Raw genomic sequence first — 57,671 nt, 5'->3', positions numbered from 1 at the left:
CGGCGTTGGGCGTGATAGTCGGATTCGGCACAACCGGGGCCTCGGGCTCAGGGGTCGGCGTGGGGGTGGGAGTCGCAGTGGGCGTCGGCGTGAGGGTAACCGTCGCGGTGACCACCGGAGCGGGGGCGCCGGCGCACCCGGTGAGGCCGAGCGGGAGCAGCAGCATGGCGGCCAGAGCGACCCGCGCCCAGACAGGAGTGGTTGTCGGTCGCGCAGAATTCATCGGATGTCCCCCTCGCAGAAAGTTCCGTTCGTGCCCCCGAGCGGATGCGTCCAGCTTAGGGCGCGAGTGGCGATGTCAGCACTCGATCACGTTGACGGCGAGGCCACCCTCACTGGTCTCCTTGTACTTGGTCGACATGTCCAGGCCGGTCTGGCGCATGGTTTCGATCACGGCGTCGAGGGAGACGAGGTGCGTGCCGTCGCCGTGCAGGGCCAGCCGGGCCGCCGACACGGCGGTCGACGCGGCGATGGCGTTGCGCTCGATGCACGGCACCTGCACGAGCCCGCCGACGGGGTCGCAGGTGAGGCCCAGGTGGTGCTCCATCGCGATCTCGGCCGCGTTCTCCACCTGCCGCGGCGTGCCGCCAAGAACGGCGCAGAGTGCGCCGGACGCCATGGCGCAAGCGGAGCCGACCTCGGCCTGGCAGCCGCCCTCCGCCCCGGAGATGGAGGCGTTGGCCTTTACGAGCGAACCGATGGCGACGGCGGTGAGCAGATAGCGACGGATTCCCGCGGCATCCGCCCCGGGCACGAAGCGCAGGTAGTAGTGGCCGACCGCGGGGATGATGCCGGCCGCGCCGTTGGTGGGGGCGGTGACCACGCGGCCGCCGGAGGCGTTCTCCTCGTTGACGGCGAGGGCGAATGCATGCAGCCATTCGGTCGAGGTGTCGCGTTCACGCGACGGCAGCCGGTCATATTCCTCTAGCTGCATGCGCACGGCCGCCGCGCGGCGCTTGACCTGAAGGCCGCCGGGGAGGGTGCCGGTGGCCTCGAGTCCTGACTCCACGCAGTCGCTCATGGCGTTCCAAATCGCGTCGAGGCCGACGTCGAGCGCCTCGGCCCCGTGGATCGTCTCCTCGTTGGCGCGGGCGATGTCGCAGATTGCGACGGCGTAAAGGTCGCAGAGGGCGAGGAGTTCGGCGCTGGAGGAGTACTGCCGCGGCTGTGGCACGGCCCTGCATGGGCCGATCGGGTCGCCGTCGCGCCGAATGAAGCCGCCGCCGATCGAGTACCAGGTCTCCTCGAGCAGGGGGACGGCGTCGTTCCCCCAGGCCGTGAGGGTCAGCGCATTGGGGTGGCCGGGCAGCCGGGTGCGCGCCTCGAAGGACACGTCGTCCTTTCGCACGGGGATGGCATGGCTGCCGCCGAGCATCAGCACGGCGTCGTCGGCCAGGCCGGACCAGGCGGAGCGCACGTCATCCGGGTCGCAGGTCTCAGGGCGGAGCCCGGAGAGGCCGGCCAGGACTGCGTCGGGCGTGCCGTGGCCGAGTCCGGTCGAGCCGAGCGAGCCGTAGAGCGAGCAGCCGATTCGGGCCACGTCGGCGAGCAGACCGGCGTCGCGCAGGTGGTCGGCGAAGGTGAGCGCCGCCCGCATCGGGCCCACCGTGTGGGAGCTGGAGGGGCCGATGCCGATGGAGAAGAGGTCGAGTGCCGACACATACGCAGTCATCCGACCATCGTAACCGTGCCGGGGTTGCGCCCCGGGGACGGATCAGCGGATGGTTTTGCGCGCCGTGATCTGGCCGGTGTCGAACCCGAGGAGGTGCAGCCCGCCGTGGAACCGGGCGTGCTCGATCTTGATGCAGCGGTCCATCACCACGGTGAGCCCCTTCGATTCGCCGTATTCGGCGGCCTCTTGGTTCCAGATGCCCAGCTGCACCCAGACGGTGGGCGCCCCGATTGCGAGCACCTCGTCGATCACGGCCGGGATGTCGCCGGCGCGACGGAACACGTCGACGATGTCGGGCACCTCGGGCAGCGACGCGAGGTCCGGGTAGGCCGTCTCGCCGAGGATCGTCTTCGCGTTCGGGTTGACGAAGTAGACCCGGTAGTCGCTCGACTGCTGCAGGTAGGTACCCACGAAATAACTGGAGCGGGCCGGATTCGGCGACGCGCCGACGATGGCGATGGACTTCGCCGCCCGCAGGATCTTCAGCCGGGCCTTGGCGTCGGGACCCACCCAGGTGCGCTGGGATTTCAGCAGCTTCGCGAGGGGGGAACCGGTGGGCACTGAGCAGCTGAGCCCATTGGCGAGGTGCACGGTGTCGTGCGCGGCGGCATCCGTGACCGTTGCGGCGGCGCTGTCGGGGGTGGCATCGGGGGTGGCGTCGATGTTCACGTGGTGCTCGCTCATTTGGGCCCCGCAATCCGGCCAAGGGCCTGGTCGAGGTCGTAGATGATGTCCTCGACGTCTTCGATGCCCACGCTGATGCGGACCAGGCCGGGCAACACGCCGGCGTCGACGAGCTGGGTCTCGTTCAGCTGCGCATGGGTGGTGGAGGCCGGGTGGATGACCAGGGTCTTGGCGTCGCCGATGTTGGCGAGGTGGCTGGCCAGGTCGACCGATTCGATGAAGGTGCGCCCGGCGTCGCGGCCGCCCTTCACGCCGAAGCTGAAGACCGATCCGGGGCCCTGCGGCAGGTATTTGAGGCCCCGGTCATAGTGCGGGTGGGCCGGCAGCCCGGCCCAGTTGACGTACTCGATCCGGGGATCGGCGTCGAGCCACTCGGCCACCGCGCGCGCGTTGTCCACGTGCGCCTGCATGCGGAACGGGAGCGTCTCGACGCCCTGGGCGAGGAGAAACGCGGAGTGCGGGGAGAGGGCCGGGCCGATGTCGCGCAGCTGCTCGGCGCGCAGGCGGGTGAGGAACGCGTACTCGCCGAAGTTGCCGGCCCACTCGAGACCGCCGTAGCTGGGCACCGGCTCGCCGAAGAGCGGGAACTTGTCGCTGTGCCAGTCGAAGCGTCCGCTCTCGACGACGACGCCGCCGAGGGTGGTGCCGTGCCCGCCGAGGAACTTGGTGGCGGAGTGGATCACGATGTCGGCGCCCCACTCGATCGGCCGGGTCAGGTAGGGCGTGGCGATAGTCGAGTCGATCACCAGGGGGATCCCGGCCGCGTGGGCGACGGCGGCGAGTCCCTCGATGTCGGCGACCTCGCCGGACGGGTTGGCCACCGTCTCGGCGAAGATCAGCTTGGTTTTCTCGGTGATCGCGGCGGCGTAGTCGGCCGCGTCGGCGCTGCGCACGAACGTCGTCTCGACCCCGAACCGGCGCAGCGTCACGTCGAGCTGGGTGATCGAGCCGCCGTAGAGGTTGGCACTGGAGACGATGTGGTCTCCCGAGCCGGCGAGGCTGGCGAAGGTGATGTACTGCGCGGACAGGCCGCTGGCGGTGGCGACGGCGCCCAGCCCGCCCTCGAGGCTGGCCACGCGCTCCTCGAAGGCTGCCACGGTCGGGTTCGAGAGGCGGGAGTAGACGTTGCCGTACTTCTGCAGGGCGAAGCGGGCGGCGGCATCCAACGCGTCATCGAAGACGAACGCGCTGGTCTGGTAGATCGGCAGGGCCCGCGCGCCGGTCACGGCGTCGGGGATGTTGCCTGCGTGGATTGCCCGGGTCTTGAAACCGTACTCGCGATCTGCCATGGCCTTACGTTAGCGATGATCGGCGGGGGGTTCGGGACAAGGGCGTAACAGTGCGAAACGGATGCCGACTTGCGGCCGCCCCGGTGCCCGTGCCTGCCGCCCGGTCGGGCAGGATAAGGGCATGGAAGAGCGCGTGGAGACGGTCGTCATCGGCGGCGGGGCAATGGGGTCGGCGACGGCCTGGCAGCTGGCGCGGCGGGGCCGGCCGGTCACCGTGCTGGAGCGGTTCACGCCCGGGCACCTCAACGGCGCCTCGCACGGCGCCTCCCGCAATTTCAACACCGCCTACGCCGAACCGACCTACGTGGCGATGCTTGCCGAGGCGCTGTCGCTCTGGCGCGAGCTGGAAGCAGAGACGCAGAGCACACTCCTGCGTCAGGTCGGCGTCGTCAATCACGGGGCGAATCCGTCGTTCGACCGAGTGGCGGCAATGCTGGCCCGGGTGGGCCTGTGCGCCGAGTTCCTCGCCCCGGAGGCCGCAGCCGAACGCTGGCCGGGCATCCGCTTCGACGGCCGGGTGCTGTTCGCCCCCGACGCCGGCCGGGTGAACGCGGACGCCGCGGTGACCGCCCTGCAGACCGCCGCGGCCACCGCCGGGGCCGACGTGCGGCACGGCATCCGCGTGCAGCGCCTGGAAGTGCAGGGCGATGACCGGGTGCGGGTGACCCACGAGGCCGGCACGATCATCGCCCGCCGCGCCGTCGTCACGGTCGGCGCGTGGACCAGCGCACTGCTGGCCGGGGTGATCCCGATGCCGCGCCTCACGGTGACGCAGGAGCAGCCGGCGCACTTCGCCTTGCGCGACGCCTCCCCGGCCGCCGCCGCACACGCCGAGACCGAGTGGCCCGGCTTCAACCATGCGCCCGCCTGGTCCGACCCGCGCTACGGATACTGGTACTCGCCGGTCTACGGCCTGTACACGCCCGGCCAGGGGATCAAGGCCGGCTGGCACGGCGTGGGTCCCGGCACCGACCCGGATGCGCGCAGCTTCCAACCCGAGCCCGTTCAGCTGGCTGCCCTGGCGCGCTATGTGCGCGAATGGCTGCCCGGCGCCGACCCCGACACGCTCGAACCGGTCAGTTGCACCTACACGACCACGGCCGACGAGGACTTCGTGCTCGACCGGGTGGGCCCCGTGATCGTGGGGGCCGGCTTTAGCGGCCACGGCTTCAAGTTCACGCCGACGGTCGGGCGAATCCTCGCCGACCTGACCACGGGCACCGCAGCCGCTCCGCCGCGGTTCGCCCTGAACCGAGCGCCGAACGCCGCGGCCGGGGGCTGGCTCTCCCGCCGTTGAGCGCCACCTCGCTGTTCGGCGTCGAACCAATTCGACGGAGATTCTGGCTCCCCTGCTCTGAAAGTGCGTTTTCGGCCTGATTGGGTGCGATTCGGGCCAAATCTCCGTCGAATTCGTTCGGGACGGAGCCGCTGACACCGGCTCAGGGCAGCTGCACGGCGGCGAGGGCGAGGGTGGCGATCAACGTCCAGGAGGTCAGACCCACGAGGAGGGCCCTGCCTCCGGTGCGCAGGATGGAACCGAGGTTCACGGCGGCGCCGAGCCCGAAGAGCGCGGCCGCGAGCAGGTAGGTCTGCACGGTGTCCGCGCCGGCCAACACGGCGTCCGGCAGCGGGGCGAACGTGCGCACGAGAACGGCGGCCAGGAAACCGGCCACGAACAGGGGCACGAGCGGCGGGCGGGACACGGGGGTATCCGTCACCGTGGCGACGCGCGTCTCGCGGCGGCGCTCGCCGACGGCGATGACGGCGACGATCGGCGCGAGTAGCAGCACCCGGGTGAGCTTCACGACGACGGCCACGGCCAGCGCGGCGGGCCCGGCGATCTGCGCGGTCGCGACGACCTGGCCGACGTCGTGCACGCCGGCGCCGACCCAGTGCCCGAACTGCAGATCGGTCAGACCGAGCGGATGCCACAGCACCGGCAGCACCGCAATGGCCAGCGTGCCGCAGAGGGTGACCAGGGCGATCGGGGTGGCGGTGTCGACATCCTTCGCCTTGACCACCCCGCTCATCGCGCCGATCGCGGACGCCCCGCAGATGGAGAAGCCGGTGGCGATCAGGATCGGCTGGCGGCCGGGCAGGCGAACCGCGCGCCCGAGCCAGTAGGTGCCGACGAAGGTGAGCAGCACGATCAGGACGGTGGTCATGATGGTCACCCAGCCCAAGCCCAGGATGTCCACCAGGCTCAGCTTCAGGCCGAGCAGCACGATGCCGATGCGCATGAACCGGGTGGCCGCGAGCTTCAGGCCCTTGGAAAGGACTCCCGTCAACGCACGGTGGGCGACCGGGAGATTACCGGCGACGATTCCGAAGGCGACAGCGAGCGTGAGCAGCGGCAGGGCAGGGAGGAGCGCGTGGACGATTCCGGCGAGCAGCGCGGCCGCGGCCGCGACCAGCACACCGGGCAGCCACATTGCACCGAGTTTACGGCCATCTTTGCCCGCGGCGGGCCTGGTACCCGTCGCCGATCCGTGAGAAAAGCCCCTCTCCCGCACGGGGACAGGGGCTTTGCCCACGGCTCGTCGGAGTGCTGCAGCCGATCTACCGGTGGTGGAACCGGGCGACCATCGGGCAGTCGAACGGGTCGCGGGCGCCGAGCCCGACCTTGTTCAGGTAAGCGATGACGATGCCGTAGGACTCGAAGAGCGACGTCTCCGTGTAAAGGATGTTGTGCGTCTTGCAGTATTCCTTGGTGATCTCCTGGGCCTTGCGCAGGTGCGGACGAGCCATGTTCGGGAATAGGTGGTGCTCGACCTGATAGTTGAGTCCGCCCATGAACGTGTCCATGAACGTGCCGCCGCGGATGTTGCGGGAGGTGAGCACCTGGCGGCGGAGGAAGTCCACTTTGCTCTCGTGGGGGAGCTGCGGCATGCCCTTGTGGTTCGGCGCGAAGGACGCCCCCATGTAGACACCGAAGACGGCCAGCTGCACGCCGATGAACGCGAACGCCATGCCGACGGGGAGGAAGTAGAAAATCGCGGCGACATAGAGCACGATGCGGGTGGTCAGCATACTGATCTCGAGCCAGCGCTTGTCGACCTTCTTCTTGCCGAAGACGGTTTTGAAACCCTGCACGTGCAGGTTGAACCCCTCGGCCATCAGGAGCGGGAAGAAGAGATAGCCCTGCTTGCGCGTGACGAACGAGCCGAGCCAGCTGACCTTCGCTGCGTCCTCTTCCCGAAAGACGATGAAGTCGGGGGCGATGTCCGGGTCCTTGCCGATGACGTTCGGATTGGCGTGGTGACGACTGTGCTTGTTCATCCACCAGGCGTAGCTGATGCCGACGAACAGGTTGGCGAGGATGCGCCCGGCGCGGTCATTGGCGCGACCGCCCTCGAACACTTGGCGGTGCGACGCCTCGTGGGCGAGGAACGCGTACTGGGTGAGGATGATGCCGAGCACGCCCGCGACGATGAGCTGGTACCAGCTGTCGCCGAGCAGCACGAACGCGGTCCCGGTTCCCAGGGTGGCGAGCACGAGCATGGAGAAGACGAACCAGTAGAAACCGGTGGCGCGCTTCAGAAGTCCAAGGTTGCGCACGGTGTGCAGCAGCGATGAATACTCGGTGGTGGGGTTTTTCGAATCGCCACCCGGGCGGGTCTTGACAATGCGCACCGTGGGTGCGGCAACAGCTTCCGACATGAGGCCTTTGGTTTGTATCCGGACTTCTCAGTCGATGATGGAGCAGACACTCGTAAAACAGATATCCATATTCTATGGGCCGGACCCCTTGGAAACGGGTGCTTTCACACCGCTTTCCCAGTCGGTATATGCCCACAGAGGCATATAAGTGGCTTCCGGTTTCCCGGAAAAGCACGTGAAAGTCAGCGCCAGCTGGGAAGCCAGATGTGCAGTTGCCAGAACGTAAACGGGGTCTGGATGCCCGTCCAGAGCGGGTAGAAATACGCGCTGAGGAGCGCGGCCGCCACCAGGAAGCCCAGCACGACCCAGCCTGCCCGGGGGAGCAGAACGCCGATCACGAAAGTGAGGCCGAGGAGCAGGTAGGGCTCGAACGCGATCGTGTAGAACTGGAAGACCGTGCGGTTTAGGTACATCAGCCAGGGCAGGTAGCCGGCGACCAGCCCCATCAGGATCAGGCCGACCTGCCACTCGCGATAGCGCGCCAGGCGATACACCAGGTAGAAGGCCGCCGCCGTGGCCGCCCACCAGATCATCGGATTCGCGATGCCGGTGATCGCCTCGGAGCAGGTGGCGACGTCGCATCCGTTCTCGCCCAGAGCGGAGCCGCGGTAGTACATGCTTGTCGGGCGGCTCATGAACAACCAGGTCAACGGGTTCGCCTGATACGGATGCGGCGTGGAGAGTCCGACGTGATAGGTGTAAGCCGCCACCTGGTAGTGCCAGAAGCTTTGCACCGAGTCGGGAATCCAGGCGAGGGCGCCGGTCCACGCGGCATCCGGCGTAGTGGCCCAGTCGCGGTAGTAGCCTCCCCGGGTGACGAACCAGCCGGTCCAGGAGGCCAGGTAGGTGGCGACGGCCACCGGCACGATCAGCAGGAAGGTCGCCGGTGCCTGCTTGAGCACGGCGGCGCTGAACCAGAACGGGAGCCCGGCGCGGCGCCGGGCGAGGGCGTCGACGAGAACAAGGTAGACGCCGAAGGCGGCTAGGAAGTAGATGCCCGACCACTTGACGCTGCAGGCGAGCCCGAAGGCAAGGCCGGCCGCGAGCAGCCAGGGCCGCCGCCACAGGGTCGGCCCCCAGCCCGGCTCCCGCCCGGCCTCACGCGCCTGGACCAGGCGGGCAGACAGCCTGGTGGCGTGCCGGTCCCGGTCGAGCAGCACAGCGCCGAACCCGAGAAGGGCGAAGAACATCACGGAGTTGTCCAGCAGGGCCACGCGCGACATCACGATGGCGTTGCCGTCGATGGCGAAAAGGAACCCGGCGATCACGGCCAGCACGGTCGACCCGAACAGCTTCTTCGCGATCAACATCAGCAGCACGACCGCCAGCACACCGATCAGGGCGGTGGCGATCCGCCAGCCCCAGCTGTGTTCGGGGCCGACGACAGCCATACCCAGTGCGATCAGCCACTTGCCGAGCGGCGGATGCACCACGAACGACGGGTCGGACAGGAAGACATCGGTCTGCCCGGCGGCGAAGAGGGCGTCCGCCCCCTCGGGCCAGGTCGACTCGTAGCCGAGGTTGTTGAGAGTCCAGGCGTCTTTCACATAGAAGGTTTCGTCGAACACCAGCCCGTGCGGCACGCCGAGATTCCAGAGTCGCAGCACCGCCGCGAGCAGGGTCACCGCCAGCGGCCCGGCCCAGAAGAAAACGCGGCTTGTCACGAACACGTGACCATCGTAGTGATCCGTGGCTGCGAGACTGGGACCATGATCCTCCTGGCTGCCACCCCGATCGGAAACCTGGGCGACGCGTCAAAGCGTCTGATCGAGGCGCTCGGCACGATGACGATTATCGCCGCCGAGGACACCCGGGTCACCGTGCACCTGCTCAAGGCCCTGGGCATCGAGAACCGCCCGCGGCTGATCAGCCTGCACGACCACAACGAGCGCGGCAAGGCGGCCGAACTCGTCGAACTCGCCCGCGACACCGACATCCTGGTGCTCAGCGACGCAGGGATGCCGACGGTATCCGACCCGGGTTTCCACCTGGTGGATGCCGCGGTGGCGGCCGGCGTCGTCGTGTCGGTGTTGCCCGGGCCGTCGGCCGTGCTCGCCGCGCTCGCCGTGTCCGGGCTGCCGACGGACCGGTTCACCTTCGAGGGGTTCCTGCCCCGCAAGCACGGCGACCGGGTTTCGGCCCTCCGCGAGGTGGCCGCGGAGCGGCGCACAATGGTTTTTTTCGAATCGCCCAACCGGCTGGCGGCCTCCCTCACCGATCTGGCTGCGGTGTTCGGGGCCGGGCGCCGCGTCGTGGTCTGCCGTGAGCTGACCAAATTTTACGAGGAAGTGAAGCGCGGTACAGCGACCGAGCTGGCTGAGTGGGCTGCCGGCGGGGTCAAGGGCGAGATCGCCATTGTGGTCGCCGGGGCGGAGGCACGCGTGCTGGATCTGGAGACCGGGGTGGTCGAGGTGCTCGCGCTGGTGGAGTCGGGCATCCGTCTCAAGGATGCGGCCGCCGACGTGTCCGCCGCCACCGGGCTCGGTAAGCGCGCCCTCTACGAGGCGGCGCTGGAGCGCAAGACGGGCAAGCCCGCCGCGGCCCGCGCGGACTTCCAGGCTCTGCCTCTGCCCTGACAGGAGTTCGCGGCCGGGGGGCACGACGGCGCGATCGTGCTCAGCAGATCCCGTGGACTACCCGCACCAAAAGGTGCACGGCCCGGACGTGCGGGAGTCCCTCGCCCTCCGGGACGCCCCGAACCGGACCCGGGCCCGGCCGCGCGGCAGGTGCTGCCGCCGGACTTCGGCCTACGCACCACGACGATCGCGGCACAAAGTAACACGGCCAGCGTCATCCGCTGCTCCTAATAGGATGGGAGCATGTCCGACGGCTTATCTTTTTACATCACCACGCCCATTTTCTACGTGAATGATGTCCCCCACATCGGGCACGCCTATACCGAGGTGGCTGCCGACGTGCTCGCACGCTGGCACCGGCAGTCCGGCGAGGATGCCTGGCTGCTCACCGGAACGGACGAGCACGGGCAGAAGATCCTGCGCACCGCGACCGCCAACGGCGTCACGCCGAAGGAGTGGGCCGACCGTCTGGTCGAAACCGCCTGGAAGCCGCTGTTGAAGACGGTCGACATCCGAAACGACGACTTCATCCGCACCACTGATGTGCGCCACGAAGTGAACGCGCAGAAGTTCCTGCAGCACCTCTATGACTCCGGCCACATCTACACGGGCGAGTACGAGGGCTTCTACTGCGTCGGCTGCGAGGAGTACAAGCAGCCGAGCGACCTCATCGATGGGGTCGGCGAGTACGCCGGGCAGCAGGTCTGCGCCATCCACTCCATCCCCTGCGAGCTGCTGCACGAGAAGAACTACTTCTTTCGGATGAGCACGTTCGCCGACCAGCTCCTCGCCCTGTACGAGGAGAACCCGAACTTCGTACAGCCCGCGTCGGCGCGCAACGAGGTCATATCCTTCGTCAAGCAGGGCCTCAGCGACCTGTCGATCTCCCGCTCCAGTTTCGACTGGGGCATCAAGGTGCCCTGGGACGACAGCCACGTCGTCTACGTCTGGTTTGACGCCCTGCTCAACTACATCACCGCCGCCGGCTACGGCCACGACGACGAGAAGTTCAGCCGCCTCTGGCCGGCGACGCACGTCGTGGGCAAAGATATTTTGCGTTTCCACGCCGTCATCTGGCCTGCAATGCTCCTCGCCGCGGGCATCGAGGTGCCTCGGCAGGTCTTCGGGCACGGCTGGTTGCTCGTGGGCGGCGAGAAGATGAGCAAGTCCAAGCTCACCGGCATCGCCCCAAACCAGATCACGGATACGTTCGGCTCCGACGCCTTCCGCTATTATTTCATGCGCGCGATCAGCTTCGGCCAGGACGGCTCCTTCTCCTGGGAAGACCTGTCCGCCCGGTACCAGTCCGAGCTGGCCAACGGCTTCGGCAACCTCGCCTCCCGCGTGATCGCCATGGTCGTGCGCTATTGCGACGGCGAGATCCCCGTCGCCGGCGACTTCAGCGAGGCCGACGAGCTCATTCGCGGCACCGAGAAGCGGGTGACGGATGCCGCCACACTGGCCATCGGACACCTCGCCATCCACGACGCCATCGCCGCGATTTGGGAACTGGTCGACGAGCTCAACGGCTACATCACCGCCCAGGAGCCGTGGTCGCTCGCGAAGGACCCGGCCGACCGGGACCGACTCGAAGCCGTGCTGGTCACCGCCGTGCGCGGACTGGGCACGCTCGCCGTGCTGCTCTCGCCGGTCGTACCGCAGGCCACGGCGAAGCTCTGGACCGCCCTCGGCGGCATCGGCCTGGTCACCGACCAGCGCATCGACCGGGCCTGGGAGTGGACCGGCGGCCCGCGGGTCTCCCCGCTCGAGGCGCTTTTCCCGCGCATCGAGGCCACGGTTGGCTGACGAGCCCGGGCCCGAAGCCGGCCCCGTGCGCCAGCGCGAAAAAGGTGCCGGCCGGGACCTGAGCTACCCGCCGCTGCCCGACCCGCTCGTCGTGCCGGTCTACGACAACCACACCCACTTGGAGATCGCCGACGGTGAGCAGTCGCTCAGCGTGGCCGAGCAGCTCGACCGCGCGTCCAGCGTCGGCGTGCGCGGCGTCATCCAGGTCGGCGGCGACCTGGAGACCTCGCGCTGGTCGGCCGCGATGGCCGCCCGGGAGCCGCGCATGCTCGCGGCCGTCGCCATCCACCCCAACGAGGCCCCGGTCTACGAGGCCGCCGGCACCCTCGACGACGCCCTGGCTGAGATCGCCGAGCTGGCGACGCGCCCGCGCGTGGTCGCCATCGGGGAGACCGGACTGGACTTTTTCCGCACCGGCCCCGAAGGACACGCCAGCCAGCTCCGCTCCTTCGAGGCGCACATCGACATCGCCAAGCAGAACGGCCTCGCGCTGCAGATCCACGACCGCGACGCCCACGCCGCGGTGATCGAGACCCTGCTGCGGGTCGGCGCGCCCGATCGCACCGTCTTCCACTGCTTCTCCGGCGACGTCGAGATGGCCCGCATCCTCGCCGACAACGGCTGGTACCTCTCGTTCGCGGGAACCGTGACCTTCAAGAACGCCCAGAATCTGCGGGAGGCCCTGGCCGCGGTGCCGCGCCGGCTGCTGCTGGTCGAGACGGATGCCCCGTTCCTCACCCCCGCACCCTTCCGCGGCCGCCCGAACGCGCCGTACCTGCTGCCGCACACCCTGCGCGTCATGGCCGACCACCTAGAAACGGAGGCCACCATTCTCGCCACCCAGATTTCGTCCAACACCGAACTCGTCTACGGGCGGTGGGACGCCGAACCGGTGACGGTCACCGAGCCAGAGCCCGACACGAGCTGGGTCGGAGGCCTCGCATGACCCCGCCCCGCCACGGCTACGCTCCCGGAGACGAACCCGAGGCCGGCACCCGACCCGTCAGCGACGAAGTCACCGGCGGCCGGCATGCCGCGCCGGCCGCCGTGCCGGAGCCGGCATCCGCTCTCGAAACGGATGCCGAGCCCGCGGATCCCGCTGCAGCACCCGCTGCTGCTCCAGCCGCCGCTCCCGGCGCACGGTCCCTCCTCGGCCCCGCCGAGATCCGCGACCTGGCCGAGATGCTGGGCGTCAACCCCACCAAGAAGCTCGGCCAGAACTTCGTCATCGACGGCAACACCGTGCGCCGCATCGTCAGGGTCGCAACCGTCTCACCCGGCGACACTGTGCTGGAGGTGGGCCCCGGGCTGGGATCCCTCACGCTGGGGCTGCTCGAGACCGGCGCGACCGTCGTGGCCGTGGAGATCGATGACCGGCTCGCCGAGCAGCTGCCGCTGACGGTCGAGCTGATGCATCCCGGCGCGCCGCTCACCGTCATCCGCAACGACGCGCTCAAGATCATGGAACTGCCCGGCGACCCGAGCCGCCTCGTGGCGAACCTGCCGTATAACGTGTCGGTGCCGGTGCTGCTCTACCTGCTGGAGCACTTTGCCTCCATCCGGGCCGGAGTGGTCATGGTGCAGGCCGAAGTGGGGGAGCGCCTCGCGGCGCCATCCGGTAGCAAGGTCTACGGCAGCCCGAGCGTCAAGGCCGCCTGGTACGGGGCATTCCGCACCGCCGGCAAGGTCAGCCGCCAGGTGTTCTGGCCGGTTCCCGGCGTCGATTCGATCCTGATCGCCTTCGAACGACGCGCCCGGCCGCTCGAATCCGAGGAATTGCGCCGCGCCACCTTCGCCCTCGTCGATGCCGCGTTCCAGCAGCGCCGCAAAATGCTGCGCCAGTCGTTGTCCTCCGTTCTCGGTGACCCATCGAGTGCCACCGAGATCATGACGCACGCCGGAATCGACCCTACCGAGCGCGGCGAGCAGCTCACGGTCGAGGACTTCCTGGCGATCGCCCGCGCCCAGCTCGCCGCACACTGACGCGTGCCGCCGCGGGGCAGTCGCGAGTGTGCGGCTGGGCTAGGTTAGTCACATGACCAACCCGGCCCCTTCTCCCGTGGTGCATGCGCGGGCGCCCGGCAAGATCAACGTTTGCCTCAAGGTCGGTGCGGTCCTCGAAGACGGGTACCACGAGGTGGCCACCGCCTACCAGGCCGTGTCACTGTTCGAAGACGTGCGCGCTTGGCCGGCCGACGACTTCTCGGTCGTGTTCACCGGCACCATAGATGCCTCGGGTCTCGCCGTCGACGGCAGCAACCTCGCCATCAAGGCCGCGCGCGCCCTGGCCCGCAAGGCCGGCTATCGCGGGGGAGTGCGCCTCTCGATCGAGAAGAACGTGCCCATCGCCGGCGGCATGGGTGGTGGGTCGGCGGATGCCGCGGCCACCCTCCTCGCTTGCGACACCCTGTGGGGAACCGACGCCACCCGCGACGACCTCATCGAGATCGCCGCGACCCTCGGCGCTGACGTCCCGTTCGCCTTCACCGGCGGCACCGCCATCGGCACCGGGCGCGGCGACCAGCTCAGCCCAGCCCTGGCCAAGGGGCAGTTCCACTGGGTGCTCGCCCTCGCCGACTTCGGCCTCTCGACCCCCGGCGTCTACAACGAGCTCGACCGCCACCGCGAACGCCACGCCCAGGACATCTTCCCAGCCCAGATCCAGCCCTCCGTCGACACCAACGTGCTGCAGGCGCTTCGGGCCGGCGACCCGCGGATGCTGGCCGAGGCGCTGCACAACGACCTGCAGGCCCCCGCGCTGCACCTGGCCCCCGGCCTGGGCAAGGTGCTCGAGTTGGGCGAGGCGAACGGCGCCCTGGCCGGCCTGCTCTCCGGCTCCGGCCCGACCGTGGCCTTCCTGGTCGCGGATGCCGACAGCGCCCTCGAACTGCAGGTCGCCCTGAGCGCGTCCCGGCTGCGCGTGGTGCGCGCCACCGGGCCGGTGCACGGGGCCCGGATCATCCACGACTAGCCCCCCGTTTTGCCGCAACTGTGGCCCGGTCGGACATCTGTTGCCGGTGTGCCGGCAACAGATGTCCGATTCGGCAACAGTCAGGCCACCGGGTGCGAAACCGGGGCGCGCGGGCCTCTCAGCCGCGCCAGCTAAACTCGAAAGCTATGGCACATTTGCTCGGGGCCGAGTCCCTGCACCTTGAATTTCCCACCCGCGTCATTTTTGACAGCGTCACCGCCGGTCTCAACGAAGGCGACCGGATCGGCGTCGTCGGCCGCAACGGCGACGGCAAGTCCACCCTGATGCGCCTGCTCGCCGGCCGGATGGAACCCGACGCGGGCCGCGTCACGCGCCGGCGCGGCGTCACCATCGGCATGCTCGACCAGTCCGACGACCTCGCTTCGGGCCAGACCGTGGGCCACACCATCGTCGGCGGCATCGACGAGCACGTCTGGGCGGGCGACGCCAAGGTGCGCGACGTGATTGCGGGACTCGTGCGGGACATCCCCTGGGACGCCCTTGTCGACGACCTCTCCGGTGGCCAACGCCGCCGGGTGGCTCTGGCCTCCGTGCTGATCGGTGACCACGACGTCATCTTCCTCGACGAGCCCACCAACCACCTCGACGTGGAGGGCATCTCCTGGCTGGCCGGTCACCTGAAGACCCGCTGGGCCACGAACTCCGGCGGCCTGGTGGTCGTCACCCACGACCGGTGGTTCCTCGATGAGGTCTGCAACATGACCTGGGAGGTGCACGACCGCCTGATCGAACCGTTCGAGGGTGGCTACGCCGCCTACATCCTGCAGCGCGTCGAACGCGACCGGATGAGCGCGGCCTCCGAATCCAAGCGCCAGAACCTGATGAAGAAGGAACTGGCATGGCTGCGGCGCGGAGCCCCCGCCCGCACCGCGAAGCCCAAGTTCCGCATCGACGCCGCGAACGAGCTGATCGAGAACGAGCCGCCGCCCCGCGACACCGTGTCGATGCAGTCGATGGCCATGCAGCGCCTGGGCAAGGATGTCGTCGACCTGATCGACATCGGCGTGAAGTTCGGCGAGAAGACCGTGCTGAACGACATCACCTGGCGCATCGCACCAGGCGAGCGCACCGGCATCATGGGCGTCAACGGCGCCGGCAAAAGCACGCTCCTGAACCTGGTGGCCGGCACACTTCTGCCCACCACGGGCACCGTCAAGCGCGGCAAGACCATCAAGGTCGCCGTGCTCACCCAGCAGCTGTTCGAACTCGACGACATCCAGAACGACCGCGTCAGCGAGGTCATCGGCCGTCAGAAGACGTCGTACATGGCCGGCGGCAAGGAAATCACGCCCGGCCAGATGCTCGAGCGCATGGGTTTCATGAGCGCCCAGCTGACCACCCAGGTCAAGGATCTCTCCGGTGGCCAGAAGCGCCGCCTGCAGCTGCTGCTGATCGTGCTCGACGAGCCCAATGTGCTGATCCTCGACGAGCCCACCAACGACCTGGACACCGACATGCTCGCGGCCATGGAAGACCTGCTCGACTCCTTTCCCGGCACCCTCCTCGTGGTCTCGCACGACCGGTACCTGATCGAGCGCGTCACCGACAACCAGTACGCGGTCACCGAGGGCGGCTTCCGCCACCTTCCCGGCGGTGTGGACCAGTACCTCGAGATGCGCAAGAAGCAGACGAGCGGCATTGACAAGCCCGCCGAGGCGAACGCGGCGAACACCTCCGGCGGGAAGGCGGCGCGCAAGCTCGCCATCGGTGGCGCCGACCTCCGCAACGCGCAGAAGGAACTCGCCTCCATCGATCGCAAGGTCGCCAAGCAGAACGCGCGGATCGCGGCCCTGCACGAGAGCCTCGCCGTGCACGACCAGTCCGACTTCGACGGCCTCGGCGTGCTCAGCACCGAATTGCAGACGCTCGAGTCCGCCATCGCCGGCTTCGAAACCCGCTGGATCGAACTCTCTGAGTTGATCGAGGGCTGAAGTCGCAGATGCTGTGACCGCGTGTGACGTTGGCGCGCACGCGGCGCAGCATCTCCCGTTAGCCTTGGAACGTGCCTCGCGACGCAGCGGCACAGACTCCCACCCCTCTTTGTCCCGTGGTTCCTCTGTGCCCGAAATCGCGCCGGCACCCACCGCCGTTCAGACGGCACCGAAGCCAACAAGGGGAACCCCATCGTGAACAAGAAACTGCTCGCCGCTCTCGCGGTCGTACCGCTCGTCGCCCTGCTCGCCGGTTGCTCCGGTGCGGCCGCCGACGAGACCGTGAAGATCGGCGTCGTCGGCGCCAGCGACCCATACTGGGCCGTCTACGAGGAAGCCGCGGCGGATGCCGGCATCACCGTCGACATCGTCGACTTCACCGAGTTCGGGCAGCCGAACCCGGCCCTGTCTGCCGGCGAGCTCGACCTGAACCAGTTCCAGCACATCGTCTACCTCGCCGAGTACAACGTGGCCAGCAAAGAAGACCTCGCGCCGGTCGGCGCCACCGCGATCTACCCGCTCGCCCTGTACTCGACCCAGTATGACGACGTCAGCAAAATCAAGAAGGGCGACACCGTCGCTGTGCCGAACGATGCCAGCAACCTGGCTCGCGCGTTGCTCGTACTGCAGTCGGCGAAGCTGATTACGCTCTCCGACGGTGGCAGCATCTACTCGACCCTCGACGATATCGATAAGAAAAAGTCCAAGGTCACCGTGACCGCGCTCGAGGCCTCGCTCACCGCCACGTCGCTTCCCGACGTCGCCGCCGCGATCATCAATAACGACTTCGTCGAGAAGGCCGGTTTGAAGGTTGAGGATGCCCTCGCCCAGGACGACCCCGCCGACCCCAACGCGCTCCCGTACGTGAACGTTTTCGCGGCCCGCGCAAAGGACAAGGACAACGCCACCTACCAGAAGCTGGTCGAAATCTACCAGACCACGAAGGCCGTGCAGGATGGCGTGATCGACGTGTCCGCCGGTTCCGCGGTGATGGTCAAGACCCCGGTCGCCGACCTCGAGGCCTCCCTCGCCACGGTCGAGAAGGACACCATAGCCCAGAGGTAGCGCCGCCCGACCTCAGCCCAGCACAGCCGCACAGTCCGGCGCCACGCCAGTCAGTAAGGACGTCCCATGCCTGCCCCCACCCCCGTTGTCGAACTGCGTGACGTGAGCAAGGTGTACCTGCCCACGACCCGGGGCGGGGCCGAGGTCGTCGCCATCGACAAAATCAGCCTCACGATCGACGCCGGGGATGTCTACGGCATCATCGGTTATTCGGGGGCAGGCAAGAGCACCCTGGTGCGGCTTGTGAACGCTCTCGAACGGTCGACGTCGGGCGAGATCCTGATCAACGGCACCGACATCGCCCGCCTGCCCGAGCGGGAGCTGCGCCCGGTGCGGCTGGGCATCGGGATGATCTTCCAGCAGTTCAACCTTCTGGGGTCACGCTCCGTCGCGGCGAACGTCGCCTACCCGCTCGAGGTGGCCGGACAATCGAAGGAGACGCGCCGGGCCCGGGTCGCCGAGATGCTCGACTTCGTCGGGCTCGGCGACAAGGCGGGCGCCTATCCCGACCAGCTCTCCGGCGGTCAGAAGCAGCGCGTGGGCATCGCACGGGCCTTAGCCAGCCAGCCGGGCATCCTGCTCGCCGACGAGGCCACCAGCGCCCTCGACCCGGAGACCACCTCCGAGGTTCTGGACCTGCTCGGGCGGGTGAATAAGGAATTCGGGGTCACCATTATCGTGATCACGCACGAGATGGATGTCATCCAGACCCTGGCGACGAAGGTCGCCGTGATGGACCAGGGCCGGGTGATCGAGCGCGGCGACGTGTTCGACGTGTTCTCGAACCCGCAGCAGGCGGCCTCCGCCCGGTTCGTCTCGACTGTTGTCAAGGGTCTCCCTTCTTCGTCGGAACTCGCCGTGCTGCGGCGGCGTCACCCGGGCCGCCTCGTCACGCTGGCGTTCCGCGACAGCAGCGTCGATCAGGCCCGCGTGTTCGGCGAGTTCGTCTCCGCCGGCGTCACCTTCGAGGTCGTCTACGGCGGCATCAACGAGATCCAGGGCCGGTCGTTCGGACACCTGACGCTGGCACTGGCCACGCCGGGGGCGACGGATGCCGCGGCCGACGCCGCCATCGACGCCGCGCTCGACCGGGTGCGAACCCTCACGACCGTGACCGAGGTGCGCTGAGATGGACAGCCTGATCGACCTGTTGCCCGAACTCTGGATCGCCGCGGGGGAGACCCTCTACATCGTCGGCCTCACGCTCTTCTTCGGCGGGATCGGCGGCCTGCTCGTGGGCCTCGGCCTGTATCTGACCCGCGCCGGCAGCATCCTCGAGAACCGCGGGGTCTTCGTGGTGTTGAACCTGTTGGTGAACATCGTGCGGCCGATCCCGTTCATCATCTTCCTTGCCGCCGCCCAGCCGCTGGCCCGGACCGTGGTGGGAACCGGCATCGGCAACGCGGCGATTATCTTCACGATCTCGCTCGCGGCATCCTTTGCCATGGGGCGCATCGTGGAGCAGAACCTCCTCACGGTGACGCCCGGTGTGATCGAGGCGGCCCGCAGCGTGGGGGCCGGGCCGATCCGGATCATCTTCACGGTGCTGCTGCCCGAGGCGCTCGGCCCGCTCATCCTCGGCTACACCTTCATCTTCGTGGCGCTCGTGGACATGTCGGCGGTAGCCGGCTACGTCGGCGGCGGCGGCCTCGGAAACTTCGCGCTGCTCTACGGTTACCGCCAGTTCAATCCCGTGGTGACCTGGGCGGCCGTGCTGCTGATCATTGTGCTTGTGCAGCTGGTGCAGTTCCTCGGAAACTGGCTGGCCCGGAAGGCATTCCGCCGGTAAGACGACCCCCGAGTGCGGGACATCTTTCGCGCGTTCTTTCAGCGCCGGACATCCCTCGTTCACCTCCGGTTCAGGTGATGCTCCCGGACCGGACATTCGTGGGCTGGACAGTACACGCGGGGTCGGCCTATTCGAGCCGCTTACACGTCACAGTGGCCCCTTCGCTGCATCATCCTTGCCCAGGGAGTCATCTTGTCGCCGAGCCCGAGCATCGTCTTCTCGGCGTTTGAATCCGCCGCCGACCCCCGATTGCATGGATGGGTGGCTTTCCGTGAGAGCGTGCAGAATGTCGGCACTCCCGTTAGGGCGGTCGCCGTGCGTGACGGGCACCGCGCCGGTCCCTTGCTCACGGGAGCGCCGCGGCACTCCGGTATCTGGCGACTGCTCGCCTCGAACCGGCGCGAGCTCGGCCGTAGCTCCTCCGTCTACGCAACGTTCTCCAGCGCGCGAGCCCACGTCCTCGAACTCAAGGGCCAGTGCGATTCGATGGTCGCCACGGTTGTCACGGGTCCCAAGGCCGGCACACACGGGTGGGTGATCAGCGTCGGTGATGTAGTCGTGATGACTGCAGGGCGCTGGTATGGCGCGGCGTCGACCAGCCGCGAGGCCTCGGCTGGAACCATTGAGGCTTTCCACAGCGCGCTCGTCGGTGCGGACGCCCGTCATGCCACGGAGGCCGGGCAGCGCGGCAACCGGGTACTCTCCGACGAGGAACGGGCCCTGTCCTGGTGACCGTGCGCAAGCACCGCGGAACCCCCATGATCGCCACGGTTGCCGGCCTCTCCGTGGTCGGCTGGCTGGTCTTCGGCTGGCTGGTACCCGGTTTCCAGGCACCCGAGGGCGTGCGGGCGAGTCTCGCACCGGCCGCGTCGGCGGTCATCACCACCGTGCCGCCAGAGGTTGCCCGATCGCTGCCCGCGGCCGAACCAGCGCCCGCCACGCTTGCCCTGCCGACGGTTACGCCTCCGATTGATGGCAATGCGGCGCTCGCCGACCCTGCCTGGGCCACCCGCGTCGCCCAAGCGGCCGGCATCCCAGTGCGCGCCCTGCTCGGCTATGCAGGGGCGTCCCTGGCCCTGGCGGCCGAACAACCGGGCTGCCACCTCGGTTGGAGTACCCTGGCCGCCCTCGGCAACGTCGAATCCGGTCACGGCAGCCACGACGGTTCGGCACTCGGAGCGGATGGCGCCGCCCGCCCGGGCATCTTCGGCCCCGCACTCGATGGCAGCGCTTTCGCCGCGATGAGCGACACCGATCGCGGAGTCTGGGACGGCAGCACCGAATGGGACCGCGCGGTCGGGCCCCTGCAATTCATTCCGGCAACCTGGCAGCGATGGGGCGCCGACGGCAACGGGGACGGCGTCGACGACCCGCAACAAATCGACGATGCCGCCCTCGCCGCCGGCCGCTACCTCTGCCACTACGGCGAGCTGTCCCGGCCCGATCGCTGGCGCGCCGCCGTGTTCGCGTACAACCACGTCGAATCCTATGTGAACACCGTTGCCGCGACCGCGAATACCTACGCCGCGGTGGCGGGCGCGCGGTGACGCCGTATATAAACGTAGCGAGCTAAACCGCTCGGTGGCGCACGCCACTTCGCGCTCACCGCGCGGCCGCCGTTCTCCCGTGACTCGGCTGCCGCCGTAATGCGCGCCCACGTGCGGGCGCCCTCTTCGGGGCCCCCGGTCCTGCACCGGGTGCAATCCCGCGCGCTCAACTCTCCACTACGCGTCCACCTCTAGCTGGACAAATCGACGCTCAGTGTTAACCAAGCGCCCCAAACATGTGTCTCGGACGTGCTACCTCCGCGTTCGTTCCGCTCCCCACACCCGAATGTGCAAGGACACCCATGTCGTTTTCGACCCTCTTCGACGCGCCTGCGATCGAGCCGCCAACGGTCGACCCGGCGAACCCGGACTCGTCCCCGCGCCGCTTACTGACAGCACGTCCCTCGGTCTCGGACTCGGTGTTCCGTTCGGTGGCCTACTTCGCCGGCTGCATCACCGTGGCGATCATGCTCGCCGTGGGCGTGTTCCTGGCGTTGCGTGCCTCGGAGGCCCTCGGCGTCGCCGGGTTCAGCTTTCTGGTCGAGCAGGACTGGTCGCCGGAGTCGCAGAAATTCGGCATCGCATCCGTCTTGTTCGGCACCATCACGATCGCGGTGATCGCGATGTGCGTCGCCGTGCCGCTCGCCCTCGGCACGGCCCTGCTCATCTCCGAGGTCGCCCAGGGCCGGATGCGCTCCACGCTCGTCACGCTCGTCGACCTGATGGCCGCCGTGCCGAGCGTGGTCTTCGGCCTCTGGGGCGTCTTCTTCTTGCAGGGCAACGTGATCCCGGTCGCCACCTGGATCTCCAGCTACTTCGGCTGGATCCCGCTGTTCCGGGTGGCGGACGCCAGTGGGCAAGCGCTCACCGAGGCCAGCGCGTTCACCTCCTCGGCGTTCATCGCCGGCATTGTCGTCGGCCTCATGGTGGTCCCGACCCAGACGTCGGTCATGCGCGAGGCCTTCTCCCAGGCGCCGATCGGCGAGCGCGAGGCCGCCTTCGCGCTCGGGTCGACGCGCTGGGGCATGATCCGTGCGGTCGTGCTGCCCTTCGGTCGTGGCGGCATCATCGGCGGCACCATGCTCGGCCTCGGCCGTGCTCTCGGTGAGACCATCGCCGTCTACATGATCATTTCGCCGATCTTCACGATCAACTGGGAGGTGCTGAAGACCGGCACCAACTCCGTCTCCGCGCTCATCGCCCTCCGCTACGGCGAATCCAGCTCATTCGGCCTCTCCGCGCTGATGGCAGCCGGACTCGTACTGTTCCTGATCACCCTCGTGATCAACTTCACGGCCTCGTCGATCGTGGCACGGTCTCGATCCGGGGCGGAGAGCGACTGATGACGATCACGCACGCACCCAACATCACGCACGCCGCGACCAGCACCTGCACGACGAACGACACCCACACCACGACGATCCCGGCCTACGACGGCACCCCGATCGGACCGCGACGCCGGGTGCGCGGCGCCCGGCTCGACGACCGGTTCAACGTTCTCGGTGCCGCCGCAGCCGGAATCGCCGTCGCGGTGCTCCTCTTCGGCTGGATCACTCCGCTTTCCGGCGGCGTGGGCTGGGCGCTCGTGGCGTATCTGGCGTTCCTTGGCTTCTACGCCCTGCTCGTAAGCTTCACGAGCGACGCGCAGGAGGTCAAGGACCGCGTGATGGCGGTGCTGCTATCAAGCGCCGGTGTGGTGCTCTTCGGCGCCCTGGTCTTCGTCGTGGCGTTCACTCTGATACGCGGGCAGGAAGCCCTGCCTCATCTGAACTTCTTCATCCAGAGCATGGAATTGGCCGGACCCCTCGACGGCCTCGACCTGGGCGGTATCGTGCACGCGATCCTGGGCACGCTCATGCAGATTTCGATGGCGCTGGCGGTCACGATTCCGCTCGGCATCACGACCGCCCTGTTCCTGAACGAGGTCGGTGGCCGATTCGCGAGGTTCGTGCGCACCATTTCGGATGCGATGACCGCGCTGCCGTCCATCGTGGCCGGCCTGTTCGTCTACTCGGCGATCATCGTGCTGATCACGCACCAGCGGTCGGGCTTCGCCGCGGCCATGGCGATCACCGTCATGATGCTCCCGATCGTCATCCGGGCCTCGGATATCGTGCTTCGCCTGGTCGCCGGCAACCTGCGGGAGGCCGCCTATGCCCTCGGTTCCTCCCGCTGGGCCACCATCTGGTATGTCGTGCTGCCGACCGCCCGGCCCGGACTGGCAACGGCCGTGATCCTGGGCACAGCCCGCGGCATCGGCGAGACCAGCCCAGTGTTGCTCACCTCGGGTGTCACCGCGGTGACCAACCTGAACCCCTTCGCCGGCCCGATGATCTCCCTCCCGCTGCAGGTCTTCGACTTCGTCAAGTCTCCTGAGCCCACCATGATCGCCCGAGGTTTCGGCACGGCCGCCGTCCTGATCCTCCTGGTGCTCACCCTCTTCGCCATTGCTCGACTCATTGGCGGCACCGGTCCCGGCCAGTTGTCCCGTCGGCGGCGACTGCGCGTCGACGCCGCATCGGAGCGGGACCTGCAACGGATGAGCGTACGGGGTGACCTCGGTCCGGGGATCACCGGAACCAATTCAATGCTCCGGCCGACCAGTTCACCTACCGACCTCACCACGAAGGAGACGTCCTCGTGACGCCGCAAACCCGACAGATTCGCACAGTCCGAGCCTTATTCGCGCTCGTCGTTGTGCTGCTGAGCGTTTTCACGGCGCCAGCTGCCCAGGCAGCGAGTTACGACCAAATCACCGGTACCGGCTCGACCTGGTCGCAGAACGCCCTGGACCAGTGGCGCAAGAATGTTGCCAATAACTACGCGATGACGGTGAACTACTCCGGAGTCGGCTCATCGGCCGGGCGCCGTGACTTCGTCGCGGGCAACGTGGACTTCGCCGTCAGCGAGATCCCGTTCCAGACCGCCCCGGAGGACGGTTCGGCCCCCGAGGTGCCTGCCCGCGGTTACGCCTACATGCCCATCGTGGCTGGTGGCACGTCCTTCATGTACAACCTGAAAATCGGCGGCAAGCGAGTCACAAACCTTCGGCTCAGCGGAGAGGTCATCACCAAGATCTTCACCGGCGCCATCACGAAGTGGAACGACCCTGCCATCGCGACCGACAACCCCGGGCTGGCCATGCCCGACAAGGGTATCGTGCCCGTCGTTCGCTCGGACGGCTCCGGCTCCACGGCGCAATTCACACTCTGGATGTCCAAGCAGCACCCGGCCCTCTGGAATTCCTTCTGCACGAAGGTCGGCCGGTCTGCCCCCTGCGGCCTCACCTCGCAGTTCCCCACCTACGGCAACGCCAAGGCGCAAAGCGGATCCTCAGGCGTCGCCGGCTACGTGAGCCAGGACTACGGCGAGGGTGCGATCACCTACGTGGAGTACTCCTACGCCAAGAACTCCGGTTTCCCCGTCGCCAAGGTGCTCAACGCCGCGGGTTACTACACGGAACCCACGGCCAATTCCGTGGCCGTCGCACTGCTGAAGGCATCCATCAACACCACACCCGGGCCTACCTACCTCACCCAGATCCTGGACGGCGTGTACAACAACGCGGACCCCCGCACCTACCCACTCGCGAGCTACTCCTACATGATCGTGCCGACCGAAGTCGGCGGCGTCTTCACCGCCAAAAAGGGCCTGACCCTCGGTACCTTCGCACATTACATGCTCTGCGAGGGGCAGCAGCAGGCCGAAGCCCTGGGCTACTCGCCTCTGCCGATGAACCTTGTGCTGGCCGGCTTCGACCAGATCAAGCGAGTGCCAGGCGCCGATGCCAGCGGCGTCGACATCAACAAATGCAACAACCCGACATTCAAACCAGGTGACTCCCCGTCAAGCAACCTGCTGGCCACCACGGCTCTCCAGCCGGCCGCCTGCGACAAGATGGGGGCCAACCAGTGCACCACCGGCACGGCCGGGGCGCTGGCAGACACGGCCGTGTCCGGTAGCGGATCGGGTGGTGGCGCGGCCGGCTCAGCCGCCGCGACAACTGCCGGGGGAACGGCTTCGCCGGCAGGGTCCGGGGGAACAGGTGCGGTGGCGCAAGGCGGGACGGATGCGGCATCAGGCGCGGTGGCCTCGCCCGTGTACGACGAGAACGGCGCCCTCGTGTCCACGGTCGGCGCCACGGCAACCGGCGTGGTCGGCACGGCCATCGCCGCACCGTTCACGTTGGCGGAAGGCGGGTGGGGCGCCCAGCAATCGATCATGCTCGTCGCCGGGCTTCTTTTGCTGGCCGCCGCCGTGCTGCCGCCGGTGCTCGCCGGCCGGTTCAAACCGCGTGTCGCGAAGGCAGGAACCAAGTGAAGCGCGTCACGTTCGCCCCGAAGAACGCGCTCTGGGCCCGCGCCGGCGCCAGCGGAATCGTCGTCGGTCTGCTGGTCGGCGTGGGTGTCGCCGCGCTCGGCTCCCTGGTTCCCTCTGCAGCATCCGCTGACACGTCGACCGCGGTCACGGTCGCGTCGAGGGGCTACGACCCGGACGTCGCCACCGCCCCCTTCCCCGACCTCAAGGTCACCGTGTCCCAAACCGAGGACCTCGTTTCCCAGGGGATCGTCGTCAACTGGAGCGGAGGCACGAAGTCCGAGCGGCCCGATGGCAGTTCGGGAGGTCAGGACTTCCTCCAGATCGCGCAGTGCTGGGGAGACGACCCGACGGATTCCAGCCGCCCGGATCGTACGACCTGCCAGTACGGCGGCTTCCCCGGCAAGGCCGCGTCCACCCGCGACACCGCGGTCAGCCAGGACCAGGTGGCCCCGCAGGACGCGCAGTACACATCTCCCGCCAACGGGTTCACCATTCCGGCGTTCACCGCGATTCCCTACCGCGCATCCACGGGCGGTTCGATCTCGTCGGTGTTCGCCGACTCGGCCAACGTTCTCACGCATCATGTCGTGGATCCCCTGACGGGCCTCGTGCAGAAGGCCACCGGTTCGCCGTCCGACACCGGGGTCACATTGCCCGACGGCATCTCCGGCGTTGACCTGGCCACCAACGAGTTTTACACCCAGTACACGACGAATGAGGTGCCCTGGGCCGGATCGAGCGACAGTGGCGACGGCTCCGTCAAATTCGAGGTGCAGACCGCGATGCAGTCCCCGGGCCTGGGCTGTGGCACACCCGTGACCGCCGCGGACGGCTCTGTCTCCGGAAAATCCTGCTGGCTCGTGGTCATCCCGCGCGGAAAAAGCGACGCGGGGGAGTCCTACATCACCAAGTCCGGCCTGCTGTGGGACTCCTGGAAGCACAGTGTGGCCGTCAAGCTGGACTTCAAGCCCATCGGCCAGCGCTGCGCCATCGGCTCGGCCGAGAAGCAGCTCTCCGGAAGCGAACTGGTCGCCGCGGCGATCGGGTCATGGCAACCCAAAGTGTGCACCGGTGCGGCGGGTTCCTCTTTCGCGCTCAGCATCGGCAACGAGGAGGACGCGCTTGCCGCGGCGAGCCTCACGACACCCAGCCCGCTGGCTCTCACCTCACGTCCCCTGCAAACCGACAGGGTCGATCCCGTCGCATACGCACCGATCGCCCTCAGCGGCGTCGCAGTTTCGTTCTCCATCGACCGCCGGGTGAAACCGGTTGGCGCAGTTCCCCAGGAATACAAGGCCAGGAATACCGAGGCGTTCACGTCACTGAACCTCACGCCTCGCCTGGTCGCCAAGCTCCTCACTAATTCGTATCTCGACTCACTGCCTTCCGGGGCGCCGGCCACGTCGGACTCCCTCAAGTTCTTCGGCTACACCGACTCCGCGAACCCTGGCGCGAACGCGCGCAACCTCATGGTCGACCCCGATTTTCTGGCGGTCAACGACGATGAGTGGAAGTACCAGGACCTGACCGGGCCGTCCCTGGGAGACATGCTCCTTCCCTCCGGGAGATCCGACGAGGCCCAGCAACTGTGGCGTTACGTCCTTTCCGACCCCGCCGCCGTCGATTTCCTGAACGGAACGCCCGACACGTGGGGAATGAAAGTCAACCCCTGGTCGTCCACCAATGCCGCTGTCAACCCGTCCGGGACGGCCATGACGATTCCCCGCACGAATTTTCCGAAGGCTGATCCACTGGAGCGGCCCGCGGCCGCTGCCGGCACCGGAACAACGGCAGTGAACCTGGTCACCTGGCGCCCCTACACCAGCGACTTCGAGAGCGGCGCGTATCTCACCCTGCGCGGCGACGGGCAGGAGCTCGGCGACTGGAACCCCACCAGCGTCCCGCCGAAGTTCGGCAAGAGCGTGCGCAGCCTGGTGGGCAACCAGCGCGTGCTTGGCGTCACCACCGCAGCCGCGGCCGCTCGCTACCAAACGGTGACGGCGTCATTGCAGAACTCAGCGGGCTCGTTCGTGGCGCCATCGCCGGAGTCCATGCTCGCGGCCTCCGCCGCCATGGTGCCGACCAGCACAAACCCCAAGGTGCTCGAATACGACCCGGCGAACCCAAGCGCCAAGGCTGCCGCCACAGCGTACCCAATGACGATGCCGGTCTATGCCGCGTTGAATCCGCTGCAAACGGATGCCGCCCAGAGGGCCATCTACGCCAACCTGATCCGGTACGCGGTGGTGGCAGGCCAGGTACCTGGGACGGAGATCGGGCAGCTGCCGCGCGGCTACACCCCGCTCCCGAAGAGCTGGGTGGACCAGGCGCTCGCCGCCGCGACCGCAATCGAACAGGGCGGCAGCCCGGTCGTAGCAATGGCCATGCCCGAGACTGCCCCTGCGGTCGACAGGCCGGCCTATGTGCCGACCCCGTCAACCTACGGTCCGGCAGAGTTCCAGGCTCAAGCCGCGCCGGTGGTGGCCGACGCCGCGGTCGACCCGGCCGCGACGGGCACCGTCGTCGACCCCTTGGTGGCGAGACCGACGCCCGCGGACCCGGTCATGGGACCGGTACGCGCGGCGGTGCCGGCCGGGCTGCTCTCCGGCCTGCTCGCCGCCTGCGGCGTCCCCTTTATTTCGCGCGTTCGGAGACGATCCTGATGCGCGCCCAACGTGACGCTTCGCGCGGGTTCCCCGCTTCGGACCGTAGCGCTGAGACAAGAGGGACCCATCCGGATCCGTCTCCTGCATCACCCACGAAAGGCACCCCAGTGAACACCAAGAAGGCTCTTGCGCTCTGCGCAACTGTCGGCGTGGCCATCTCCGGCCTTGTCATCGTCAGCCCGGCTAACGCCGAGCCCGTCTCGAACAGCTACTCCATCGTCGGCTCCGACACCCTCGAGGACGTCGTCAGCGCCCTGGCCAACGGTTCGGGCCTTTCGGGCGCGTCGGTTCGTTCGACAGCCAACGGAAACAGCATCGGCTCGTTCGACGCGACCGGCACCCCGTTCATCACGACGAAGTCCTCCGGTGTGCGTTTCGGTCGCCCGAATGGCTCAAGCGACGGGCGCACGGCCCTTCTCCGTTCCATTGACGGCGCCCCGTACACGTCCGGAACCGTCGGCGCGCCCGCGGGCGTCGTCATCACGGGGCAGATCGACATCGCCCGTTCGTCCGGATCAGGCACGGTCGACCCGGCAGGTAGCCTGATCCAGGTGCCTTTCGGTCGCGACGCGATCGCCTACGCGTATGACAGCGCTTCGACGGCAGCCGGCATCGGTACCATCGACACCGCGACCATGACGAGTCTTTACACCTGCAGCGTCACCACCCTCGGCGGAGTGAAGGTCACACCGGTCATCCCGCAGGCCGGTTCCGGAACGCGCAAGGACTTCATGTCCAAAATCGGCGTCACGGATTCGACCCTGGGTTCGTGTGTCACCGTGGGTCAGGAGCACGACGCCTCTGACCTGGGTATCAACACTGTCGCGCCTATGTCGGTGTCCCGCTGGGTCGCCATGAACACTGGTGCGAGCTTCCCCAAGAAGAAGGACACCACGGTCCTGGGCTCCCTGGTCGCAGGCACCACCCCCGTGACAGGCACCGGCACCTCGATGGCCCCGGTGGCCGCCTACTACGCCGACTCTCGTTGGGGACGCGACACGTACCTCGTTGTTCAGTACGCACGAGTTGACCCGACGAATGCCGCATATGACTCGACTCTGGCCGACCTGCTCGATCCGACAAAAAGCGCCAGCCTGACGAACTCCCAGACGACTTTTGCCGCCAAAGCCGGTTCGTTGAAGAAAAAATTCGGCATTCTCGCACCCTCGACCACCACCGCCGTTCGAATCTCCAAGTGACCTCCGCCCAAGAACAGGACTGTAAATAAATGAAGATCAACAAGAAGTCGTGTCTCGTCGCCGCCGGCGTCGTTTCGCTCGCTCTGGTCGCCGGAGCCACGGCCGCGGCGAGTGCCGCGACAGCCGCAACGCAGACGAATGGTTCTGCCGCTCCCGTCTACATGTACGACACGGATGCCGTCCAGAAGTCGGACGGCTACGTCTGGGGCTGGAAGGAGGACCTCTTCGGCTCCTCCACTCAGGGCGACATCAACGGCGAGTTCACCTGCCCGGCGAACTCAACGAATATCTTCGCCTTCCTGGCCACCCCCGGAACCGAAAACACCGTCCTCACCTGGAAGGCGTACGCGCCCCTCGCGTTCAACGGAGCGACACGCAACGTGCTCAACCCGACCCTCGCGCCGATCTCGCTCATCAATAACTCCCAGACTGCGGCCAGGAACGCCGGCGGCAACTACAGCCTGGGCCTCGCGTGCACGATGAACTCTGGTGTCACAGTGACCGCCGCCTTCTACCGTACGATCAGCGTCGTTCCGGTCACCGGCGCCTTCACGTTCCTGCCGCAGGCCGATGTGCCGGTGACGCCGACGCCGACGCCGACTCCGACTCCGACTCCGACGCCGACCGCGACTTCGACGCCGACCGCGACGCCGACGCCGACTGTGACGCCAACGCCGACCGCGACGCCGGCTGCGGTTCCTGCTGTGACGCCGGGCCTCAACTCCGGCTCGTCGGGCAACCCGGCGTCTGGCTCGTCAGAGCGCGTTGCCGCAGCGACGAAGGCCGACAAGGAGCTCGCGTCGACCGGAACCGCCAACACCCTTCCGCTGCTGGCTTCGGGCATGCTCGCCCTCGCGGCCGGGGCCGGCGTGATTATCGCGCGTCGCTTCCGCCGCGCTGACAAGTAGGCAGCACACCGTACGTCCGAAGGCCACGGGACGAGTTGTCCCGTGGTCTTCGGGCGTTCGTCGGCGTCTATGCGTCTGTTGAGTCGGTGCATTGGTGCTCGCGCGCGAGATCGCGTTTCCCCGTCGTTTGCTCTGCGTCCAGCATGCCGAAACCTGGAATGGACTAACTTAATTGTGCTCACATCCACTGCCGCGCCCCGCCTGACGGCCGTGACCCTCATCGCAATGTCCTTGATTTGCGGGCTTGCCGGGCTCACCGCGACCCCCGCGAGCGCCGAGGCTGCCACGAATGGGCCTAGCGGTATGAGCGGGGAGCCGACGAACATCCACGATTTCTTCTATGTCAGCGGGCTCACCGTGCTACCCGCTCCGCAGATCGGGCCGGAGGGCGGGGACCTGACCCTGGAGTTCACGATGAAGAACGTCAGTACCGCCCCGATCACCTCGAGCCTCCGGTTCTGGCTCGACAATGCGATCAACCTGCCCGTCCAGACGCTCGACACGGTCGAGGTTGCCAACCTCGCACCGGGGGAGACACGCACCATGAGGGCAACCTTTGAAGATGTCGGCCAGTGGACCTTCTTCCGAGGCCACGTGACGATGACTCCGCCCGTGGACATCGCTGGCACGGCTCTCTGGTCGCTGACCCGCGACTCGTTCACGCTCATCCTGCCGTGGTTCCTCACGGCGATGCTCATGCTCCTGGCAGCGCTCGTCCTGGCGGTGCGCCAGTTGCTTCGGCTCCGCCGGTCGCGACGCCCACTGCCCGACCTCGCACTCGGCTACGGGCCGGTCACATCGTGACGGTCGCCACAACGCTCCGGCGACCGAAGCTGCCAACGCCGCCGCGGCGCATGCCCGTGCCCCCGCGTGCATTCGTGGAGCTGAGCGCGCGCGATCAGGCCATCCGCACCACGCTCACGATCGTTGCCGTGCTCATCTTCGGCTTTCTCGCCAACCTCACAATTTTCGGCCAAGTGCAGCACTTCGTCTCGCAGCAGCAGCTGACGAACTCGCTGCGAGCAGAGCTCGCTCAGGGCACGGCCCCGGTCAGCGAGGGCACCGTGGACCAGGTTCTGCTCGAGGCCGGAGCCCCAGTGGCGCTGATCGACATTCCCTCGATCGGGGTGCACGAGGTGGTCGTCGAAGGAACCGACTCCGGTACCCTGCGTGCCGGACCGGGCCACCGCCGCGATACCGTGTTGCCGGGCCAGGCCGGCTACAGCGTCATCATGGGCCGCGCCGCTGCCTACGGCGGCCCTTTCGCCCGACTGCAGGAGTTACGACCGGGGCAGCAGTTCACCGTCATCACCGGGCAGGGCCGTCAGGAATTCTCCGTTCTCGGCGTTCGGTACGCGGGTGACCCCATGCCGGCTCCCCTCGGCGCGGGGAAGAGCCGCCTGATCCTCGTGACGGCTCGCGGCCCCGCGTTTGTGCCGAGCGGGATCGCCCGGGTGGATGCTGAGCTCGTTTCGGAAACGAAACCGGCGGGCGTCCGAGCGACCACATTCGTGACCCTGCCTGCCGTCGACCGGGAGCTCGCCACTGACACCAGAACGGTGTGGGCGCTTGTGTTCGCCTTGCAGTTCCTGCTGCTGGTCGAGCTTGCCGCCGTGTGGGCCTATCGACGCGTCGGCCTCCGCAAAACCTGGACGGTTTTCCTCCCCGTCGTCACCGTGGGCGGCCTGTTCGTGGCCGACCAGATGGTGCGCCTGCTTCCGAACCTGCTGTAGAAACGATGGAGTCCATGAACGACGAAATGATCAACGCTGACGCGACGCAGGTGCTGCCGCTACAGAAGGCGCCACGGCAGCGAGAGAGCAGGCTGCGCCCGCCGGCTCGATCCGCCGTGCCGACCGTGACGAGTCGCCTGTCCGTGCCGTGGCACAAACGCCCGGCCGGCCAGGACCTGTCCCCGGAAGCCCCGGGCCACGCGGCTGTGGGGGACCTCGCCCCACTGGCCACCCTCGAAGGCCGCAACGTTTCCGCCTGGTTCGGCGAGCGTCAGGTTCTCGACCGGGTCAACCTCGTGATGGCCGCGGGCGTCATCACCTCGCTGATCGGGCCGTCGGGCTGCGGCAAGTCGACGTTCCTGCGCATCCTGAACCGGATGCATGAGCTCGTTCCCTCCGCGAGCCTGGCCGGAGAGGTGCTCCTCGACGGCGTAGACATCTATGACCCGGAACGCAAGCTCGTCGACGCCCGCAAACACATCGGGATGGTCTTCCAGAAGCCCAGCCCCTTCCCGGCGATGTCGATCTACGACAACGTCATCGCAGGCCTCACCCTCACCGGCCAGCGTGCCTCGAACGACGAGAAGGACTACCTCGTGGAGAGCTGCCTGACCAAGGCCGGCCTGTGGAAGGAAGTGCGGGACCGTCTTCGGGAGCCGGGCGGCGGGCTGTCCGGCGGCCAGCAGCAACGCCTGTGCATCGCCCGATCCCTGGCGGTGACTCCGCGCATCCTGCTCATGGACGAACCGTGCTCGGCCCTCGACCCCACGTCGACGCGGGTGATCGAGGAGACCATGCTCGAACTCGCCCGGGAGGTGACCATCGTGATCGTGACCCACAACATGCAGCAGGCGCAGCGCGTCTCGCAGAACTGCGCCTTCTTCCTCGCCGCTCAGGGCACGCCCGGCGGGATCGTGGAACACGGACCCACCGACGCCATGTTCGGCAACCCGATCGACCCGCGCACCGCGGACTACGTCAACGGCCGGTTCGGGTAACGATCGGCGGCCTGGGATCTGAGAACCGGCCGGAAACTGGGGGTCAGCTTTTCCCCTCCGGGCCGCCTGGCCGAATTACACTGAAGCATGACTTCCGCTGGCTATGCCGAGATCGAACGCACTTTCGACGTCAACCCGGCGACGACGCTGCCGCCCCTGCACGACCTGCCGGGCGTCACCCACGTGGAGCCGCCCGTCGAGCACCACCTCGATGCCCTCTACTACGACAGCATCGACTTGGTCCTCGCCAGCCGGCGGCTGACCCTGCGCCGCCGCACCGGGGGAGTCGACGCCGGCTGGCACCTCAAGCTCCCGGTCGCCGTTGACGAGCGTCGCGAGATTCGGGAGCCGCTGGGCGAGCACCCGGAGCACATCCCGGAGGCCATCCTCAACCTCGTGCGCGCGGTGCTCCGCGGCCGCACACTGGTGCCCGTGGTGCGGCTGCGCACCCGACGCACGGTGCACGAACTCGTCGGCGAGGACGACCAGGTGCTCGCCGAGGTGTGCGACGACGAGGTGCAGGCCGACCGGCTCGCGCCGGAGCCGCTCAGCCAGACCTGGCGGGAATGGGAGGTCGAGCTCGTGCACGGCTCCCGCGACCTGCTCGACGCCGCCCAGGTGCGGCTCGCGTCGGTCGGCGTGGAGCCATCCGGAACCCCGTCCAAACTTGCCCGCGCCCTCGGCGACGCTCTGCCGCCCTTCGTCACGGTCCCAGTACCTCGGCCGACCCGCAAGAGCTCCGCCGGTGCCGTGCTGCTGAAGTACGTGCACGAACAGGTGCGGGCGATCGGCACTCAGGATGCCCGGGTCCGAGAGAACGACGTGGACGGCGTGCACCGGATGCGCGTGGCCACCCGCCGCCTGCGCTCGGTCCTGTCCACTTACCGGGACTGTCTGGACACCGCGGTCACCGGGCCTCTCCGCAACGAGCTGCGCTGGCTGGCCGGCTCGCTCGGCGCCGCCCGGGACGCGGAGGTGATCCGGCAGCGCCTCGCCCACCGGCTCGGGCAGGAACCGGCCGAACTCGTCGTGGGTCCGCTGACGGAGCGCATCGACGAACATTTCGCGGCGGTCATCCGGGGTGCCTGCAGCCAGACCCTCGCCGCCCTCGACTCCGAGCGGTACTTCCGGCTGCTCGACACACTCGACGCCGTGCTGGCCGCCCCGCCGCTGCTCCCTCCGGCGGACAAGCCCGCGAGCATCGTCATCCCCGAACTGATCCGCGCGGACTGGAAGCGGCTGCGCGCATCCGTTTTCCTGGCGCAAGGCACCCCGTCGGGCGCTGTGCGCGACGAGGCGCTGCACGAGGCGCGCAAACGGGCCAAGCAGCTGCGCTATGCGGCCGAGACGGCCACGCCGCTGCGGCGCAGCCGAGCGGTGCGGCTCGTAGCCGCGGCCCGGCAGGTGCAGGACACCCTCGGCGACCATCAGGACAGCGTCGTCGCCCGGGAGAAGCTGCTCCGGCTCGGCATGGCCGCGTACCTGCAGGGTGAGAACGCCTTCAGCTACGGTCGGCTGCACGCAGTGGAACAGAACGGGGCCGCCGCCGTGGAGGCGCGTTTCTTCCGCACCTGGCGGGACTTTCCCAAGGCCTCGATCGCGAAATAACTCAGTCGAAGCCGAGGCTGAGCTTGCGCAGCAGGGTCGCGAGACCGGCCTGCTCACTCGGCGACAGCATGGCGAGCAATTCGGCCTCGGCGTCGACCAGCCGGGTGATGGCGGCATCCACCCGGGTGAGCCCGGCCGGGTTCATCCCCACGAAAATGCCGCGTCCGTCATTGGGGTCCGTGCGCCGGGTGACCAGCCCGCGCTCGACGAGCCGGTCGATCCGGTTGGTCATCGTGCCGCTGGAGACCAGCGTCTGCTGCAGCAGGGCCTTCGGGCTCAGCTCGTAGGGTGCCCCCGCGCGGCGCAGCGCCGAGAGCACGTCGAACTCCCAGGAGTCCAACTCTGAGCGGGAGAACGCGGTGCGGCGGGCGCGGTCCAGGTGCTTGGACAGACGGGCCACGCGCGACAGCACCTGAAGCGGTGCGAAGTCGAGGTCGGGCCGTTCGCGCAGCCAGGCGTCAACGATCCGGTCGACTTCGTCATGTGCGGGCATCCGTCTATTATCCCGCTCGGGCACGCCAACCGGCGCAGGAGCGCGTCCCAGGAGCGCCGGGGCGCGCTATCGGCGCGATATCTGGCAGACTTGTCACCGTTGGTCGGCCCGCGGTCGACGAATTCCGCCGTGGTGTAATGGCAGCACGACAGCCTTTGGAGCTGTTAGGTCTAGGTTCGAGTCCTGGCGGCGGAGCACTGCATGGCGTCACCATCCGGTCTTCCCCGGGCGGCTCCACCGAAGCTAGAGGAAACCCCGTGACTGATTCCCGACTCGCAATCGTCGTGCTGGCCGCCGGCCAGGGCACCCGCATGAAATCAAGCACTCCGAAACTACTGCACGAGTTGGCCGGTCTGCCCATTCTCAGCCATGTGCTGGCGACCTCCCGCGCCCTCGAAGCGGCACATGTCGTCACCGTGGTGCGCCACGAGCGCGACCAGCTGGCCGCCCTCGTCGGCAAGGACCTGCCCGAGAGCCTGATCGTCGACCAGGACGAGCTGCCCGGCACCGGACGGGCCGTGGAGCAGGCCATCACCGCTCTCCCCGATGACTTCGAGGGCGACGTGCTCGTGGTCAGCGGCGACGTGCCGCTGCTCAACGCGGCCACGCTGGCCAGTTTCGTCGCCGCGCACCGCGACCGGGACGTCTCGGCTACCGTGCTCTCTTCCTTTCCGGAAGACGCCACCGGCTATGGCCGCATCGTGCGCTCCGAAGAGGGCGCCTTCGACCGCATTGTCGAGCAGAAGGATGCGACGGCCGAGGAACGTGCCATCTCCGAGACGAACGCCGGGGTCTACGTCTTCCGCGTAGCCGAGTTGCGCGAGCAGCTGGCCAACGTCACCACCGAGAACGCGCAGGGAGAGAAGTACCTCACCGACGTGGTCGGGCTGCTGCGCCAGGCCGGGGCCGAAGTGCGGGCCGTGCCGGTCGCCGACGCCTGGCTGGTGGCCGGCATCAACGACCGGTCCCAGCTCAGCGAGACCGCGCGCCAGCTGAACGGCCTCATCGTCTACGGCTGGCAGCTGGCCGGCGTGACCGTGCAGGATCCTGCCACCACCTGGATCGACCTCAAGGCGAAGCTGGCTCCGGACGTCATCATCCGGCCGGGCACGCAGATCCTCGGTTCGACCGTGATCGAGACCGGTGCCGTGATCGGCCCGGACACCACCCTCCTCGATTGTGAAATCGGCGAGAACGCGGTGGTGAAGCGCACGGATGCGACGCTCGCGGTCATCGGCGCCGGCGCATCCGTCGGTCCGTTCGCCTATCTGCGCCCGGGCACGAATCTGGGCGCTGACGGCAAGATCGGTACCTTTGTCGAGACCAAGAACGCGACCATCGGCGTGGGTAGCAAAGTGCCGCACCTCAGCTACGTCGGCGACGCGACCGTGGGAGTGGGATCGAACATCGGGGCCGGCACGATCTTCGCTAACTACGACGGTGTGACCAAGAACCACAGTGAGATCGGGTCCCACGTGCGCACCGGGTCGCACAACGTGTTCGTCGCGCCGATTAGGATTGGGGACGGGGCGTACACGGGTGCCGGAACAATCGTCCGTAAGGACGTGCCGGCCGGGGCCTTGGGCCTCACCGTGGCCCCACAACGCAATATGGACGGCTGGGTACAGACCAACCGCCCAGGAACCGATGCGGCGGCGGCTGCGGCAAAGAGTGGAGACTAGGTGTCTGGAATCAAGACCAGCGGCGAAAAGCGACTTGTATTGGTTTCGGGGCGAGCACACCCGCAACTGGCACTGGACATCGCCACGGAACTTGGTACCGAACTCGTTCACACCGACGCACGCACCTTCGCGAACGGCGAGATCTACGCGCGATTCGATGAGAGCGTGCGCGGCTCGGACACCTTCGTGATCCAGTCGCACACCGACCCGATCAACGAGTGGCTGATGGAACAGCTGATCATGGTCGACGCGCTCAAGCGGGCCTCCGCCAAGCGCATCACGGTCGTGGCGCCGTTCTACCCTTACGCCCGCCAGGACAAGAAGGGCCGCGGCCGCGAGCCGATCTCGGCCCGGCTGATCGCCGACCTGTTCAAGGTCGCCGGAGCCGACCGGATCATGGCCGTCGACCTGCACGCCGCCCAGATACAGGGCTTCTTCGACGGCCCCGTCGACCACCTCTTCGCCATGCCCGTGCTGCTCGAGCACTTCAAGGAGAAGCTCGACCCGGCCACCCTGACTGTCGTCTCGCCCGACATGGGCCGCGTGCGCGTCGCCGACATCTGGAGCGACAAGCTCGGCGCCCCGCTGGCCATCATCCATAAGCGTCGCGACCCGAAGGTCGCCAACCGGGTCTCCGTGCACGAGATCGTCGGCCAGGTCGAGGGTCGCGTCTGCCTGATCGTCGACGACATGATCGACACCGGCCGCACAATCGTTCTCGCCGCCGAGGCCCTGCGCGCCGCCGGCGCGATCGGCGTCGTCGTCGCCGCCACCCACGCCGTGTTCAGCCACCCGGCGCTGGAGCTGCTGCAGAATCCCGCGATCTCCGAGGTCGTCGTCACCGACACCCTGCCGATCCCCGAGGAGAAGCGCTTCCCCACGCTCACCGTACTGCCGATCGCGCCGCTTCTGGCACGGGCCATCCACGAGGTCTTCGACGAGGGTTCCGTCACCTCGATGTTCGAGGGCGCCGCATAGCCGCGGGCCCTTCGCACAGCGAACCCCGGCCGGTCGTCGACGGATGTCGGTGACCGGCCACCAGTCTGTCGGGGCTCAGTCCTGATCGGGACCGGGTCTACGCCGGCATCTCGGTGCTGGGCGCCCGGGGCGCCGAGGGAATGATGCCGAGCGGCACGACATATGTCTCGCGCTCGTTCAGATCGATCGCGTAGCACTGCCAGCCGAAGCCGCCCGGACCGTTCAGCTCGAAGCGGGCGTCGAAGTCGACGGCGCCCGGATAGTACCGAGCCGTGGCCACGCTGCACGCATTGGCGGCCGTGGTCGTCGCCACCTGCACGCTCGTTAGGATGCCGGGCACGATCAGCGCCACGAGCCCGAGCACGACGACGATGCGCATGATCAGGAGGGTGCGCGGACTGCGCAGGGGCCGGCCGGCATCCAGCGGCTCGTAACCGGAGAGTTCGGGGTGGTCGTCGCTCGTCATCAGGCTCCCAGTATCGCAAACAAGGCTGCTTCGTGCTGAACCTCCCCAACAGTTGCCCCAGCGGACGACTGTTGCCGGTGTGCGGGCAACAGTCGTCCGCTGCGGCAACGTTTGTTCCGCCGGGAGCGACGCGGCCACCCCTCCCCAGGCTCCCCGGGCCGCGCGGGCCCCACGGAACACGGGGGAGCGGCACCGTACCCGCTTCACACCGCGAACCTCGGCAGATGGCTGACGCGCGAATCGACGAGCACACCGGGCTGTACCTCTCGGGCGGGGCCGCCGCCACAGAGTCAGACGACCGGCACTTTCGGCGCGAGGCGCAGTTCGGGAGGAGTGCACTACGGCTACGCCGCGGTGTCTTCACCACGACGGAACACTGGGGGCCGCTCCCACCGCGACAGAGGCACCTCGCCGAGATCCGCGCGGTCGTCGCCACGCGAATGCGCGACCCTCTGATCAGCCATCAATCGGCGGCGGCCGTGTGGGGGATTCCCCTGGCCGAGGCCTGGCCGAGCACGGTGCACGTGCTCGCACCACCGCAGTCCCGGGCGCGGAGCAAGAATGGCGTGACGGTCCACCGCATCGACGTTCCCGACGGTGACATCGTCGACATCGACGGGATGCTCGTGACCAGTCCCGCGCGCACCCTGCTCGACCTGGCGCGCACCAGGAGTTTCGCCACAGCCGTCGTCGCGATCGATCATGCCCTCAATCCGCGAAGTGCATCCCCGGAGGTCTTCCTGACGGACGAGGTGCTGCGCGAGAAACTCCAGGAGTCGGTGTCGCCCCGGGGGTGGGTGAAGGCGGAACGGGCCATCCGCTTCGGACGGCCCAATGCGGACAACCCGGGTGAATCGCTCAGTCGTGTGGCGATCTTCGAGCTGGGCTTCCCCGATCCCCTGCTGCAGACGTGCCATCGCAACCCTCGAGGCGGCTTCTACTTCACCGACTTCGAGTGGCCGGCCTATCGTCTGATCGGGGAGTTCGACGGGCAGGGCAAATACCTCAAGGCGGAGTATCTCCGGGGACTCACGCCCGGGGAGGCGGTCACCCGGGAGAAGGTGCGCGAGGATGACCTCCGCTCGGAAGGCAATCGCATGGCCCGCTGGGGTCCTTCCGATGTGCGCCAGCGCGGTTCGCTCTTGCGCATCCTCACAACCGCAGGCCTCCCGGTCCTTCGATAATCTGCCGGCTGACACACAGGTGTTGCCAGCGCATAAAACTGTTGCCGGAGCGGACAACTGTTGCCGGTGTGCGGGCAACACTCGTCCGCTCCGGCAACAGTTGCGCCACCGGAGGAGCGGCTCTAGTGCGAGGAGCCCTCGGTCTTGATCTCGCTGCGGTCCCCCGACCACAGGGTATGGAAGGTTCCGGGCATGTCGACGCGCTTATAGGTGTGCGCGCCGAAGAAGTCGCGCTGGCCCTGCACGAGTGCGGCGGGGAGCCGTTCACTCGCGAGCGAGTCGAAGTAGCTGAGCGCCGACGCGAAGCCGGGAACCGGGATGCCCGACAGTGCCGCCGTCGAGACCACGCGGCGCCACGCCGACTCGCCGTCGGCGACGGCCTGGGCGAAGTACGGGTCGGCGAGCAGGGAGGCGATCGACGGGTCGTTGGCGTAGGCGTCGACGATGCGGTTCAGGAACTGGGCCCGGATGATGCAGCCGCCGCGCCAGATCGTGGCGATGGCGCCCTTGTCCACGGTCCAGCCGTACTTCTTCGCACCGGCGATGATCGCGTCAAAGCCCTGGGCATAGGCAACGACTTTCGACGCGTAGAGCGCCTGGCGCACGTCGTCTTGGAAGGTGTGGCCGACGACGGCGATTTCCGGGCGCGCGGTGATGGCGGCGCGCACGGGGACGCGCTGCTCCGGATGGCTGGACACGGCGCGGGCGAAGACGGCCTCGGCGATGCCGCCGACGGGCACGCCCAGGTCGAGCGCGTTCTGCACGGTCCACACGCCGGTGCCCTTCGAGCCGGCCTCGTCGAGCACGACATCGATGAATGGCAGGCCGGTCTTGGCGTCGACCTGGCGCAGCACCTCGGCGGTGATCTCGATCAGGTAGCTCTCGAGGTCACCCTCGTTCCACTCGGTGAACACATCGGCGATGGCGGCGGGGGAGTGCCCGGTCACCTTGCGGAGCAGGTCGTAGGCCTCCGCGATGAGCTGCATGTCGGCGTATTCGATGCCGTTGTGGATCATCTTGACGAAGTGACCGGCGCCATCCGTGCCGATGTGAGTGACGCAGGGGACGCCGTCGACGACGGCTGCGATCGATTCGAGGATCGGGCCGAGGGTCTTGTAGGCCTCCACCGAGCCGCCGGGCATAATGCTGGGGCCCTTGAGGGCACCCTCTTCGCCGCCGGAGATGCCGGCCCCGACGAAGTTCACGCCCGTGGCGCGCACCTCTTTCTCGCGGCGGATGGTGTCCTGGAAGTCGGCGTTGCCACCGTCCACGATGATGTCGCCGGGCTCGAACAGGGTGGTCAGTCGGCTGATCACGGCATCCGTGCCCGCACCGGCCTGCACCATGATGATCGCGGTACGCGGCTTCTGCAGCGACGCCACGAACTCCTCGATGGTCTCTGAGGCGACGAAGCCGGCCTCGGGGTGCTCGGTCGTGAGCAGGCGGGTGCGCTCGGGGGAGCGGTTGAACACCGCCACGGTGTTGCCCGCACGGCTGGCCAGGTTGCGGGCGAGGTTCGAGCCCATCACCGCCAGTCCCACTACGCCAATGTTTGCCTGTGCTGCGCCGGTTTCGGCCACGTTTGCTCCTTCAGCTATCTGTTCTCAGAACTCCTTCAAGGCTAGTCGCTCGGCCCATGGCCGTGACGTGGAGTGACGCGGGCGGTGCCGGTGACGGATGCCGCTGCGCGCGTTCGCCGCGCGCCGTCGCCTCCGCTAGACTTACGAGTTGAACTTCGGCGAGGGCTGCCGCCCGCCGGGAAACCGAGGGTGCGGCATCCGTTATCGACGCGGCGGAATGCTTCACGGCCTTTCCTCACGCTGACACGCGTTCGAGTTGAAAAATGAACCAGTACCCACCTTTGCGGGCATCGTCCGCAAACCAGATCTGGGCCGTAGCGGTCCGCAAGGAGAAACACCATGGCTGACGCCACCAACAAGATTGTCGCCGACCTGCGCGTGAAGTTCGGCAAGGGTGCTGCCCGCAAGCTGCGCGTGCTGGGCAAGATCCCCGCCGTCATGTACGGCCACGGCACCACCCCGGTTCACGTCGCGCTCCCCGCGCACCAGATTGGCCTGCTGCTGCGCCGCGCGAACGCAGTCCTCGAGCTGGACATCGACGGCAAGAGCCACCTGACCCTGGTCAAGGACGTCCAGAAGGACCCGTTCCTCCAGATCATCGAGCACCTCGACCTGATCGTCATCCGCAAGGGTGAGAAGGTTCAGGTCGAGGTTTCCGTGCACCTGAACGGCGAGTCGGCCCCCGGCACCATCGCCGACCTGGACACCAAGACCCTCCTGCTCGAGGTCGAGGCCACCAGCATCCCGCAGAACCTTCCGGTCTCCATCGAGGGCCTCGAAGACGGCGACCAGATCCGCGCGAAGGACGTCGTGCTCCCCACGGGCGCCACGCTCATCTCCGACGAAGACGCCGTCGTCGCGTTCGTGCACCTGCCGGCCGAGGAAGAAGAGGAAGAGGAAGAAGAGGCCGAGGCCGCCGAGGGCGACGCCGAGGCCGCTCCCGCCGAGTAGTCATCCCCTTCTGGTTTCGTCGTAAGCGGAGGATTCCCCTGGACGACAATCTTTGGCTTGTAGTCGGGCTCGGCAACCCCGGGCCCGACTACGCCGGTAACCGACACAATGTCGGCCACATGGTGGCTGCCGTGCTCGCCGACCGCCTGTCGGCGGCTTTCAGGAACCACAAAACGAATTCGTCGGTCGCCGAGGGGCGCAGTTTCCCCGGGGGGCCGAAACTGGTGCTGGCCAAGCCGAACACGTTCATGAACGTGTCCGGCGGGCCGGTGGCCGCGCTGCTTCGCTTCTACTCGCTGGAGCCCGCGCGTCTGATCGTCATCCACGACGACCTTGACCTCCCGTTCGACACGATGAAGATCAAGGTCGGCGGCGGCCACGGCGGCCACAACGGCCTGCGCGACATCATCGCCGCAGCGGGTACGAACGAGTTCATCCGCATCCGCGTCGGCATCGGGCGCCCGTCTGGCCGGCAGCCGGCCGCGGACTTCGTGTTGCACGACTTCACGTCCCCGGAACGTTCGGCTCTGCCCAACCTGTTGACGGATGCCGCCGACGCGATCGAACTCATCGCAGCCGAGGGCGTCACTGCCGCGCAGCAGAAGTTCCACGCCCCCTGATTCCCCTTGATCGCCCGGGCTGGCTGTCAGCTGGGTTGCGTAGAATGCTCCGGTGACTCTCCAGGGCTTAATTGCCACACTTTCGCGCGCCTCCACATTCGACAATGCCCTCGCCTTCGCGAACCGGAACGTCGATTTCTCTCTCACCGAGGGGCTTCGCGCCCCGCTGCTCGCCGCCCTGCTCGAGCAGCGCACCCGGCTGGGCAAGGCCCCGGCCCTGCTGCTGATCACCGCCACCGGGCGGGAGTCGGAATCGCTGCACGAGAACCTTGCCTGCTTCGCCGCCGACGCCGAGATCATCGACTTCCCGGCCTGGGAGACGCTGCCGCATGAGCGGCTCAGCCCCAGCGCCGAAATCGTCGGCAAGCGCCTCTTCGCCCTGCGACGGATGCGCGAGTGGGAGGAGAGCGCCCCGGCCGCCCGACGCCCCCTGATCGTCATCGCCTCCGTGCGCGCCGCGCTGCAGCCTGTGGCCGACAACCTCACCGACTACGAGCCGATCGACCTGGTCGCCGGCCAACGTGGTCACGACCTCTCCGCCATCGCACGTGAGCTCGTCAACGTTGCCTACGCCCGGGTGGACATGGTCACGCGGCGCGGTGAGTTCGCGGTGCGCGGCGGCATCCTCGACGTCTTCCCGTCGATCGCCCCGCACCCTTTCCGGGTGGAGTTCTTCGGGGACGAGGTCGAGCAGATCCGCGCGTTCTCGGTCGCGGACCAGCGCTCCTTTCCTGCCCCGGTCGACTCGGTGAGCCTGCCGCCGAGCCGCGAGCTGCTGCTCAGTCCCGCCGTTCGGCAGCGGGCCCGTGAGATGCAGCACGAGTTCCCGAGCCTGTCCGGCCTGCTCGCGAAGATCGCCGAGGGCATCCCGGTCGAGGGCATGGAGAGCCTCGCACCTGCTCTCGTCGACCGGCTCGTGCCGATCACCCACTATTTGCCCGCGGAGGCGGCCGTCGCCGTCATCTCGCCCGAGCGCGTCGCATCCCGGGCGATCAGCCTGGCCGAGACCAACCGGGAGTTCCTGGGCGCGGCGTGGAGCGCCGCGACCGCGGGCGCCGAGGCGCCGATCGACCTGGAGTCGGGCGACTTCCTCACCCTCGGGCGGCTGCGGGAGGCCGTGCAGTTCAGTGCGCCCGGCGCCCCGGCGTCCGCGCACGTGTGGTGGACCCTGAGCTCCTTCCAGGCGGCGCCGACGGATGCCCCGGTGCTGCCCGAGCACCGGGAACTCGACGACCTGCTCACGGTGCGGGTCGAGGGCGACGCCGTGCCGAGCTTCCAGGGCAGCGTCGAGGGCGCCGTCGGTCACCTGGCCGAGCGGCTGAAGGCCGGCTGGACCGTCGGCATCGTCGCCCAGGGTGCCGGGCTGGTCGAACGCGCCGCCGACGTTCTGGCCGAGCGGGAGCTGCCCGCCCGGATCGTCACGGAATGGCCGAGCCGACCCGAGGCCGGTATCGCCTACCTGCTGAAAGCATCCGTCGACCACGGTTTCGAACTGCCGGAGACGAAATTCTCCCTGGTCAGCGAGTCCGAATTCTACGGCCGCACCGTGGGCTACGACGCGCGCCAGGTGAAGAAGCTGGCCAGCCGGCGCAAGAACGTCGTCGACCCGCTGCAGCTGAAGGCCGGCGACCACGTCGTGCACCAGACCCACGGCATCGGCCGGTTCATCGAGCTCACCCAGCGTGAGGTCTCCAGCGGCGGGCGCAACCCGGTCAAGACCAAGCGTGAATACCTCGTGCTCGAATACGCGCCGTCGAAGCGCGGGCACCCGGGTGACAAGCTCTACGTGCCCACCGACCAGCTCGACCTGGTCAGCCGCTACGTCGGCGGGGAGGCGCCGACGCTCAGCAAAATGGGCGGCAGCGATTGGTCGGCCGCGAAGACCAAGGCGCGTCGTGCCGTGCGGGACATCGCCGTCGAACTCGTCAAGCTCTACTCCGCACGGATGGCCAGCAAGGGCCACGCGTTCGGGCCGGACACCCCCTGGCAGCGCGAGTTGGAGGAGGCGTTCCCGTTCGCCGAGACGCCCGACCAGCTCACCACCATCGACGAGGTCAAGGCCGACATGGAACGGCCCATCCCGATGGACCGGCTGCTCTCCGGCGACGTCGGGTTCGGCAAGACCGAGGTGGCCGTGCGCGCCGCCTTCAAGGCGATCCAGGACGGCAAGCAGGTCGTCATGCTGGTGCCGACGACCCTGCTCGTGCGCCAGCACATGGAGACGTTCCAGGAGCGCTTCGCCGGATTCCCGGTGCACCTGCGCGCGCTCAGTCGATTCCAGACCGAGAAGGAATCCCGCGAAACCATGGCGGGCATGCTCGACGGCACCGTCGACCTCGTGATCGGCACCCACCGGCTGCTGTCGGACTCCATCGTGTTCAAGGACCTGGGCCTCGTGATCATCGACGAAGAACAGCGCTTCGGCGTGGAGCACAAGGATGCGCTGAAAAAGCTCAAGACCAACGTGGATATCCTCGCGATGAGCGCCACGCCCATCCCGCGCACGCTGGAGATGGCGGTCACCGGCATCCGGGAGATGTCCACCCTGGCCACCCCGCCGGAGGACCGGCACCCGATCCTCACCTTCGTCGGACCGTACTCCGACCGCCAGGTCGCCGCGGCCATCCGGCGGGAGCTGCTGCGGGAGGGCCAGATCTTCGTCGTGCACAACCGGGTGTCCAGCATCAACCGGGTGGCCGCGAAGCTGGCCGAGCTCGTGCCGGAGGCACGGATCGCCGTGGCGCACGGCCAGTTGCCGGAGGCACAGCTGGAACAGGTCGTCGTGGACTTCTGGGAGCGCAAATTCGATGTGCTGGTCTCGACGACGATCATCGAGACCGGCCTGGACATCGCCAACGCGAACACGATCATTATCGACCGCGCCGACAAGTTCGGGCTCAGCCAGTTGCATCAGCTGCGGGGGAGGGTCGGCCGCGGCCGGGAGCGCGCCTACGCCTATTTCCTCTACGACGAGAACAAACCGTTGACTGAGATCGCCCACGACCGGCTGTCGACCATCGCCGCGAACAACGAACTGGGCGCCGGCATGCAGGTGGCGTTGAAGGACCTCGAAATCCGCGGCGCGGGCAACCTGCTCGGCGGCGAGCAGGCCGGGCACATCGCCGGGGTCGGCTTCGACCTTTACCTGCGCATGATCGGCGAGGCCGTGAGCGCCTTCCGCGGCGACGTCGCGGAGGGCCAGACGGAGCTGCGGCTCGAACTGCCCGTCGACGCCCACATCCCCGAAGACTACGTCGACAGCGAGCGGTTGCGCCTCGAGGCCTACCAGAAGCTGTCCGCCGCAAGCTCGCCGACGGCCGCGAAGGACCAGATCGACCTGGTCCTCGACGAACTCACCGATCGCTACGGCGAGCCGCCCCAGCCGGTGCAGAACCTCATCCTGGTCTCCCGGCTGCGGTGGCTGGCCCAGCAGGCCAGTCTCGGCGAGGTCGTCGCGATGGGTTCGAACCTGCGCGTGTCGCCGGCGAACCTCGCCGACTCGATGCAGGTGCGCCTGCAGCGCATGTACCCCGGGTCGCGCTACTTCACCCAGAACGGTGCGCTGACCGTGCCCATGCCGCGCATCAACGGGGAACCGCTTGGGGATGCGGCGCTGATCGCCTGGGCCGGCAACCTGCTCGACGCTCTCTTCCCGCGTCCCGTCGTCGCGGTCGCGTAGCCCGCCGCGGCCGGGTGGCCCGTCGCGATCGCTTGACGAGTGAACGTGGGTCCGACCCGTCTTTCAGCGGTTCCGTCCCGAACGAATTCGACGGAGATTCTGTCCAAATCGAACGTAAACACACCGAGAGTGCGCTCCTTCGAGAAAATCTCCGTCGAATTGGTACGACGCCGGATACTCCACTCAGGTCTCCGGTGCGCCGCTGCCAGGCATCGGGCGCAGGATCGCGGCGGCGGCCCGCAAACGGCTCCGGGTACCCACGATGAACACTGGGTCGCCTACCCGGCGCTCGCCGGCCACCGTGAGCTCCCGCCGCATCCCGATGCCTGGCAGCGGCACCTCCGTGAAAATCATGGCGCCGGCATAGACCGGGGCTGGGGCTCCTCACGGGACGGATCAGGCCCCGCAGACTCCGTCAATTCCGGGCGATTAGAGTTGTCGCGTGTCCCCTACAGAGAATCCCACCGTCCCGGCATCCGTCCCGGCATCCGCCTCCAATCTCGACGAACTCGTGCGCGTGGTGGCTCTCCTGCGTGCACCGGGCGGATGCCCGTGGGACGCAGAGCAGACCCACGAGTCTCTGGTGCAGTACCTGACCGAAGAGACGCACGAGCTGATCGAGGCGATCGAGTCGGGCAGCCGCGACGAGATGCTCGAGGAGCTCGGCGACGTGCTCTACCAGGTGGTCTTCCACGCCGACCTCGCGGCGCACACCGCGGGCGAAGACTTCGACATCCACGATGTCGCCGCGCATATGACCGCGAAAATGGTGGGGCGGCATCCGCATGTCTTTGGCGACCTGAACCTGGAAACGGCCGACGACGTGGCCCTCGCTTGGGACGACTTCAAGGCTGCGGAGAAGCCCTCCCGCACGAGCGTGCTCGACGGGATCCCGCAGGGCATGCCGGCCCTCGCGCTCGCCGACAAGGTGCTCGGCCGAGCCCAGAAGATCGGGCTGCTCGGCACCGAGGCCGCGTTCCCGCTTCCGATCGAGACCGAGGGCCAGCTCGGCCCGCTGCTGCTGGCCATCGTGTCTGCGGCCAAGAGTCAGGGGCTCGACTCCGAACGTGCCCTGCGCACGGCCCTCCGCGGTCTGCAGGACGAGATCCGCGAGGCCGAGACGACGGATGCCGGCGACGTTTCCGACGCCGGCATCATCGGCCTGCCCGGCTGAGGCCTGCCCGGCTGAGGCTTGCGCGGCTGAGGCTTGCGCGGCTGAGGCCCGCCCGGCTGAGGCTTGCGCGAAGGCCTGCGCTGAGGCCACGCGGCGGTGCCGACAGGGCGGTGGCGGAACAGTCCAACCATGAGCCAGACATCCGTCAATGGTCTTCTGTCCGCTCAGATCGGTGACGAATTCGATGCCTCGCAGCAGTTCAGCGCCATCGCCGTCTGCTTCGCATCGCCCTGGCGCTGGCCCAGGAGAAGCAGGTCACAGCGCAGGCCGAGGAAGTGGCCTGGATGTCCACCCTCCTGACCATCGCCAGGGCGCCGGTGACAACCACTTCGACATCTTGCACTACATCGCATGAGAGATTGTGTCGGGCGTCCCGGCGGAAATCGACGGGCCGACCCGAACTGACACAATTGGGGCTATGGCAACACCAGTGACCCCTCCCCGCGGCATGCGCGACTTCCTCCCCGCCGACAAGGCGTCCCGGGAACACGCACTGGCCGTGATCCGGCGAAGCTTCGCGGCGCACGGCTTCGACGAGATCGAGACCCCGGTGTTGGAAGACGCGGCCCGACTGCACTCCGGGCTCGGCGGCGACAACGAGAAACTCGCCTTCGCCGTGCTGAAGCGTGGGTTGAAGCCGACGGATGCCGCGGCCGCCGCCGCATCCGGCGACCTGCTCGGGCTGGCCGACCTGGGCCTGCGGTTCGACCTCACCGTTCCGCTCGCCCGGTTCTACGCGACTCACCGGGCGGAACTTCCGACGGTGTTCCGGTCCATCCAGATCGCGCCGGTCTGGCGGGCGGAGCGTCCGCAGAAGGGCCGCTACCGGCAGTTCGTGCAGTGCGACATCGACATCATCGGCGAGTCCGGCCTGCTTGCCGAGATTGAGCTGATCACCGCGACCGCCGCCGCGCTCGACGCCCTCGGCCTGACCGGGTGCTCCATCCGCGTCAACGACCGCCGCATCCTGACCGCCCTGCTCGCCCATTGGAGCGTGGCTCCCGAGCTGAACGAACGCGCGCTGATCGTGATCGACAAACTCGACAAGATCGGCGTCGACGGGGTTGTCACGGAGCTCGCCGGCCTGGGCATCGCCACCGACGGCGTGGCCGATACCCTGACCCAGATCGCCGATGCCGGCTGGACGGCCGCCGAGCCGACTCCGCCGGCCTGGCTCAACACGGATGCCTTCGCCGACCTGCTCGCGCTGCGCGCCGCGATGCCCGAGGTACGGCTCGTGTTCGACCCGACCCTCGTGCGCGGGATGGGCTACTACACCGGCACCATCTTCGAGATCTCACACCCCGATCTCGGCTACTCCCTCGGCGGCGGTGGCCGGTACGACGGCATGATCGGCCGCTTCCTCGGCACCGAGGTGCCGGCCTGCGGGTTCTCGATCGGGTTCGAGCGCATCGTCGACCTGTTGGGCGTGGATGCGGCATCCGCTGAGAACGCCGTCGTACTGGTGTACGACAAGGGAACAGACCCGGCCCGGCTCGTGGCGCTCAAGCGAACACTGGTCGAACAGGGCCTCCGGGTGCGCCTCGAACAGCGCACCAAGAACGTCAAGGCGCTGCTGGAACGCGCGGCCGGAGCCGGTTACGGGCGCTACTCGTTCGTCGGGGCGGATGTCTCCGGCGCGGGCGAACTCGATTTCCGTCCCCTCGGCGGCTGAGGCCAGTCGCTAGACTGTTATGGGATTGGAACACGGCGCTGTCTTCCTCGATTCCTTCAGACCAACACCCCAACGATTAAAAAAATATAGGAAACAGGAGATAGCTGTGGCTCTCATTGAGGCAGTAGTAGCGCGCGAGATTCTTGACTCCAGAGGCAACCCGACCGTTGAGGTCGAGGTATTGCTTGATGACGGTTCGGTCAGCCGTGCCGCCGTTCCGTCCGGCGCATCCACCGGTGCGTTCGAGGCTTACGAGCTGCATGACGGCGACAAGTCACGTTATCTGGGCAAGGGCGTCCGCAAGGCCGTTGACGCTGTCATCGACGAGCTCGGCCCGGCAGTCGAGGACCTCGACGCCGCTGACCAGCGCATCATCGACGCCGTCCTCAACGAGACCGACGGAACCGACAACAAGCACCGCGTCGGCGCCAACGCTATCCTCGGCGTCAGCCTGGCCGTCGCCAAGGCCGCCGCGACCTCGGCCGGCCTGCCGCTGTTCCGCTACCTCGGTGGCCCGAACGCACACACCCTTCCGGTCCCGATGATGAACATCATCAACGGAGGCTCCCACGCCGACAACGACGTGGACATTCAGGAATTCATGGTCGTCCCACTCGGAGCCGAGTCCTTCGCCGAGGGACTCCGCTGGGGCACCGAGACCTACCACGCCCTCAAGGCGCTGCTCAAGTCCAAGGGCCTCTCTACCGGCCTCGGCGACGAGGGTGGCTTCGCCCCCAACCTGCCGAGCAACCGTGCCGCTCTCGACCTCATCGTCGAAGCCATCCAGAACGCCGGCTACACGCCCGGCAAGGACATCGGTCTGGCGCTCGACTGCGCCGCCTCCGAGTTCTACAAGGACGGCGTCTACCACTTCGAGGGCAAGGAACTCACCGCCCTGGAGCTGTCCGCGTACTACGTCGAGCTCGTTGCGGCCTACCCGCTCGTCTCGATCGAAGACCCGCTCGAGGAAGACGACTGGGACGGCTACGTTCACCTCACCGCCGAGCTCGGAGACAAGGTCCAGATCGTCGGCGACGACCTCTTCGTGACCAACCCGGTGCGCCTTGCCAAGGGCCTGGCCCTCGGCACCGCGAACTCCATCCTGGTCAAGGTCAACCAGATCGGCACCCTGACCGAGACGCTTGACGCGGTGTCCCTCGCGCAGCGCGCCGGATACACCGCCGTCATCTCGCACCGCTCCGGTGAGACCGAGGACACCTTCATCGCCGACCTCGCGGTTGCGACGGATGCCGGCCAGATCAAGACCGGAGCACCCGCCCGCAGCGAGCGCGTCGCGAAGTACAACCAGCTGCTCCGCATCGAGGAAGAGCTGGGCGAGGCCGCCGTGTACGCGGGCCGCTCTGCCTTCCCGCGCTTCAAGGCGTAGTTCGACTGGAGCTCTCGGAGCGCGGGTTCACCCCGCGGCTTCGGGAGCTCCATTTTTTTGTCCGATTGCGGTTAGGGTTCCAGTGCGGGACAACCGCGACCAGCGATTCACGAAGGGAGTTGCCGTGGCCAGGAAACGCGCCGAAGAACAGCCCGTCGCGCTGCCCCCGACCGAGACCGCGGCCGCTCGCTGGCTGCGCGGCCTGCGCCTGTCCGGGTTTTCGCTGGTGATGATGGGCCTCCTGATCATGGCCGTGATCGTCTTGGCGCCCGGCATCCGCACCTACGCCGACCAGCGCCAGCAGATCGAATCGCTCACGGCGGCGGTCGAGGCCCAGCAGGGCGCCGTGGAAGAGTTGAAGAGTGAGCGGGAACGCTGGAACGACCGCACCTACGTCACCACGCAGGCCAGGGACCGACTGTCCTATGTGCTTCCCGGCGACGTGAGCTTCCTCGTGATCAACGATCTGGCCCTGCCCGTCGCGGGCGACGCGGCCGCACCTGTCGCCACCCCCACCATCCAAACCACCAACGTCGATTGGCTCTCCTCCATGTTCGCCTCCGTAATGACGGCCGGTCTGGCTCCCGAGGCCGCGAAATGACCCGGCCTCCCTTCGATTCGGTCACCGAGGACGACATCACCATCGTCTCGGCTCAGCTGGGACGCCCGGCCCGCAACGTCGTGGGCATCGCCGCGCGTTGCGTTTGCGGCGCCCCGACCGTGGTGGCGACGGCGCCGCGCCTTGCCGACGGCACCCCCTTCCCCACGCTGTACTACCTGACGCACCCCGCGGCGACCGCCGCGCTGTCGTTCCTCGAGGCCACCCAGGTGATGAACGAGTACAACCAGTTGCTGGCCGATGACGAGCAGGTGCGTGCCCGCTACCGGCGTGCGCATGAGGGCTTCCTTGCCGACCGCGAGATCCTGGGCACGGTTCCGGAAATCGTCGGCATCTCCTCCGGTGGTATGCCCGAACGTGTGAAATGCCTGCACGCGCTGGCCGCCCACTCTCTGGCCGCAGGCCCCGGAGTGAACCCGATCGGAGATCTGGCCCTCGGCCGGGCGGCCTGGACGCCCGCCGTCTGCGAGTGCCTCGACTACACCACGGCCGACGAGTGACCCGCTCCGCCTGGCGTCGGATCGGCGCGGGCGTCGCCCTGGGCCTGACCATGGCGCTGGGCGGGGCTTTCGTTGCACCGACCGCGCCGGCCTTCGCGGAGAACACGCAGGTGCGTGACCTTGAGTACTGGCTCAATGACTACGGATTCACCCAGGCCTGGAATACGACCCGTGGCGCGGGCGTGACGGTGGCCGTCATCGATACGGGTGTCGCCGACGTCGCCGACCTCACCGGTGCGGTCGTCGGCGGAACGGATGTCTCCGGGCTCGGCTCCGCCAATGGGCAGACGCCCGTCGGAGAAGGCAGTGAGCACGGGACTCTGGTGGCATCCCTGCTGGCCGGACGCGGCACGGGTGAGGGGTCCGGCGTGCTGGGAGTGGCTCCCGAGGCGTCGCTCCTGGCCGTCTCGGTGGCCTTCGGCACCAGCGACGCCACCCTCAGCAACGACGACCAGATCGCCGAGGGCATCCGCTGGGCCGTCGACAACGGCGCCGACGTCATCAACATGTCCCTCACCCGCAACACCTTGGACTGGCCGCCGAGCTGGGACGACGCCTTCCTCTACGCGTTCGAGAACGACGTCGTGGTCGTCGCCGCCGCCGGGAACCGAGGCAGCGGCACCACCGAGGTCGGAGCCCCGGCCACCATCCCTGGGGTGCTCACGGTCGCCGGTGTCGACCGCAACAAGGGTGCCAGCTTCGACGCGTCCTCGCAGGGCATCACGATCTCGGTGGCCGCGCCCAGCGAGCAACTCGTGGGCGTCGTTCCGGGCGGCGGCTACGTGCAGTGGAACGGCACCAGCGCGGCCGCGCCCATCGTGTCGGGCCTGGTCGCTCTGGTGCGCGCCGCCTATCCCCGCCTCGATGCTGCGGAGGTGATGAACCGGGTCATCGAAACTGCCGACCCGAACGGGCGGGTCGTGCCCAGCCCGATCTACGGCAACGGTCTGATCGATGCCGCGGCGGCGGTCACTGCGGCCGTGCCGGCATCCACGAGCCCGGAACCGGCCGCCCTGCTGGAGGAGTGGATCCGGGTACACCGGCGGGCGGACACCGAGGTCGAGCCCACGCCGCAGACCGCCACGCAGGTGCCGGTCGCGCCGCAGGAAGACCCGGCGTTGCCTGCCCCCAGCGTCGTCGCGGCATGGTTGCCCAGCCCGCTCACGCTGACGTATGTCACAGTGCCGCTCCTCGTCCTGGTCGGGTTTGGTACTCTGGTAACGCTGCTCGGCACCGGGGCCACTCGGCACATCAAGCGAATCCGGTCAAAACGGTAAGTTTTCGTGCAGCCAAATCATGTAGGAGGACTTTCATAGTGCCCAAAATTCTTATTGTCGGTGGCGGCTACGCCGGGTTCTACACCGCGTGGAAGCTGGAGAAATGGCTTCGCGCCGGCGAGGCCGAGGTCACCATGGTCGACCCTCTGCCGTATATGACCTACCAGCCGTTCCTGCCGGAGGTCGCAGCCGGCTCCATCGAGGGTCGCCACGCCGCAGTCGCGCACCGTCGTCACCTCAAGAAGACCAACGTCGTGACGGCCAAGGTCACCCACATCGACCACGCCACGAAAACCGCGACCATCACCCCGCCCATTGGCGAGCCCTACGAATTCGTCTATGACGTCGTCGCGGTGACGGCCGGCGCCGTGTCGCGCACGTTCCCGATCCCGGGCGTCGCGGACCAGGCCATCGGTCTGAAGACCATCGAGGAAGCCGTCGCCATCCGTGACCGCGTGCTCACCAACTTCGACAAGGCTGCCCAACTTCCGGCCGGCCCCGAGCGCGACCGCCTGCTCACCTTCGTCGTCATCGGCGGGGGCTTCGCCGGCATCGAGGTCTTCGCAGAGCTGCGTTCCTTCGCGTCATCGCTGCTGAAGTCCTACCCGCAGATCGGGTTCGACGACACCCACTTCCACCTGATCGAGGCGATGGGGCGCATCATGCCCGAAGTTTCGCTGCCGACCAGCCTCTGGGTCATCAAGCACCTCGACGAACGCGGCGCGCAAATCCACCTGAACACGCAGCTGACCAGCTCGGTCGACGGCAAGGTCGAACTGTCCACCGGTGAGAGCTTCGAGACCGATCTGATCGTCTGGACAGCCGGAGTCATGGCTAACCCGGCCATCGTGCGCCACACCGACCTGCCGATCGAAGATCGTGGTCGCCTGCAGGTGCGCCCCGACCTGCGCGTCGGAACCGATGACGAGATCATCGCGGACGCCTGGGGCGCCGGCGACATCACCGCCGTTCCCGACCTGAGTGGCGGGGGAGTGGGCGGCTTCTGCGTGCCCAACGCTCAGCACGCGGTTCGCCAGGGCAAGCTCCTCGCGAAGAACATCGTCGCGGTGCTGCGCGGCGAGAATCCCGAGGAATACCTGCACAAGAACTTGGGTGCCGTCGCCGGCCTCGGCATCGGTTCCGGTGTCTTCCAGTCCGGCAAGATCGCCATCACGGGTCTGCCGGCCTGGTTCGCCCACCGCGGCTACCACGGCCTGGCCATGCCCAGCTGGGAGCGCAAGCTGCGCATCATCTGGGGTTGGATGAACAACTTCTTCCTCGGTCGCGACATCGTCTCGTTGGCCGCGGTGCAGAACCCGCGGGCCACGTTCGCGGAGTTCGCCTCGCGGCCCAAGCCGGTCGTGGATTCTGCCGCTCCGGCCAAGGCTCCGGTGACCGTCGCCGCATCGGCCAAGGCAGCGGCCACCGTAGCCGGCCCCGGCACGGGTCCCGCCGTCAAGGCAACGGCGCGTGCACCCCGAGCCCCGCGAAAGACCGCGGCCGACAAGGCTGCGGAAGTCGCTCCGGCAGGGGCGACCGAGAAGGCCGCGGCGACCGCAGCCGTCAAGTAACAGCGTCTGCGGGCGTCACCGAGGGAAACCGATGACGCCCGCAGCCCCTACGCTTGAGGCGTTCGGTTTCGCCGGGCGCGCCCCCGTAGCCCAATGGCAGAGGCAGACGACTTAAAATCGTCACAGTCTGGGTTCGACCCCCAGCGGGGGCACCACACGGTACGTCACAGCGTCACCGCGACACCGCGACACAGCGTCACAGCGTCACAGCGTCACGGCGTCACCGCGTCACCGCGTCACGGCCCCGACTCCCGCCGCCCGGGCGACAGCATCCATGCATCGTCGTTCAACCTGCCGGCAGACCCTGAACGGATGCCGCGTAAATCCCTGCCCCCGGTCTGTGCCGGGTGAGGCAGCCTGTCCGGCCCGGTTTCGTCGCGCTACGATCCGCGAGTGAAACGGTCGATGCCTCCTGCCACGTGCCATTCCCCGATGTAGGAACGGTGTCAGGGGCTTTCTGCAAACAACGTGGGCCATCACCCGGTTCTTCTTCTGGAAGTGATCACCACGGCGAAGGTGCTGCCCGGGCGCGGAACCATCACGACCGGCGAGGGCGCGCCGCTCACGGCCAAGGCGCTGCGCCGACCCGGCCGCTCCCTCGGCGTCACCGGCGCTTTGCACCACCGACGCCCCGCGCGCTTTCCGCTCACGGCGTCACTCTGTTGGAGTCCAGTCGGCCGAGGGCGGAACCAATTCGACGGAGATTTTGGCCTCAGAGCCCGGTTCCCGTCTGTTTGGCGCCATTCTCGGCAGAATCTCCGTCGAATTGGTTAGGGGCAGCTACTCCAGGTGGTCCAGATACCTCAGGATGATGCCCTCGCGGAGCGCCCACGGCGACACTTCCAGCTCGGTCACCCCGAAAGCGGCCATCGCCGCGTGGAGCACGATGCCGCCGGCCACGATCTGGAAGGTGCGGTCGGCGGTGATGCCGGGCAGCGCCGGGCGCGCCTCAGCCGGGATCCGGGCCAGCCGGGGGACCCAGTCGCTCAGCTGCGAGCGGCTCAGCTGCATCCGCTCGCCTGAACCGAAACCCTCCGCGGTGGAGCCGGCCAGTTTGGCCAGGGAGCGGATGGTCTTGGACGAACCGACGACGTGGTGCGGCGCCGGGAGCCCCTCGAACGCCACCAGGGCTTCCGCGAGCACGGCGGCGGCGTGCTCGCGGAGGGCGGAGACCTGCGCGGGCAGCGGCGGGTCGTCGTGCAGGAAGCCGATGGTGGAACGGCCGGCGCCCAGCGGCAGCGACAGCGCGACCGCAGGCACCTCGTTCGCGCCGGCGGCGATCTCCAGGGAGCCGCCCCCGATGTCGAAGAGCAGGATGTCCCTGGCGGACCAGCCGTACCAGCGCCGCACGGCCAGGAACGTCAGTCGGGCCTCGTCCTCGCCGGACAGGACCTGCAGGGCGACCCCGGTTTCCCGTTCGACCCGGGCGAGCAGTTCGGGCCCGTTCACGGCCTCACGGAGTGCGGAGGTAGCGAACGGCAGGAGGTCGTCGACGTGGTGGCGGCGGGCCACCTCGGCCGCGTTCCGCACCGACTCGAGCACGGCGGTGCACCCCTCCTCGGTGATGGCGCCCTCAGGGGTGAGGTAGCGCATCAGGCGCAGCACGGCCTTGTCGGAGGCCATCGGCACCGGCTGGGCGCCTGCGTGCGCGTCGACGACCAGCAGGTGGACGGTGTTCGAACCGACATCAAGGACTCCGAGGCGCACGCTCTCGACGATAGCGTGCGCCGCGGACGCGCCGTTACGCGCTGACACTGTGGCGGCTCGTCGTTCGGGTGCCGTCGACCATGGTGTGCAGGGAGTCCATCAGCGGCAGCAGCCGCTGGTCGTGGGTGACCAGCACCGTGGCGGTGTCGTGCTCGACGGTGAGCCGCGCGGGCCGTTTGCCGGCCTGGCCCAGGAGACCCACGGCATCCGGCATAAGGTTCGACTGCTGGAAGACGATGCCGAGCCGATCCCAGCGCAGCTGCGTTTTTTCGGCCAGGGACAGCAGGGTCGCATCGATTTCGCCCATGTGCACGGACCCGCTGTCGGGCGTGATCAGGGTGGATGCCACGGCGAGCAGGCTGGACGTGCCGCTGGATGCTCCAGACCGTGAAGAATGCGCCGAAGACCAGCGCCGAGATGCCGAACAGCATCGCCACCACGAGCAGCAGGCCGCCACACATCTACCCGAAGCTCGGGGTGTCCTCACGCCCGGCAGGCCGGCCTGATCCGTCGGGCCTGACCGGCCGTGTGACCTCTTGGCGGGCCTGACCCCGCGCCCTCTCGGCGGAATCATCGGGGGGGGGCGAGGCTCAGACTCGGGCGGGCGTGACGAACCGCTGCCAGGCCCAGGCCCCGATGCTGAGGGCGGCGAACAGGGTGCCTGCCACCCACCACAGGCTGAGGCTGCCACCTTCGTGCCAGAGTTCCACCGCCGGGGACAGCACTCCGAACATGATCGTGAAGGCGAGCACGGTCAGGCACGCCCAGATCGGCGGTGACCAGGCGAGGATGCTCCGTCCGCTGGTGCGTCCGATCGGGATCAGCACCAGCGCTGCCGAACCGATCGCGGCCAGTACCACACTGTTGATGATCTCGGCCGCCAGCGCGCTGAGGAAGCCGTCCGCGGCCGGCAGCAGGCCCAGCGTCAGCCAGCCGACCACGGCCAGCCCGATCAGGCTGCCGGCCCGAACGGCGGCGAGTGGGCCGCGCCTCGGCGTCAGTACCTCGGGGGCCACGGTGACGCTGCCGAGCAGCCCGAAGACCAGCGCCGGGTGAACGTCGAAAGCCCGGGAGGCCAACGCGGTCAGGGCGACCAGCAGCAGGTAGCGGGGCAGGAAAGTCACGGATGCTTTCGTCCGCCACATGCGGGAGCTCCACCAGAGCGGAACGAGCGCTCCGACCGCGTTGACGATGAGGAGGGCCAGCGCCACGGCGAGGAGCAGCCGCAGGTAGGCAGGCTGGCTGGTGACCGGCCCGGACAGCATGACGAGGGTGGCCGCGGCCAGCACGGCGGCGCCGGCCACCAGCCACCGGTTCAGAGGTAGTTCGGGAACGGTCTCGAATTCCTCGCGGGACCGGTTGCGGCCCGCGATCGGCATGCTCTGCCAGAGCGGGTGGCCGTCCGTGGCCCGGAACACGGTCCCGGCGAGGAGGCGCGCGGGGATGCAGAGCAGCAGGAGGGCACCGAGCGCCAGCAACGCCGCCTGGAACCAGGAGAGGTCGGGGGTCGACCACGGCGGCAGCACTGCCGTGGCGAACCGGGTGGGGTCGTTCCAGCCGCCCGGCAGCGGTGTGGCCAGGGCCACGGCCGGACGGTCTGCCTGCGGTGCCGGCGAGGCCGGGGCTGCAGAACCGGGCGGGGCTTCCGCCGGTGCCGACTCCTCGGCCGGCGGCGGGGCGGCGGG

At 68.0% G+C, this 57,671-nt stretch carries 48 protein-coding genes, 2 tRNA genes and 1 pseudogene (1 of these 51 running past the window's edge); 37 read left to right on the top strand and 14 right to left on the bottom strand.

Translation table 11 applies throughout. The features are described 5' to 3' along the window. The 4 genes from E3T34_RS15605 to E3T34_RS15590 form a co-directional block, all read right to left on the bottom strand. On the bottom strand, positions 1 to 223 hold the start of the coding sequence (locus E3T34_RS15605; RefSeq protein ID WP_134343507.1) for a LysM domain-containing protein. It extends 263 nt beyond the left edge of the window; the window shows 223 of its 486 coding nt (coding positions 1–223); it begins with the start codon at positions 221 to 223; the stop codon falls past the left edge of the window. A 75-nt stretch (positions 224 to 298) separates the two neighbouring features. Further along, on the bottom strand, positions 299 to 1,672 hold the full coding sequence (locus E3T34_RS15600) for an L-serine ammonia-lyase (RefSeq protein ID WP_134343506.1): 1,374 nt from the start codon (positions 1,670 to 1,672) through the stop codon (positions 299 to 301). Positions 1,673 to 1,714: 42 nt separating this feature from the next. Further along, a complete protein-coding gene (locus E3T34_RS15595; RefSeq protein ID WP_241976895.1) occupies positions 1,715 to 2,206 on the bottom strand; it encodes a CoA-binding protein in 492 nt (163 codons plus the stop codon). A 146-nt stretch (positions 2,207 to 2,352) separates the two neighbouring features. Then, on the bottom strand, positions 2,353 to 3,645 hold the full coding sequence (locus E3T34_RS15590) for an O-acetylhomoserine aminocarboxypropyltransferase/cysteine synthase family protein (protein ID WP_134343504.1): 1,293 nt from the start codon (positions 3,643 to 3,645) through the stop codon (positions 2,353 to 2,355). Positions 3,646 to 3,766: 121 nt separating this feature from the next. Here E3T34_RS15590 and E3T34_RS15585 point away from each other — a divergent pair, with 121 nt between their 5' ends. Then, positions 3,767 to 4,942: an FAD-dependent oxidoreductase gene (locus E3T34_RS15585; protein ID WP_134343503.1), complete on the top strand. Its 1,176-nt coding sequence runs from the start codon at positions 3,767 to 3,769 to the stop codon at positions 4,940 to 4,942. 142 nt (positions 4,943 to 5,084) lie between these two features. Here the strand turns inward: E3T34_RS15585 and E3T34_RS15580 are convergent, their stop codons facing one another. The 3 genes from E3T34_RS15580 to E3T34_RS15570 form a co-directional block, all read right to left on the bottom strand. Beyond that, positions 5,085 to 6,077, bottom strand: a complete 993-nt coding sequence (locus E3T34_RS15580; RefSeq protein ID WP_134343502.1) for a YeiH family protein — start codon at positions 6,075 to 6,077, stop codon at positions 5,085 to 5,087. Positions 6,078 to 6,204: 127 nt separating this feature from the next. Next, entirely contained in the window at positions 6,205 to 7,305 is a 1,101-nt protein-coding gene (locus E3T34_RS15575; RefSeq protein WP_134343501.1) for an acyl-CoA desaturase, read from the bottom strand. 182 nt (positions 7,306 to 7,487) lie between these two features. Then, on the bottom strand, positions 7,488 to 8,975 hold the full coding sequence (locus E3T34_RS15570; RefSeq protein WP_134343500.1) for a dolichyl-phosphate-mannose--protein mannosyltransferase: 1,488 nt from the start codon (positions 8,973 to 8,975) through the stop codon (positions 7,488 to 7,490). A 39-nt stretch (positions 8,976 to 9,014) separates the two neighbouring features. Between E3T34_RS15570 and rsmI the strand changes: the two genes are divergently transcribed. The 21 genes from rsmI to E3T34_RS15460 all read left to right on the top strand — a co-directional run bounded on the left by rsmI (position 9,015) and on the right by E3T34_RS15460 (position 34,443). Next, positions 9,015 to 9,881: a 16S rRNA (cytidine(1402)-2'-O)-methyltransferase gene (gene rsmI, locus E3T34_RS15565; protein ID WP_104100887.1), complete on the top strand. Its 867-nt coding sequence runs from the start codon at positions 9,015 to 9,017 to the stop codon at positions 9,879 to 9,881. Between the two features lie 243 nt (positions 9,882 to 10,124). Further along, positions 10,125 to 11,687, top strand: coding sequence for a methionine--tRNA ligase (gene metG / locus E3T34_RS15555; protein ID WP_104100804.1), 1,563 nt, complete (start codon positions 10,125 to 10,127; stop codon positions 11,685 to 11,687). Then, positions 11,680 to 12,633 carry a TatD family hydrolase gene (locus E3T34_RS15550; protein WP_233191385.1) on the top strand — a complete coding sequence of 318 codons (954 nt, stop codon included), beginning with the start codon at positions 11,680 to 11,682 and terminating at the stop codon, positions 12,631 to 12,633. The genes metG and E3T34_RS15550 overlap by 8 nt, the downstream gene beginning before the upstream one ends. A gap of 236 nt (positions 12,634 to 12,869) precedes the next feature. Continuing rightward, complete coding sequence (rsmA, locus tag E3T34_RS15545) at positions 12,870 to 13,670, top strand: 16S rRNA (adenine(1518)-N(6)/adenine(1519)-N(6))-dimethyltransferase RsmA (RefSeq protein ID WP_233191393.1); 801 nt, start codon at positions 12,870 to 12,872, stop codon at positions 13,668 to 13,670. Positions 13,671 to 13,722: 52 nt separating this feature from the next. Next, positions 13,723 to 14,658, top strand: a complete 936-nt coding sequence (locus E3T34_RS15540; protein ID WP_104100807.1) for a 4-(cytidine 5'-diphospho)-2-C-methyl-D-erythritol kinase — start codon at positions 13,723 to 13,725, stop codon at positions 14,656 to 14,658. A 146-nt stretch (positions 14,659 to 14,804) separates the two neighbouring features. After that, positions 14,805 to 16,610, top strand: a complete 1,806-nt coding sequence (locus tag E3T34_RS15535) for an ABC-F family ATP-binding cassette domain-containing protein (RefSeq protein ID WP_104100808.1) — start codon at positions 14,805 to 14,807, stop codon at positions 16,608 to 16,610. A 195-nt stretch (positions 16,611 to 16,805) separates the two neighbouring features. Continuing rightward, entirely contained in the window at positions 16,806 to 17,675 is an 870-nt protein-coding gene (locus E3T34_RS15530) for a MetQ/NlpA family ABC transporter substrate-binding protein (protein WP_134343499.1), read from the top strand. Positions 17,676 to 17,741: 66 nt separating this feature from the next. Then, positions 17,742 to 18,803, top strand: a complete 1,062-nt coding sequence (locus E3T34_RS15525) for a methionine ABC transporter ATP-binding protein (RefSeq protein WP_134343498.1) — start codon at positions 17,742 to 17,744, stop codon at positions 18,801 to 18,803. A 1-nt stretch (position 18,804) separates the two neighbouring features. Continuing rightward, complete coding sequence (locus tag E3T34_RS15520) at positions 18,805 to 19,464, top strand: methionine ABC transporter permease (RefSeq protein ID WP_104100811.1); 660 nt, start codon at positions 18,805 to 18,807, stop codon at positions 19,462 to 19,464. A 261-nt stretch (positions 19,465 to 19,725) separates the two neighbouring features. Beyond that, complete coding sequence (locus E3T34_RS15515; protein WP_134343497.1) at positions 19,726 to 20,196, top strand: hypothetical protein; 471 nt, start codon at positions 19,726 to 19,728, stop codon at positions 20,194 to 20,196. A 2-nt stretch (positions 20,197 to 20,198) separates the two neighbouring features. Then, on the top strand, positions 20,199 to 21,011 hold the full coding sequence (locus E3T34_RS15510) for a lytic transglycosylase domain-containing protein (protein ID WP_241973040.1): 813 nt from the start codon (positions 20,199 to 20,201) through the stop codon (positions 21,009 to 21,011). 302 nt (positions 21,012 to 21,313) lie between these two features. After that, a complete protein-coding gene (gene pstC, locus E3T34_RS15505) occupies positions 21,314 to 22,354 on the top strand; it encodes a phosphate ABC transporter permease subunit PstC (protein ID WP_134343496.1) in 1,041 nt (346 codons plus the stop codon). Next, the gene (gene pstA, locus E3T34_RS15500; RefSeq protein ID WP_134343495.1) at positions 22,354 to 23,655 is read left to right on the top strand and encodes a phosphate ABC transporter permease PstA; all 1,302 of its coding nucleotides are present in this window, start codon (positions 22,354 to 22,356) and stop codon (positions 23,653 to 23,655) included. The genes pstC and pstA overlap by 1 nt, the downstream gene beginning before the upstream one ends. Then, positions 23,652 to 25,331: a phosphate ABC transporter substrate-binding protein PstS gene (pstS, locus tag E3T34_RS15495; RefSeq protein ID WP_166785916.1), complete on the top strand. Its 1,680-nt coding sequence runs from the start codon at positions 23,652 to 23,654 to the stop codon at positions 25,329 to 25,331. The genes pstA and pstS overlap by 4 nt, the downstream gene beginning before the upstream one ends. Next, positions 25,328 to 27,994, top strand: a complete 2,667-nt coding sequence (locus E3T34_RS15490) for a hypothetical protein (protein ID WP_134343494.1) — start codon at positions 25,328 to 25,330, stop codon at positions 27,992 to 27,994. The genes pstS and E3T34_RS15490 overlap by 4 nt, the downstream gene beginning before the upstream one ends. 110 nt (positions 27,995 to 28,104) lie before the next feature. Further along, entirely contained in the window at positions 28,105 to 29,196 is a 1,092-nt protein-coding gene (locus tag E3T34_RS15485; RefSeq protein ID WP_104100817.1) for a hypothetical protein, read from the top strand. 29 nt (positions 29,197 to 29,225) lie between these two features. Further along, positions 29,226 to 30,104, top strand: a complete 879-nt coding sequence (locus E3T34_RS15480; RefSeq protein ID WP_134343493.1) for an LPXTG cell wall anchor domain-containing protein — start codon at positions 29,226 to 29,228, stop codon at positions 30,102 to 30,104. A 210-nt stretch (positions 30,105 to 30,314) separates the two neighbouring features. Next, positions 30,315 to 30,908, top strand: coding sequence for a hypothetical protein (locus tag E3T34_RS15475; RefSeq protein ID WP_206750603.1), 594 nt, complete (start codon positions 30,315 to 30,317; stop codon positions 30,906 to 30,908). Positions 30,909 to 30,964: 56 nt separating this feature from the next. Continuing rightward, a complete protein-coding gene (locus E3T34_RS15470; protein ID WP_241977431.1) occupies positions 30,965 to 31,837 on the top strand; it encodes a sortase in 873 nt (290 codons plus the stop codon). A 224-nt stretch (positions 31,838 to 32,061) separates the two neighbouring features. Further along, positions 32,062 to 32,835 (top strand): phosphate ABC transporter ATP-binding protein, encoded by a 774-nt coding sequence (locus E3T34_RS15465; RefSeq protein WP_198412300.1) that lies wholly within the window; start codon positions 32,062 to 32,064, stop codon positions 32,833 to 32,835. 87 nt (positions 32,836 to 32,922) lie between these two features. After that, positions 32,923 to 34,443, top strand: a complete 1,521-nt coding sequence (locus E3T34_RS15460) for a CYTH and CHAD domain-containing protein (protein WP_134343490.1) — start codon at positions 32,923 to 32,925, stop codon at positions 34,441 to 34,443. 1 nt (position 34,444) lies between these two features. On the opposite strand, the gene E3T34_RS15455 is transcribed toward E3T34_RS15460, so the two are convergent. Continuing rightward, a complete protein-coding gene (locus tag E3T34_RS15455; protein ID WP_104100822.1) occupies positions 34,445 to 34,936 on the bottom strand; it encodes a MarR family winged helix-turn-helix transcriptional regulator in 492 nt (163 codons plus the stop codon). 123 nt (positions 34,937 to 35,059) lie between these two features. On the opposite strand from E3T34_RS15455, the gene E3T34_RS15450 reads away from it, so the two are divergent. The 3 genes from E3T34_RS15450 to E3T34_RS15440 all read left to right on the top strand — a co-directional run bounded on the left by E3T34_RS15450 (position 35,060) and on the right by E3T34_RS15440 (position 37,596). Then, positions 35,060 to 35,131 (top strand) — tRNA-Gln (locus E3T34_RS15450). A 62-nt stretch (positions 35,132 to 35,193) separates the two neighbouring features. Next, positions 35,194 to 36,618: a bifunctional UDP-N-acetylglucosamine diphosphorylase/glucosamine-1-phosphate N-acetyltransferase GlmU gene (glmU, locus tag E3T34_RS15445; protein WP_104100823.1), complete on the top strand. Its 1,425-nt coding sequence runs from the start codon at positions 35,194 to 35,196 to the stop codon at positions 36,616 to 36,618. After that, a complete protein-coding gene (locus E3T34_RS15440; protein WP_104100824.1) occupies positions 36,619 to 37,596 on the top strand; it encodes a ribose-phosphate diphosphokinase in 978 nt (325 codons plus the stop codon). A 97-nt stretch (positions 37,597 to 37,693) separates the two neighbouring features. Here the strand turns inward: E3T34_RS15440 and E3T34_RS15435 are convergent, their stop codons facing one another. Beyond that, on the bottom strand, positions 37,694 to 38,062 hold the full coding sequence (locus tag E3T34_RS15435; protein ID WP_104100825.1) for a hypothetical protein: 369 nt from the start codon (positions 38,060 to 38,062) through the stop codon (positions 37,694 to 37,696). Between the two features lie 224 nt (positions 38,063 to 38,286). Here E3T34_RS15435 and E3T34_RS15430 point away from each other — a divergent pair, with 224 nt between their 5' ends. Then, the gene (locus E3T34_RS15430; RefSeq protein WP_134343489.1) at positions 38,287 to 39,246 is read left to right on the top strand and encodes a hypothetical protein; all 960 of its coding nucleotides are present in this window, start codon (positions 38,287 to 38,289) and stop codon (positions 39,244 to 39,246) included. A gap of 122 nt (positions 39,247 to 39,368) precedes the next feature. Here E3T34_RS15430 and gndA read toward each other — a convergent pair whose 3' ends face one another. Beyond that, the gene (gene gndA / locus E3T34_RS15425) at positions 39,369 to 40,772 is read right to left on the bottom strand and encodes an NADP-dependent phosphogluconate dehydrogenase (protein WP_241977432.1); all 1,404 of its coding nucleotides are present in this window, start codon (positions 40,770 to 40,772) and stop codon (positions 39,369 to 39,371) included. A gap of 393 nt (positions 40,773 to 41,165) precedes the next feature. Between gndA and E3T34_RS15420 the strand changes: the two genes are divergently transcribed. From E3T34_RS15420 to mfd, 3 genes are read left to right on the top strand one after another with little or no spacing between them, the layout of a single operon-like run. Next, positions 41,166 to 41,777, top strand: a complete 612-nt coding sequence (locus E3T34_RS15420) for a 50S ribosomal protein L25/general stress protein Ctc (protein ID WP_134343487.1) — start codon at positions 41,166 to 41,168, stop codon at positions 41,775 to 41,777. Positions 41,778 to 41,815: 38 nt separating this feature from the next. Beyond that, positions 41,816 to 42,397, top strand: a complete 582-nt coding sequence (gene pth / locus E3T34_RS15415) for an aminoacyl-tRNA hydrolase (RefSeq protein ID WP_134343486.1) — start codon at positions 41,816 to 41,818, stop codon at positions 42,395 to 42,397. 52 nt (positions 42,398 to 42,449) lie between these two features. Continuing rightward, positions 42,450 to 46,076, top strand: a complete 3,627-nt coding sequence (gene mfd, locus E3T34_RS15410; protein WP_134343485.1) for a transcription-repair coupling factor — start codon at positions 42,450 to 42,452, stop codon at positions 46,074 to 46,076. Between the two features lie 183 nt (positions 46,077 to 46,259). Here the strand turns inward: mfd and E3T34_RS15965 are convergent, their stop codons facing one another. Continuing rightward, a complete protein-coding gene (locus E3T34_RS15965) occupies positions 46,260 to 46,430 on the bottom strand; it encodes a hypothetical protein (RefSeq protein ID WP_158250261.1) in 171 nt (56 codons plus the stop codon). An 88-nt stretch (positions 46,431 to 46,518) separates the two neighbouring features. Here E3T34_RS15965 and E3T34_RS15405 point away from each other — a divergent pair, with 88 nt between their 5' ends. The 8 genes from E3T34_RS15405 to E3T34_RS15365 all read left to right on the top strand — a co-directional run bounded on the left by E3T34_RS15405 (position 46,519) and on the right by E3T34_RS15365 (position 54,434). Beyond that, the gene (locus E3T34_RS15405) at positions 46,519 to 47,250 is read left to right on the top strand and encodes a MazG family protein (protein WP_134343484.1); all 732 of its coding nucleotides are present in this window, start codon (positions 46,519 to 46,521) and stop codon (positions 47,248 to 47,250) included. Between the two features lie 418 nt (positions 47,251 to 47,668). Next, a complete protein-coding gene (gene hisS / locus E3T34_RS15395) occupies positions 47,669 to 48,925 on the top strand; it encodes a histidine--tRNA ligase (RefSeq protein ID WP_134343482.1) in 1,257 nt (418 codons plus the stop codon). Positions 48,926 to 49,031: 106 nt separating this feature from the next. Next, on the top strand, positions 49,032 to 50,312 hold the full coding sequence (gene eno, locus E3T34_RS15390; protein ID WP_104170826.1) for a phosphopyruvate hydratase: 1,281 nt from the start codon (positions 49,032 to 49,034) through the stop codon (positions 50,310 to 50,312). A gap of 124 nt (positions 50,313 to 50,436) precedes the next feature. Then, a complete protein-coding gene (locus E3T34_RS15385; RefSeq protein ID WP_134343481.1) occupies positions 50,437 to 50,913 on the top strand; it encodes a septum formation initiator family protein in 477 nt (158 codons plus the stop codon). Then, entirely contained in the window at positions 50,910 to 51,431 is a 522-nt protein-coding gene (locus E3T34_RS15380) for a DUF501 domain-containing protein (protein ID WP_104100835.1), read from the top strand. Before E3T34_RS15385 ends, E3T34_RS15380 begins: the two co-directional genes overlap by 4 nt. After that, positions 51,428 to 52,708 (top strand): S8 family serine peptidase, encoded by a 1,281-nt coding sequence (locus tag E3T34_RS15375; RefSeq protein WP_369827965.1) that lies wholly within the window; start codon positions 51,428 to 51,430, stop codon positions 52,706 to 52,708. Before E3T34_RS15380 ends, E3T34_RS15375 begins: the two co-directional genes overlap by 4 nt. A gap of 38 nt (positions 52,709 to 52,746) precedes the next feature. Beyond that, a complete protein-coding gene (locus E3T34_RS15370; protein ID WP_134343480.1) occupies positions 52,747 to 54,279 on the top strand; it encodes an NAD(P)/FAD-dependent oxidoreductase in 1,533 nt (510 codons plus the stop codon). 79 nt (positions 54,280 to 54,358) lie between these two features. Next, positions 54,359 to 54,434 (top strand) — tRNA-Leu (locus E3T34_RS15365). Between the two features lie 625 nt (positions 54,435 to 55,059). Here E3T34_RS15365 and E3T34_RS15360 read toward each other — a convergent pair. The 3 genes and pseudogenes from E3T34_RS15360 to E3T34_RS15955 all read right to left on the bottom strand — a co-directional run. Beyond that, complete coding sequence (locus tag E3T34_RS15360) at positions 55,060 to 55,986, bottom strand: Ppx/GppA phosphatase family protein (RefSeq protein WP_104100837.1); 927 nt, start codon at positions 55,984 to 55,986, stop codon at positions 55,060 to 55,062. Between the two features lie 34 nt (positions 55,987 to 56,020). Further along, complete coding sequence (locus E3T34_RS15960; protein ID WP_166785915.1) at positions 56,021 to 56,335, bottom strand: hypothetical protein; 315 nt, start codon at positions 56,333 to 56,335, stop codon at positions 56,021 to 56,023. A gap of 241 nt (positions 56,336 to 56,576) precedes the next feature. After that, positions 56,577 to 57,671 (bottom strand): annotated as a pseudogene (locus tag E3T34_RS15955) (hypothetical protein); the annotation flags it as partial.

This window comes from Cryobacterium sp. TMT1-62, assembly GCF_004403145.1.
Lineage (GTDB): Bacteria > Actinomycetota > Actinomycetes > Actinomycetales > Microbacteriaceae > Cryobacterium > Cryobacterium sandaracinum.
The sequence above is the reverse complement of the archived record's forward strand: the minus strand, read 5'-3'. Positions and strand labels throughout refer to the sequence as shown.

What these genes read in the sequence shown, in the direction of transcription:
- E3T34_RS15435 (WP_104100825.1), bottom strand. Translation starts at nt 38,062, where the DNA reads ATGACGAGCGACGACCACCCCGAACTCTCCGGTTACGAGCCGCTGGAT.
- hisS (WP_134343482.1), top strand. Translation starts at nt 47,669, where the DNA reads ATGGCAACACCAGTGACCCCTCCCCGCGGCATGCGCGACTTCCTCCCC.
- E3T34_RS15585 (WP_134343503.1), top strand. Translation starts at nt 3,767, where the DNA reads ATGGAAGAGCGCGTGGAGACGGTCGTCATCGGCGGCGGGGCAATGGGG.
- E3T34_RS15430 (WP_134343489.1), top strand. Translation starts at nt 38,287, where the DNA reads ATGGCTGACGCGCGAATCGACGAGCACACCGGGCTGTACCTCTCGGGC.
- rsmA (WP_233191393.1), top strand. Translation starts at nt 12,870, where the DNA reads ATGCTGGGCGTCAACCCCACCAAGAAGCTCGGCCAGAACTTCGTCATC.
- E3T34_RS15525 (WP_134343498.1), top strand. Translation starts at nt 17,742, where the DNA reads ATGCCTGCCCCCACCCCCGTTGTCGAACTGCGTGACGTGAGCAAGGTG.
- E3T34_RS15965 (WP_158250261.1), bottom strand. Translation starts at nt 46,430, where the DNA reads ATGATTTTCACGGAGGTGCCGCTGCCAGGCATCGGGATGCGGCGGGAG.
- pstA (WP_134343495.1), top strand. Translation starts at nt 22,354, where the DNA reads ATGACGATCACGCACGCACCCAACATCACGCACGCCGCGACCAGCACC.
- E3T34_RS15480 (WP_134343493.1), top strand. Translation starts at nt 29,226, where the DNA reads ATGAAGATCAACAAGAAGTCGTGTCTCGTCGCCGCCGGCGTCGTTTCG.
- E3T34_RS15380 (WP_104100835.1), top strand. Translation starts at nt 50,910, where the DNA reads ATGACCCGGCCTCCCTTCGATTCGGTCACCGAGGACGACATCACCATC.
- E3T34_RS15460 (WP_134343490.1), top strand. Translation starts at nt 32,923, where the DNA reads ATGACTTCCGCTGGCTATGCCGAGATCGAACGCACTTTCGACGTCAAC.
- metG (WP_104100804.1), top strand. Translation starts at nt 10,125, where the DNA reads ATGTCCGACGGCTTATCTTTTTACATCACCACGCCCATTTTCTACGTG.
- E3T34_RS15540 (WP_104100807.1), top strand. Translation starts at nt 13,723, where the DNA reads ATGACCAACCCGGCCCCTTCTCCCGTGGTGCATGCGCGGGCGCCCGGC.
- gndA (WP_241977432.1), bottom strand. Translation starts at nt 40,772, where the DNA reads ATGGGCTCGAACCTCGCCCGCAACCTGGCCAGCCGTGCGGGCAACACC.
- E3T34_RS15575 (WP_134343501.1), bottom strand. Translation starts at nt 7,305, where the DNA reads ATGTCGGAAGCTGTTGCCGCACCCACGGTGCGCATTGTCAAGACCCGC.
- E3T34_RS15520 (WP_104100811.1), top strand. Translation starts at nt 18,805, where the DNA reads ATGGACAGCCTGATCGACCTGTTGCCCGAACTCTGGATCGCCGCGGGG.
- E3T34_RS15590 (WP_134343504.1), bottom strand. Translation starts at nt 3,645, where the DNA reads ATGGCAGATCGCGAGTACGGTTTCAAGACCCGGGCAATCCACGCAGGC.
- E3T34_RS15455 (WP_104100822.1), bottom strand. Translation starts at nt 34,936, where the DNA reads ATGCCCGCACATGACGAAGTCGACCGGATCGTTGACGCCTGGCTGCGC.
- E3T34_RS15600 (WP_134343506.1), bottom strand. Translation starts at nt 1,672, where the DNA reads ATGACTGCGTATGTGTCGGCACTCGACCTCTTCTCCATCGGCATCGGC.
- E3T34_RS15420 (WP_134343487.1), top strand. Translation starts at nt 41,166, where the DNA reads ATGGCTGACGCCACCAACAAGATTGTCGCCGACCTGCGCGTGAAGTTC.
- pstC (WP_134343496.1), top strand. Translation starts at nt 21,314, where the DNA reads ATGTCGTTTTCGACCCTCTTCGACGCGCCTGCGATCGAGCCGCCAACG.
- E3T34_RS15535 (WP_104100808.1), top strand. Translation starts at nt 14,805, where the DNA reads ATGGCACATTTGCTCGGGGCCGAGTCCCTGCACCTTGAATTTCCCACC.
- rsmI (WP_104100887.1), top strand. Translation starts at nt 9,015, where the DNA reads ATGATCCTCCTGGCTGCCACCCCGATCGGAAACCTGGGCGACGCGTCA.
- E3T34_RS15580 (WP_134343502.1), bottom strand. Translation starts at nt 6,077, where the DNA reads ATGTGGCTGCCCGGTGTGCTGGTCGCGGCCGCGGCCGCGCTGCTCGCC.